Here is a 53,527-nt window from a genome sequence, read left to right on the forward strand (position 1 = left end):
CTCGGCACCTGGCAGGTGCAGCGGCTCGCCTGGAAGCGCGATCTCGTCGCCCGTGTCGACGAACGCTTCCATGCCGCAGCCGTGCCGGCCCCGGCGCGGGCCGATTGGCAGAAGGTCAATGCCGGCGATGACGAATATCGCCGGGTGAGCGCGGCCGGGAGGCTCGCCAACGACAAGGAGACGCTGGTCTATGCCTCGACGGCGCTCGGCCCGGGCTACTGGGTCATGACGCCGCTGATGCTTGCCGACGGCACTGCCATCCTCATCAACCGCGGCTACGTGCCGACCGACAGGCGCGACCCGGCGACGCGCCGCCAAGGCCAGCTGCCGGGACCGGTCGAAATCACCGGGCTGATGCGGATGACCGAGCCGAAGGGATCGCTGCTGCAATCCAACGACGTCGGGGCCGACCGCTGGTATTCGCGCGATGTCGCGGCGATCGCGCAAAAGCGCGGCCTCGGTGCGGTCGCGCCCTATTTCATCGATGCCGATGCGACCGCCAATCCGGGCGGTCTACCCGTCGGCGGCCTGACGATCATCCAATTCCCCAACAACCATCTCGTCTATGCGATCACCTGGTACGGGCTGGCGGCGATGGCGCTGGCACTGCTGGTGTTCATCCTTCGCGGCGAGATCGGAAGAGATCGCCGCGGGTAAACGCGTTCCGGTGCGCCGCCGTGGCTTCAACGCGGCGGATTAATGTCTTGTAAAGCGATGTCGGCTACTGCTTGCCTGACCAGAATAGATAAAAGCTGCAGATGAGCCGGCCGGATTACATCCCCAGTCTCGATGGCCTGCGCGGCCTCGCCGCGCTTCTGGTCGTTCAAGCGCATATCGGCCTCATCTTTCCTGGTACCGCCCAGCATCTGATGACGATGGGCAGCGAAGCCGTCGGCTTGTTCTTTGCCCTCAGCGGCTTTCTGATGGCCCATCTCTACGGTTCGCGGCCGGTGACCCGGGAAAACGTCCTGGATTTCCTGGTGAGCCGCTTTGCCCGCATCTATCCGGTCTATCTTGTGGCCGTCCTGGTCGTGGCGCTCCTGTCCAGCATGCAGGATCTGGATTTCGTTCAGCCGATCACCGGCGGCACGGACTTTGTGCGCCATGTCCTGCTTCTGGGCTCGAGCGGCGTTTTCTGGTCAATTCCCCCTGAAATTCAATTCTATCTGCTCTTTCCGATCCTGTGGCTTTGCCTAGCCCGTCCGAACCGATATGGCGGCCTGATCGCCGGCTTCGCAGCGGTCGTCGTCGTCGATGGCCTGCTTGACTTGCCGGGGCCGGGAATTCTGCTCGTTTCCAAGCTCCCTTACTTTCTTTTCGGCGCCCTTGCCGGCGCGCTGCATGCCTTCAGCGATAGATGGAAGCCATCGGCCCTCACGGGAATTTTGACGCTGCTCCTGCTGGCAGTATTCTTCGTGTACCGGCATGTCCTGCCGAATTTCTCCCCAGAATTCTGGGGTTTGCAGAGCGCCGCCGCCGCAGCTGTCATTGTCGCGCTCGTTGCGCGACAGCCGCCCATCGCAGCACATGTCCTGGCAGCTGCACCGGTGAGGTTCTTCGGCACGATCAGCTTCTCGCTCTATCTTTTCCACGTCCCGATCATGTTCCTCGTCCACCGGACTCTCGAATCTCTGGTGCCTGAACCGGCGTTGATCGCGGCAGCGCTTGCCGTTACGGCGGCGGGAGCATGGTTTTTGCATGAAACGATCGAAGTCCCGAGCCGACGCGTGCTCGTCACCTTGTGGCAGCAGCATCGGTGGCGTCTGGTCTCGCGTCAAACACCGGCCGAGGGCATCGAACAGGCGATCCTTGACCTGCAGGAGACCGAAAAGCGTCTTCTCAACGGCACAGCTTCAGCCGCGACACCGGAACTGCTGAATGGCGGCGACGAGAAGCTTCGCGCCTAGAGCATGATGCCGAAAAGTGTGAGCGGTTTTCGGACGACATCATGCTCTAACTCTTTAATTTAGAACAGGATTTGGATTTTAGGCCGACCGGGCCTAAAATCAAAATCCTGTTCTAGCGCGGAGGTTTGTCCACGTTCGGCGGACCAGTTGGAATGTATCCGACTATTGAGCGGCGCCAGTCACTCTCCGCCTTTCACGCACCTTGAGAAACGATCCGGCTGATGGCATCGGCGAGCTGCGCTTGCGAGAAAGGTTTGCCGAGGCGGGGCAAATTGGCGCCTGCCCCGTCGGGCAGATCGGCATAGCCTGTGGCGAGAATGATCGGCATCTTGGGCCATTCGCTGCGGATCGCCTCGGCGAGCTGCGCGCCGGTCATGCGCGGCATGGCGTGATCGCAGATCACCAGATCGACCGGCTCCTTGCGCAAGATGTCGAGCGCCTCGGGACCGGCCATCGCCTCGAAAACCGTGTGGCCGAGGTCCTCCAGCATCAGCGTCGTGTTCATCAGAACCAGACCGTCGTCATCGACGGCGACGATCCGCAGCCGGCGCTGTGCATCGTCATCCCGTTGCGGCAGCTCGGCCACGGCCTCTGTCCTCTTCTCGATTGTTACGACCGGGAACCACAATTCGGCCGTCGTACCTTCGCCGGGGGTGCTCTTCAGGATGAGGCGGCCGCCGGACTGGGTGGCGAGACCCTGCACCATGGAAAGGCCGAGACCCGTGCCCTTGCCGACACCCTTGGTGGTGAAGAACGGCGTGACCGCCTGCTCCAGCGTTTTCGCATCCATGCCCTCGCCTTCATCGACCACCGCGATCCTGACATATCGGCCGGCCGACAGCGGCCCCTTGCCGGCGGCGATCGATTCTTCGGACGCGCGCAGCGTGATGCGGCCGCCGGCCGGCATGGCGTCACGGGCGTTGACGACGAGGTTGAGGATCGCCATCTCCAGCTGGTTCGGATCGGTGAGAATGGTCGGCAGCCGGACAGGATAATAAGTCTCGATCGTCGTAAGGGGGCCGAGCGAACGGCTGAGAATATCCATCATGCCGCGCACCAGGCCGGAGACGTCGATCGGCTCCATATGCAGTTCCTGGCGGCGGGAAAAGGCCAGCATGCGCTGGGTCAAGGCCGCTCCCCGCTGAGCGCCCTGCATGGCATTGTCGACCAGCGATGTCAGCGACAGATCCTGCGGCATGCGCTTCTTCAGGATCTCCAGGCTGCCGAGCACGGCCATCAGGAGATTGTTGAAATCATGGGCGATACCGCCGGTCAGCTGACCGATCGCCTCCATCTTCTGCGATTGGAAAAGCTCTTCGCGCGCCTGTTCCAGCGCCCGCTGCGTCTCCATCTTCTCGGTGATATCGCGGGTGATCTTGGCGAAACCGAGCACGTCGCCGTCATCGCCCCGGATGACGTCGACGACGATGCTGGCCCAGAAGCGGGTGCCGTCCTTGCGCACACGCCAGCCTTCCCGCTCGAAGCGGCCTTCGGCGCGGGCGACGCTGAGCGCGGTCTCCGGCAGGCCGGCGGCGCGGTCCTCCGGTGTGTAGAAAGTCGAGAAGTGCCGGCCGATGATCTCCTCCGGCCGATAGCCCTTGATCCGCTCGGCGCCGAAATTCCAGCTGCTGACATTGCCTTCGGGATCGAGCATGTAGATCGCGTAGTCGGAGACGCCCTGGACAAGCCGACGGAACTGTTCCTCGCTCTGCCGGATCGCGTTTTCCGCTGCCTTGCGTTCGGTGAGATCGCGGGTGATCTTGGCAAAGCCGATGAGCTCGCCGGAGGGGCGGCGGATCGGATCGATGACGACATGCGCCCAGAAGCGGCTGCCGTCCTTGCGCTGGCGCCAGCCCTCCCCCTCGAAGCGTCCCTGCTCGAGCGCCGTGGCAAGCGCGCGCTCGGGAATTCCGGCCGCGCGATCCTCGTCGATATAAAAGCGGGAAAAATGCTCACCTAGAATTTCCGAAGGCTTGTAGCCTTTGAAGCGCTGAGCGCCGGTATTCCAGCTGGTGACGATGCCTTCGGGGCTCAGCATGTAGATCGCGTAGTCGGTGATGGCATCGACCAGAAGACGAAAGCGCCCCTCTTCTTGAAGAGACGTATCATGTCGATCCAGCACTTCCATTTGCCCCTCTCGGTCACCAGCGCTTTTAACGCGGCGACGCGCAGATGGTTCCGAAAAGATCACACTTTTTCAGACGGCCTTGACCTGCGGATAGAAGCGCTCGCCGATGCGTTCGCTCGCCGCATAGGCTTGTGAGACGATCTCGGGCACGAGATCGATATCGGGCAGGCTGCCGAGGCCGAGCGGGCCGACGGCAAAGAGCCCGGCAACCGTCGAACCGTCCTCCAGGACGGGCTCGCCGCACGCCGTGACCGCCAGTCCGAGCGAGAGCTCGTCCGGCATGGCAAGGCCGGCGGAAAACAGGCTTTGCATCAGCGGCGCGGAGAGATCCGGCGCCTGGCAGCGGCAATCGATGATGCGCTCGGCGTGTATCACCTCCTCGGCACTGGAACCGGCGGGCGTGAAAAACAGGCCGCTCAGGCCCCGGCGGCCGGCCCGGCCGCGGCGGAGCACGGTGCGGCCTTCGGCAAGCTCGCGCTGCAGGCGCAGGTGCATGGCTTCCGGCAGGCGGTTGCGATGGCTGTCGTAGATCGCTCGCAAATGCCGGTTGAACTGATGTTTGTCGCGGGCCGGCAGCGAGCGCCAAAGTGAACGGGCATGTTTCCTCAGCCCGTTCATCACCGATTGCCAGCTTCGCCCCTCTTCTTCCGCCTCGCGGCAGGCCTGGCGGATGAAGCGCACGATGTCGGGCAGGGTCTCGGGCAGCGCTTCGGCCGGAAATACCGGATCGGCGGAGTTCGGCGTGTGGCTCTGCGGCAGAAAACCGTGCCGGGAAATGATCGTCACCTGGCCGGCATAGCCGGAATCCCGCAGCTGCAGCAATTGGTCGACGACGCGGATGCCGCTGCCGAGCAGCACCGCATGCGGCCGCGCGACGAGGCGCTGGGCGCGGACCGGCGAAGCATCCGGCTGCTCGGCACGCGGATCGCTGAGGCCATAACCGGTGGCGAGGATCACCGTGTCGAACAGCGGATTGGCCGGATTGGCGCTTTCAAGCAGGAAGCGGTTGCCGTGGCTCCGGCGGATCGTCACGACGGGATCGTTGCAGACCTGAACGGTGATGTCCCGGCGCGCCGCCAGCGCTTCAGAAAAGCGCTGGTAGACATAATCGCTGAAGATTTCCTTCGGCACGAAGATCTGCCGGAAGCCCGGAATGGCCGCGGGCACGGCGGCGCGGAAGGCGGCGTTGCTACAGAGCCAGTCGTTGAAATCGTCGCTGTCGCCGACCGAGACCGAGAGATCGCGAACGCGGGTATTGAGGATCGTCGACGTGCGGGCAGAGGCAAGCGCCTGGCCGCCGCTGACCGACGAATTCGGATCGAACAGTTGCAGGTGGAAGGGAGCGCGCACCGTCTTCATGAGCGCAATGGCCGTCATCATGCCGGAGAAGCCGCGCCCGACGATCGCGACGCGCGGCACGGCCGATATCTGCGCCGCCGCACTCGCCCTTCCGGAAAAAAGTCCCTGAACCGTCATCGCAACTCCTTTGCGGCTTCATCAGCACCGTGGGGTCGATCGAGGTTTCAACGCATGAACACCGGGTCACGCGTTGATGAGGGTCATGCGGCCATTGACGTCAGTTGCCGCAGCATCGGGTCCGATCGGGCGAACCCGGAACGAGGGGAACAATCACCTTCGCCGATAGTCTATCAAACTGGTCGTGTATGAAAGCGCCAAATGGCGTGTCTGGCAAGGGTTTTGTTGTCGCTTGTCGCAAGCTATTGAATATGCAGAAAAATATGAGGACTCAAGGACAATGCGATTTCAGCTTCCCTCGCCTGGATATTGCTTCGCCTTCAGAAGACCCGCCAGATGCGCCGTATTGCGCGCCAGCATGTCGACGGCTTTCGTGACGACTTTCGGCACCTTGCCGAGATCGACGAAATTGGTGGAGCCCATCGCCTCTCCAACCCAATAGGCGACGGCATTGGCCGGAATGGTGAAGCCGACATCGTTCAGCGCTTGGTAAAGTTCGGCCGACACGTGATGGGCACCGTCCTCGTTGCCGACGACGGCAACGGCCGCGACCCTGCCATAGGAGACCATGCGGCCCTGATCGTCCGTTTCCTCAAGGAATGCATCCATGCGCTCCAGCGCCCGCTTGCAGAGGCTGGACGGCTGACCGAGCCAGATCGGCGTCGCCAGCAGCAGGATATCGGCGTTCAATAGCTTGGCGCGAATATCGGGCCAGTCGTCGCCGGCGCCCTCGTCCGACGTGACGCCCGGCTTGATGTTGAAATCGGCAAGGCGGAGCACTTCGGTTACAACATCATATTCGGACAACGCCTTGTCGATGAGACCGATCATCCGGTCGGTCGACGAGGGGTCCTTGGCGTCGCTGGTCTTCAGCGTGGCGTTGAGAGCAAGGGCTTTCAGCGGCATCGTATCTCTCCGGTAACGGTTGCCCGACGGGTCTGCCCGCTGCAACCCACCCGCGCGCCGATTGTTCCCGCGGCTGAGGCGAGGCGGCCTCACGCAAAAATAACCAGTTGGTGAATTCTTTACTTGAACCGCCAATTGGAATCGGCAAAACTGACGGTGCTATCAATCCTTTCATGGATTTGCCGTCTTTTCGGGCCAGCGTCCGAGCACACATCTATTGGAAAAATACCGTGAGCAGCGATGCGTTAACACGCGCGACGAAGCCTTCGGCTTCGATGGCGCTTGCAACTGCGGCAGGCTGGGGCCGAGGCCTCTTTACACTGGTGCGCATCACCGTGATGGCCTTCCGCCACCCCTGGCAGGCGGGTTTTGCGATCGGCGCCACGCTCGTCGCCTCGACCTTCCAGCTGATGATCCCCCGCCTTCTCGGCCAGGCCGTCGACCACACGCAGATGGCGATGGGCGGCGGTACGGCGGGCCAGGCGGCACAGGACGCGCTCTTGACCACGGCGCTGCTGCTGCTCGGCGCCAGCGTGCTGCGCGGCCTCTTCACCATGGTGCAGAACTATTTCAGCGAATCCGTCGGCCACCATATGGGCTACGAACTGCGCCTGGCCTGCTACGAAAAAATCCAGCGTCTGTCCTTCAGCTTTCACGATACGGTGCATTCTGGCGATCTGATCACCGTCGGCATGCTCGATCTCGAGGGCGTGCGCATGTATTTTTCCACCGCGCTGGTCCGCATGATCCTGCTCACGATCCTGATCGGCATCGGCGCCTACATGCTGCTGTCGACCGATGTCGTGCTCGGCCTTCTCGCGCTCTCTTTCGTGCCTTTCGTTGGTTGGCGCTCCTCGGTGACGCAGCTGAGATTGCGCGCCACCTGGCTCGACCTGCAGGAGCGGCTGTCGGTGCTGACCCGGATCATGGAGGAGAATCTCGGCGGCATCCGCGTCGTGCGCGCCTTTGCCGCCCAGGAGCATGAACTGTCGAAATTCGAGGCGGCCTCGAAGAACGCGCTGGCGCTGGCGCATCAGCGGGTCGGCATCCGCGTCGTCAATACCAGCGCCATGACCTTCTCCTTCTTCGCGGCGATGGGCCTCGTGCTCTGGATCGGCGGCGGCAAGGTCATGTCCGGCGAGATCACCGTCGGCACGCTCGCCTCGTTCCTGACCTTCATGACCATCCTGCAGATGCCGGTGCGCCAGCTCGGCCTGATGGTCAATGCCTTTGCCCGCGCCTCCACCTGCGGCTCGCGGCTCTTCAACCTGCTCGACCTCGACATCGCGATCAAGGATGCGCCGGATGCCAAAGAATTGGCGGTATCGGAGGGCGTGCTGCGCTTCGAGAATGTCAGCTTCGCCTATCCCGGCTCGGAAAAGCGCGCCGTGCTCCACGATGTCTCCTTCGAAGCCCGGCGCGGCCAGACGATCGGCATCGTCGGCCCGCCCGGCAGCGGCAAGTCGACGATCGCCCATCTGATCCCGCGCTTCTACGACGTCAGCGGCGGCAAGATCACCATCGATGACCAAGATATTCGCAAGGCGACGCTGCAATCGCTGCGCCGCGCCGTTGCCGTCGTGCAGCAGGATTCCTTCCTGTTCACGACAACGATCGAAAACAACATCGCCTATGGCGACCCCTGGGCAAAGGAAAGCCGCATCGAACGCGCCAGCGAAAGCGCCCAGCTGCACAATTACGTGCTCGGCCTGCCCACCGGCTACGGCACCGTCGTCGGCGAGCGCGGCGTATCGCTGTCCGGCGGTCAGCGGCAGCGTCTTTCGATTGCCCGCGCGCTGATGCTGAAGCCGGCGGTGATGGTGTTCGACGATTCGACGGCGGCGATCGATGCCGCCACCGAACAGCGCATCCGGAGCGCCATGCGCCGCTATGCCGCCGACCGGGTGACGATCATCGTCGCCCACCGCCTGAGCTCGCTGATGCATGCCGACCAGATCCTGTTCGTCGAAGACGGAAGGATCGTGGAGCGCGGTACGCATCAGGCGCTTTTGGCGCTCGGCGGACGGTACAAGGCGCTCTACGAGCTGCAGGTACGGCCGGGCGACGAGGTGTTGAGCGCGTAGTTGCCCTCTTCTCCCCGCTGGAGAGAAGTGCCGAGCAAAGCGAGGCGATGAGGGGCGAGGCGCGGTAGCGAAGGGCAAACGAGGGCGTGCCGTGTGGCCCCCTCATCCGCCCGTCGGGCACCTTCTCCCGGTTGGGGAGAAGCGGACAAAGAATTCACGCGCGGACCACCTCAAGTGATGGCCGCAGGAGGAACGACGATGGCCGAGGAACTGGAAACCGAGCGTCCCGACGTTCGCGAGGACGGCCGCCGCCCGCCGCGGGCAGTGGTCGGTTCACATCGCATCGAGGAGGAAATGTTCGGCAAGGCCTTCGACGGCAACATCGTCAAGCGCATCTGGGCATTCGTTCACCCCTACCGCACCCAAGTCCTCTGGGCGGTCGTCGCCGTCCTGACCTTCACGACGATGCAATTGCTGATCCCGCTGATCATCCGTTACGCCATCGACCACGGCATGTCGCCGGGCGGCAATCCTTCGGCGCTGATCTCGGCGATCGCCGCCTTCGCCATCGCCATCCTTATCAATTATGCGGCAAGTTATGCCCAGGAGACGCTGGTCGGCAACGTCGCCGAAGAGGTGCTCTTCGACATCCGCAAGGCGATGTTTTCGCATCTCCAGCGCGTCTCGCTCTCCTTCATGGACAAGACCGAAGTGGGGCGGCTGATGTCGCGCCTGCAAGGCGACGTCAATTCGATGCAGGAATTCCTCGAAACCTCAGTTCTCTCGGTCGGCGATATCGTGCTGCTCTTCGGCATCGTTTTCGTGATGCTCTACCTCGATTTCAAGCTGGGCCTGCTGACGCTTGCGGTGCTGCCGGTGCTGTTCGTGGTCCGGCTGTTCTGGCTGCCGCTCGCCCGCAAATCCTTCATGGCTGCGCATGAGACCAATTCGGTGGCGAACGGTGCACTCGCCGAAGCGATCCACGGCGTGCGCGCCGTCCAGAGCATGGACAGGCAGGGCGTCAACTTCACGCTCTACGACGACAAGGCGCATGCCAATCTCAGGACGCATCTGACGGCGGCGCGTTATGCCCAGGTGATGGTGCCGATCGTCGACAGCCTGACCGGTGTGGCGATGGCGCTGGTCATCGTCGTCGGCGGCGCCCGCGTTCTCAACCAGGCGCTCGATGTCGGCGTGCTTGTCGCTTTTCTATTCTACATCCAGCGTTTCTTCGACCCGATCCGGTCGCTGACGCTGCAATATTCGGTGATGCAGCGCGCCATGGCGTCCGGCCAGCGGCTGACCGAGGTGCTCGACGTGCCCGTCGACATCAAGGACGCGCCCGACGCCAAGACCCTGTCGCGCGACATGGACGGTTCGGTGGAATTCAAGGATGTCGTCTTCGGCTACAATCCGAAACATCCGGTGCTGAAACATGTGAGCTTCAAGGTCAATCCCGGTGAGACGGTGGCGCTGGTCGGGCCGACGGGCTCGGGAAAATCGAGCTGCATGTCGCTGATCCACCGCTTCTACGACGTGCAGCAGGGCCAGGTGCTGGTCGGCGGCCACGATGTGCGTGCGCTGACGCAGGATTCGCTCGGCGCGCAGATCGCCATGGTGCTGCAGGAGCCCTTCCTGTTCACCGGCACCGTCTTCGAAAACATCCGCTACCACAAGCTGGAGGCGACGCGCGAACAGGTGATCGAGGCCGCCAAGGCCGTCGGCGCCCATGATTTCATCATGCGCCTGCCTGACGGCTACGACAGCATTCTCGGCGAGCGCGGCGGCAATCTTTCGCTCGGCCAGCGCCAGCTCCTAAGCTTCGCCCGAGCGCTGGTGGCGGATGCCAAGATCCTGGTGCTCGACGAGGCGACCGCCAATATCGACAGCTATACCGAAATGCTGATCCAGAAGGCGCTGGTCAAGCTGCTAGAGAATCGCACCGGCTTGGTCATCGCCCATCGCCTGGCAACGATCCGCGAGGCCGACCGCATCATCGTGCTGCAGAACGGCGAGATCATCGAAAGCGGCGACCATCGGCAGCTGATGAAAAACGGCAAGCTCTACTCCAGGCTCTATAACCTCAACTACGCCTCGTTCGACGATATTCCCGAAGATGTGCTGGAGGAGACGACGGCGACGCAATCGGCGACCTAGAGCCTTTCCTGGTTAGATTGAAGCATTCTGTTGGCTCAAACGGAGTTGGATGGTCGACCGGCCGGCGCGCGTCGTAGCCCGGCTCTACGGCCAAGCCGGCCGGTCGATCAGCCGGCCCGTTTCAGCCAACCCGAAGGGCCGGGCATGTTTCCGCCAGGATCAGAGGCGATCGGCTCGGCCGTACCTGGGGTATGCCCGTCGCCAATCGCCTCTGCCCTGACGAAAACCTGCTCCGGCAGAATGCTGCAATCTAACCAGGAAAGGCTCTAAGACTAAAGGCGGATGACATGCATTAACTCATGTTGCAAAGATTGATCGAACCAACGCCTTGCTGCCGCATTTCCCTTTTAATCGGGGGCCGGTACCACTGAGGAGAATATTATGAAGAGAATTATCAGCAGCCTGTTGATCGCGACGGCCCTTGTTGGATCGGCTATTCAGCCCGCTGCCGCGCGTGACCATCACCACCACAACAATACCGGCCGCATTATCGCCGGCGGTGTAGCCGCAGGCGTCGTCGGCGGCCTGATCGGCGGCGCACTCGTCAACGGCGGCGGCCCTCGCTACGTCGATGAAGGCCCTCGTTATGTCGAGAGCCCCCGCTATGTCGAACCGAGATGCTGGTATGAGGACCGCGACGTCCGCAATCGTTATGACGGCGGCTACCACGCCGAAACCGTGCGGGTCTGCGAGTAGATCTGAAGCTTTGAAGTGGTGCTGAATTCGTCAGCGCCGCTCGACCCTCAGCCGAGGCTGCGTTCCGCAGCCTCGGCTTTTTTAGTTCATATCAACGGCATACCAGGAGAGCCGCCGCTCATCCGGCTGCCGGCACCAACCGGGGTCGAGACCAGCGGCTCGACCCGGTTGCGTTAGGGTGAGGGGCAGCCTTTGGCGCGAATCGGCGGTCATCCTGACGACAATACCTTCGCAAAAAAATCCCCCGCCCGCCGCCTGTCATCTGCTTGTCAGAGACGAGCAATAGCTGAGAGCCGATGAATGATGGTCCCGTGAACGACGGCAAAGCGCCGAAAAAAGAACGCATGCGCTTCGTCAGCGCCGAGCAGGTAGCGCAACTGGCGGGCGTTTCGCGCTCGGCCGTCTCGCGCAGCTTCACGCCGGGCGCAAGCGTTGCGCCTGCCACGCGCGAAAAGGTGCTGCGGGCAGCTGACGAACTCGGCTACCACGTCAATGATCTCGCCCGCGGCGTGCTTGCCAATCAGAGCCGCCTCGTCGGCATCGTCGCCACCCGCCCCGAAGTGGGTTTTCGCGCGCATCTCGCCGCAGCTCTTGCCAAATCGCTGATCCGCCGCGGCAGCATTCCGATCCTCATCAACACCGGTCAGACGGAAGACGAGCTGCTCGCCGCTCAGAAAATACTGATCGGTCATCGCGCCGAGGCGATCATCATCCTGTCCGGCTCGCCGCCGGCGAGTTTCCTAGAGCTGGCACAGCGAAACGGCCAGCCGCTCGTCGTGATCGGCCGCTCGGAGCCCGACGCCGACCATGTCCGCGTCGGCAACTCCGAAGCCTCGCGCAAGGCGGCGACGGCCTTTTACGATAGCGGCAGACGGGCGCTGGCGGTCGCCGGTTCGAACACTAGAACGCCCAGCATCCTCGAGCGCGAAAGCGCCTTCCTTGCAACGGCTGAATCGCTCGGCGCATCCGTCACCGTCGCCCGCGGCGGCGATTCCGATTATGACGGCGGCGTCGCTGCCGGGCGGGCGCTCTTCTCCGGTACGATCAAGCCCGACGCCGTCTTCTGCGCCAACGACCAGATCGCCTTCGGGCTGATGGATGTCGTGCGTCAGGAGGCACGGCTGCGCATCCCCGAGGATGTCGCCGTCACCGGTTTCGACGACGTGCCGGAATCCGCCTGGCTGAGCTATCAGCTGACCACCTTCCGCCAGGATCCGCTGACCATGGCGCAGCGCGCCGTCGCGCTGATGGAGCGGCGGCTTGAAAATCCGGACGCGCCTGCCGGCTACGAACGCGTCATCCCCGAACTCGTCATTCGCCAAAGCTTCAGACCGTAACCTCTCCCCCATGGCTTTTCGCAGAGGTCATCCTGTGGCAAGAAGGGCCAGGACTCGGCGCCGCAGGGGAGGAAGATCGGCTGACATGAAGGGAATCCGCCAGCTCGCCGAGCATCTCGACATTTCGATTGGGACCGTGTCCCGTGCGCTGAATGGCAAGCCCGACGTCAACGAGGAAACGCGTCGGCGGGTGCTCGCCGCCGCCGAAGAACTTGGCTACGTCGCCAACCAGTCGGGCCGCAGCCTGCGCCAGGGCATGACCAATGTCATCGGGCTGATGCTGGAAGTAAGCCGCGAGACGGTCGAAAACAGCGACGACTTTTTCCTCGGCGTCACCGACGGGCTGCAGAGCGTCTTTTCCCGCCACAAGCTCGATCTGGTCATGCTGCCCTGCCCTGACGACGAGGACCCGCATGAGTATCTGAAGCGCATGGTGGCGCGACGCCTCGTCGATGCGCTGATCATCTCGGCGACACGGCGCACCGACCGGCGCATCGAGCTTCTGGAAAAGGCCCGCATCCCCTTCGTGGCGCTCGGCCGCAGCGCGTCCGGCGGCAGCTATACCTGGATGGACCTCGATTTCGAAGGCGTGGCGGCGCGCGGCGTCGAGCGGCTGGTCGCCAAGGGTCATCGGCGGATTGCGGTGGCCGCCCCCTCCTCCGACATCAATCTCGGCTACATCTTCCTCGACAGCTACCGCCAGGCGCTGCAGCGCCACGGCCTTGCCTTCGATCCGGCGCTGGTCATCCGCGTCAAGTCGAGCGAACAGGGCGGCTATCAGGCCGGCCACGAACTGCTGATGATCGACGACCGGCCGACGGCGATCATCCTGATCCACGAGCTGATGGCGATCGGGCTTTACCGCAGGCTGGCCGAGGCCGGCATCGTGCCCGGCCGCGATCTCGCCGTCGTCGGCTTCCGCGAAGAGCCGCGCACCCATTTCCTGCAGCCGTCGCTGACCTCCTTCCGTATGTCGCTGCGGGATCTCGGCGCCCAGCTCGGCGAAACCCTGCTCGCCACCATGCCGGCCTATGCCGATCATTATCCGCAGGGCGCCCGCAACAGGATCTGGCCGATGGAGCTCGTTCCGGGCGAAAGCGACGCTTTCACCCTGTAGAGCCTTTCCTGGTTAGATTGAAGCACACGGCTTCAGACCCGGCTCGGTGCCGCCGCAGCTTCGCGGCTCGACAGCTGTCGCGTCACGAAGAAAACCAAGAGGGCGCCGGCGGCAAGGCAGGCGGCGAGGAAGAACATCGGCGCGATCGTGCTGCCGCTTTCATCCTTGATCCAAGGCACAACGTTCTGGGCGACGAAGCCGCCGAGATTCCCGACCGAATTGATGGCGGCAAGCCCGGCCGCCGCACCCGCCCCTTTCAGGAACCGCGAGGGCAGGCTCCAGAACACCGGCTGGGGGGCGAAGATACCGGCGGCGGCGACGCAGAGGAAGGCGAATTGCAGCGTGTGGTTCGGGATCAGCGCCGACAGCAGCAGGCAGGCGGCGCCGATGAACGCCGGAACGACGATATAGGGCGTCTTCGATTGCGCCTTGTCGGCCATGGCGGGAACCGCATAGAGCGCGACGGCGACCAACAGCCAGGGAATGACGTTGAGGAAGCCGTTCACCGTGTTGCTGACGCCGAAAGCCTTGACGATGGTCGGCAGCCAGTAACTCAGCCCATAGGCGGACAGCGGAAAGGCGATATAGCAGAGCGCCATCAAGAGAACGCGCGGATCGACGAGCGCCTTGAAGCCGTTTCCGGCATTTTCGTCCATGCCGGCATTTTCCGAAACGAGCCTTCGTTCGAGCCAGCTCTTTTCCTCGCTGCTGAGGAAGCTCGCGTTTTCGGGCCGGCCGGGAAGATAGAAAAAGGTGACGACGCCGGCGATGACGGCGGGAATACCGGTCGCCAGGAACACCCACTCCCAGCCGGCAAAGCCGTACAGGCCGTCGAGATCGAGCAGCGCGCCGCCGAGCGGTGCGCCGACGGCATTGGCGATGGCGCTGAAGATCATGAAAAGCCCGACCATCCGGCCGCGATAGGCCGAAGGAAACCACAGCGTCAGCAGATAGAGGACGCCGGGAAAGAAGCCGGCTTCGCACACACCGAGCAGGAAACGCAGGATATAGAACATAGCCGCGTTCTGGGTGAAGGCGAGCGCGATGGTGACGAGCCCCCAGGAGACCAGGATGCGGGCGAACCAGACACGGGCGCCGAGCCTGTCGAGGAAGAGGTTGCTCGGCACCTCGAAGAGAAAATAGCCGATGAAGAAGAGCGAGGCGCCAAGACCATAGGCATATTCGCTCAACCCGAGCGCATCGACCATCTGCAGCTTGGCGAAGCTGACATTCTGCCGGTCGATATAGGCGATGAGATAAAGGATGCCGAGAAACGGCATCAGCTTCCAGGTGATTTTCGCGACCAGCCGCTTCTCATCAACCATGCATATTCTCCGCAATGACAATGTCGTTAGACGCCTAGATAGCGCTATCGACCAATATTCAATTGTGCGAGGTATTTTCTCCGGTGCTGCAACCCTGATTGGTGGCCGCAACCGACAACCGGCTACGGCCTGTCCGGATCATTCGGCGGCGGCGACCGCGGCGCGGCGGCCGATCGTGGCCTGCGTCAGCACGAAGGCCAGGAAGGCGCAGACGGCGATGCCGGCAGCCATCGGAACGGCGGTGCCGTCGAAGAACAGGCTCGAGATCACCATGGCGACGGCGGCGATGACGAAATGCAGCGTGCCCATCAGCGACGAGGCGGTGCCGGCGATTGCGCCGTGATCCTCAAGCGCCAGCACCGCGCTCGTCGGGATGACGAGCCCGAGGAAGCCGTAACCGATGAACAGCAAGCTCGCCATGACAGGCAGCTGATTGAAGCCTGCGGCCATCACCACCGCCATGACGACCATCGCCAGCGCGAAGGCGCTGACGGCAATGCGCATGACGCGCACCAGGCCGAAACGCTCGCCGAGCCAGCCCGTTGCTTGCGACACCGCGAAGAAGGACACGGCATTGATCGAGAAGGCGAAGCTGTATTGCGTCGGCGTCAGCCCGTAGTGCTGGATCAGCACGAAGGGCGAGTTGGCGAGATAGACGAGGAAGCTCGAAATGCCGAGGCCGCCGATGAAAGTCAGCGTCAGGAAATTGCGGTCGGACAGCAGCAGCCGGTAGGCAGCCATGGCGCTCCCGAGACCGCTGCCATGGCGCTCGGCGGCCGGGCGGGTCTCGTCAAGCTGGGTGGCAAGCAGGATGAGGCCGATGAAGGCTGCCGTTGTCACGGCCCAGAACACGCCGCGCCAGCCGTAGAATTCGATGACGGCGCTGCCGGTCAACGGCGCCAGGATCGGCGAGATCGAGAAGACCAGCATCAGCAGCGACATAAGCCGCGCCGCCTGAACGCCGGTATGCATGTCGCGGACGATGGCGCGCGGAATGACCATGCCGGCCGCACCGCCGATGCCCTGGACGAAACGGAAGGCGATCAGCGTTTCGATATCGGTCGAAAGCGCGCAGCCGATCGAGGCGACAGCAAAGAGGCCGATACCGAGATAGAGCGGCAGCTTGCGACCCCACATGTCCGAGATCGGACCATAGACGAGCTGGGAGAGCGCAAAGGAGATGAAGAAGGCGAGAAGGGTCAGCTGGGTGACGTTATTGTCGGCATGCAGATCCTGGCCGATCGAAGGCAGCGCCGGCAGATACATGTCGATGGCAAAGGGACCGATGGCCGATAAAAGGCCGAGAATGAGGGCAATGCGGAAGAAGGAAGCCGTCATAATGATGATCTTTCATAAAAGCGCGAACGAAGACGCCGGATCGTCGCTTCGCCGCAGTGCTCCTAGAACAGGATGATTTTGGGCCCACCGGCCTAAAATCTGAATTCTGTTCTACATTAAGGAGTTAGAGCATGATGTCGCCCGAAAACCGCTCACACTTTTCGGCATGCTCTGGGTTCAATGATGATTGTTCGCGCGAAGACGAAGTTAAGAGCTCATATCTTCAGCGGCAGAACCAGGAGTGTCAATAAATTTGGACACATCTGTAAAATTAGACGCCATTGTCTAAAACGTCAAGACGTCTTATCTTCGCTCTCATGAACGATCGCATGATACCGGCAGCCCGGATGACGGGGCATAGCCAGCGCGGGCAATGTGCCAAGCGCATATCAATCCTCGATGCCGCCGCCGACGTTTTCTGCCGCCAGGGCTTTGCCGCCGCCAGCATCGACGAGATCGCCGCCGTCGCCTGTGTCTCCCGCCAGACGATCTACAATCACTACCGCGAGAAGGAAACGCTGTTCGTCGCCGTCGTCGAGGATGTCATGAACCGCGCCAACGCCATGCTCTTTTCCGTGTTGTCGGCCTTCCCTGATAATGCCGACAATCTGGAGGACGACCTGACGGTCTTCGTCATCCGCCTCAACAAGAACTGCATCTGCAACCATGACGGAAAATTCCTGCGCAAGCTGGTGCAGACGGAGGGTGAGCGCTATCCGCATCTCTTCGAAAGCTGGCGCCAGCACGGGCCCGGCAAGCTGACGACCGCGCTTTCCGCGCTTCTCGCACGGCTGGCGCAAAAAGGAGCGCTCATCATCGACGATTTCGACGTCGCCGCCCGGCAGTTCGTCGCGCTCGGCAATGCCGACCTGCAGATGATGACCCTTTTCGGGGGAACGCCGAGCGACGCGGAACTGGAAAAGGCGGCCCGCAATGCCGTTCGTACCTTTCTCAGAGCCTATGGCCGACCGGCGGCGGATAAGGCCGGCACTCAGCCGCAACTGGCAGCCCTATCCGGCTGATCAGGCGAAAACCGTCATCTGCGCCGGCACGACCGCGAACATGCCGACGCGGCGCGCGGCAAGATATTTGACCAGCTGTTCGACAACCGAGGGCATGACCGGCTTCTGAACGACGCCGACCGCGCCCTTGACGCCGTCGGCGACGGTCTCTGGATTGCCGGTCATGAAGACGACGGCGATGCCATGCTCTTGCGCCAGCCGCCTGCCGAGATCGGGCCCGGTCGGGCCATCGGCGAGATTGACGTCGACGAAGGCGATATCGGCCGACGGTGCCAGCCGCAGCGCCTGTTCGCGATCATTCGCCAGGCCGACGACCTGCATGCCCATGCCTTCCACCGTCGCGCCGAGATCGAGGGCGATGAGGAATTCATCCTCGACGATCAATACGCGCTGTTTGATGAGATCATCTCGCTGCCAGCGCCGCACGACATTGGTGGCCATGATACGTCCCCTTGTTACGCACATACTTCGAAAGAAGGATCCGCTTCTGCAGCTGTGCCTGCCGAAACTCATTGTCGTAACGGCGAACTTGACAATATGTTCCGCGGTGGAACGCGATTTTTGTGATTTAAGAGATTGTTAACGTTGATGAATTCTTAACAGGACACCAGCGAAGGCAAAAACCATCGCCGATCTTGAGGGTGCATCTCTGGTTGCGGACACGATAACGCGATATGATTATTCATTGGCTTGAGGATCGGCTTTGAGAACCAAGATTATCGTGCTCGCCGTCGCGACCAGCAGCCTTTTTGTCTACACCAAGGTGATGGCCAGGATCGGCTCGGGCTCACCGCCCCCGGTCGCGCCGATGGAACAACGCGCTGATCTCATTCGCGTCTATAAATCCGAACGCCGCATGGTTCTCCTCAGAGGCGACGCTCCCATTGCGACCTATCAAATTTCTCTGGGCGGTGCTGCCGATGCCGGCCCCAAACAACGCGAAGGCGACGAGAAGACGCCGGAAGGCCTTTATGAAATAGACTGGCGCAATCCGAAATCGATGGCGCATCTGAGCCTGCACATCTCCTATCCCAACCCGAAAGAGCAGCGCGCGGCTGAAGCAAACGGCTTTCCGCCCGGCGGCAGCATCATGATCCACGGGCTGCCCAATGGCTGGGGCCTGCTCGGGCAAGCCCACCGCCTGTGGGACTGGACGGATGGCTGTATCGCTGTCACCAATACGGAAATGAGCGAGATCTGGGCCCGCGTCCCAGATCATACTCCGATCGACATCATGCCCTGACCGGCCAATCAGCCCTTGGTCTTGCCGACGAGGACCGGCTGGCTGCGATAGCTGGCGGGAAACAGCGACTTCAGGCTTTCGATTTTCGGCAGGTCGTTATAGACGATATAGGGATAGGTCGGGTTGAGCGTCAGGAAGTCCTGATGATAGGCTTCGGCAGGATAGAAGCCGTCGGCATCGGACACTTTGGTGACGATCGGCCGCGGAAAGGCATGCGCCTTGTCGAGCTGGTCAATATAGCGCTCGGCGACCTTGCGCTGCTGCGGAGACGAACAGCACCGAACGATATTGCGTGCCCCGGTCCGGTCCCTGGTAATTCAGCTGCGTCGGATTGTGCGCCACCGAGAAGAAGATCTGCAACAACCTGCCGTAGCTGACCTGTTTCGGATCGAACTTCACCTCGACGGCTTCGGCGTGACCTGTCGAGCCGGTGCTGACGGTTTCGTACTGCGCCGTCTTGGCCGTGCCGCCGGCATAACCGGAGACGGCGCTTTCGACGCCCTTCACATGCTGGAACACGCCCTGGACGCCCCAGAAGCAGCCGCCGGCGAAAATGGCGGTCTCAGTGCCGGAGCCGGCAGCCTCGTCGATCTCAGGCGGCGGGATGACGACCGCCTCTTCGGCAGCGACAGTTACATCCGCACCGAGCAAGACAGCCGCGACGGCAAGGAACGCGGCGAGGCGCCGGCGGTTGGAAGACATGGACATCGGGCTACCTCCAGAGGGTCGGCCAAATCCTTGCTCACCCTTGCAAAAGCTGCAAATCACAAACCGGTTGCTCACGCTGATGTGACAGCCAGAAGAAAGCGCCTGTGCGAAGTTGAAACATCCCTCAAGTTGAGTTGACAATCTCGTGAGGAGTGAGGAGAGTGCGGCCGGTCAGAGCCAGCATCGCCTGTATCCTTGGGGGGAACCTATGTCCGTGCGCTCGTTCTTTGCTTTCGCCAGCATTGCATTTTTATCCATGATCGCCGTCAGTTTTCCAGCCGCCGCTGCGGAAACCAAGCGTGACATCCAGACGATCAAGGACGCCGATTTCTTCGGCTTCGATCTTCGCACCGAGCAGAACGTCTCGCTCGATCAGTGCAAGACCTCCTGCATCGGCGACAAGAGCTGCAAGGCCTTCACCTACAATCCCAAGGTGAAATGGTGCTTCCTCAAATCCGATTTCAAGACGATGAACGCCTTCCCCGGCGCCATCGCCGGCAAGATCGTCGAGACGGCCGCCCAGAAGGAGCCGGATATCGGCGCGCCGCCGCGCCTGACCTTCCTGACCAACGACCTGATCCAGCAGGCCCATGACTTCAGGGACAATCTTGCCCTGACCGACGCCCAGCAGGGTCAGAGCGTCGACAGCCTGACGGCCAGCGCCCGTCTCGACATGACCGCCAACAATCTGACGGACGCGCTGACAGCCTTCCACGGCGCGCTGTCGATCACCCCCGGCGATGCCGATCTCTGGCTCGAAACCGCACGTGCGGCCATTTCCTACGGCAGCACCGAGAGCAGCGTCACCGGCCAGGCCGTGCTCGACGCGCTGAACGGCTACGAGCTGACGCGCACCAAGGCCAAGCGCGCCGAGGCGCTGTCCGTGCTCGCCACCGCGCTGGAACGAAACGCCAATTACCGCCCGGCGCTCTATGCCTACAAGGCGAGCCTGGCGCTAGTTGCCTCCGACGAGGTGCAGACCGCCTATGTGCAGCTGAAAGCGACGCAGGGCTTCCGCATCACCGAACACACTGTCGACGCCGATAGCGCCACGCCACGGGCTTGCGTCACCTTCTCCGAAGCGCTGATCAAGACCACCGACTACACGCCCTTCGTGACGCTGAACGGCGCCGCACCCAAGGCGCTGGAAACCAAGGACAAGCAGATCTGCCTCGAGGGGCTGACGCATGGCGAGACCTATAAGATCGCCTTCCGCACCGGCCTGCCGTCTTCGGTCGACGAGGCGCTCGAAGAGCCCGTTACCATCGACGTCTATATCAAGGACCGCAGCCAGATGGTGCGGTTTACCGGCGACAGCTTCGTGCTGCCCTCGACGGCGCGCCGCGGCATTCCCATCGTCTCGGTCAACCTGACCTCGGCCAATCTCAAGCTCTACCGCATCGGCGATCGCGCCATCGCACCGCTGTTGACCAACTCGCAGTTCCTCAGCCAGCTCGACGGCTACAGCGCCCAGAACATCGAGGATCAGAACGGCGAACTGGTCTGGCAGGGCTCGATCGACATCGCCAACGACCTCAACAAGGACATCGTCACCAGCTTCCCGGTCGACGAGGCGCTGCCGGAGCGCAAGCCCGGCATCTACGTGCTGACCGCGACGGCGCCGAACGCCCCGGCACAGGAGTGGGATTCGCAGGCGACGCAATGGTTCCTCGTCTCCGATATCGGCATCACCACCTATGCCGGCACCGACGGGCTCAACGTCTTTGCCCGCTCGCTTGCCTCGGCCAAGCCGATGGCTGGCGTCGAGCTGCAGCTGCTCGCCAAGAACAATGAAGTGCTCGGCACCGCGACGACCGACGAAAACGGCCGCGCCACCTTCACTGCCGGCCTGATCCGCGGCACGGCGGCGCTGACCCCCGCCGTCATCGCTGCCAAGAACGGCACGTCGGACTATGTTTTCCTCGACATGACCCGCGCCGGCTTCGACCTTTCCGACCGTGGTGTCACCGGCCGCGCCGCACCCGGCGCGATCGACGTTCTGACATTCACCGAACGCGGCATCTACCGCGCCGGCGAGACGGTGCATGCCCAGGCGCTTGCCCGCGACACCGACGGCAATGCCATCGAGAACCTGCCGCTCACCTTCATCTTCAGCCGCCCGGACGGCGTCGAAGACCGGCGGATCGTCAGCCAGACCAGCAATCTCGGCGGTTATTCCGTCGATTTCGCCACCCAGGAAAACGCCATGCGCGGCACCTGGACGATGAACATCTATACCGATCCGAAGGGCAGCGCGATCGCCAGCAAAACGTTCCTCGTCGATGATTTTGTGCCCGATCGCACCGACATGGAGATCAAGACCGAGGCCAAGGAAATTGGCCCGGATACGCCGGCGCATATCGCCATTTCGGGCAAGTATCTCTATGGCGCCCCGGCGGTCGGGCTGACGCTCGAAGGCGACGTCGTCGTCAAGCCGACGCGTGAGAGCGCCGCCTATAAGGGCTTCCTGTTCGGGCTCGCCGACGAAGAAGCGAACGAAGATTCCCGCCTGCCGATCGACGATCTGCCGGTGCTCGACGAGAACGGCGAAGCTACGACCGATCTGACCGTCGTCGACTTGCCGGCAACGACGCAGCTGCTCAACGCCACCGTCTATGTGAGAATGCAGGAAGCAGGCGGACGCGCCATCGAGCGCTCGCTTGTCATTCCGGTCAAGAGCGAGCGGGCGACGATCGGCATCAAGCCGGAATTTTCCGACGAGCTGCCCGAGAATTCGATCGCCAACTTCACGGTGATCGGCGTCGATGCCGACGGCAAGAAGCAGGAAACCAAGGGCCTGCGCTGGAAATTCTACAGCCTCAACCGCGAATACCAATGGTATCGCGAGGGAACGGCGTGGAAATACGAGCCGGTCTATACCGCCGAGCAGGTCGCCAACGGCAGCGTCGACGCGACGATGGACGGCGGCAAGATTTCGGTGCCGGTGAAATGGGGCCGCTATCGTCTCGAAGTGGAAAACCCGGATGCCGACGGTGCGACCTCGAGCGTCGAATTCGACGCCGGCTGGTTCGTCACTTCGACGTCGACCGAAACGCCCGACGGCCTGGAAATCGCCCTCGACAAGGACAGCTACAAGATCGGTGAGACGGCCAAGCTGAAGGTCACCTCGCGCTACGGCGGCCAGCTGATGGTAACGGCCGGAACCGAAAAGCTCGTCGCCGTACAGAATGCCGCGATCGGCGAGACCGGCGGCGAGGTCGACATTCCGGGCACCGCGGACTGGGGCGCCGGCGCCTATGTGACCGCGACACTCTTCCGCCCCGGCGACGCGCAGGACAGCCACATGCCGATGCGCTCAATCGGCATCAAATGGCTGAAGGTCGATCCCGAACAACGCGCGCTGCAGGTCAAGCTCGACACGCCGGAAAAGATGCTGCCGCGCGGACCGTTGAACATCGGCCTGCAGGTGGCCGGTGCGGGCACCAATGAGGATGCCTATGTCACGGTAGCCGCCGTCGATGTCGGCATTCTCAACCTGACGCGCTACGAACCGCCCAATCCCGAGGATTGGTATTTCGGTCAGCGCCAGCTCGGCCTTGAAATCCGTGACCTCTATGGCCGTCTGATCGACGGTTCGCTGGGTGCGACCGGCAAGCTCAGGACCGGCGGCGACGGCGGCGCCATTGCGCTGCAGGCCAGCCCGCCGACGCAGAAGCTCGTCGCCTTCTTCTCCGGTCCGGTGAAGCTCGACGCCGAAGGCAAGGCCAAGGTTTCCTTCGACATTCCGCAATTCAACGGCACGGCCCGCGTCATGGCGGTCGCCTGGTCGAAGAGCGGCGTCGGCCACGGCGTCAAGGATGTCATCATCCGGGACCCTGTCGTCATCACCGCCAGCCTGCCGAAATTCCTCGCCCCCGGCGATAAGGCCAATTTGCGCCTCGACATCGCCAATACCGATGCGCCGGCCGGCGACTTCAAACTGCAGCTGACCGGCAATGAGGCGGTCGGTATCGAGCAGGCCTCGGCCGCGCAGACGATCCGCCTCGAGGCCGGCGCAAAGACGGAGCTGACGCTTTCGCTGATCGGCAAACAGCCGGGCCCCGGCAGCGTCTCGATCAACCTCTCCGACGCCTCCGGCCTGTCGCTCGACCAGACCGTCGACGTGCCGGTACGCCCGTCGTCCCTGCCGATCACCCAGCGCAGGGTGCTGGCGCTGAAGCCGGGGGCCAAGCTCACCGTCGACAAGAACCTTTTGGCCGACAGCGTGCTGCCCGGGGCCGCCATCAGCGTCAACGTCACCCGTTCGGCCGCCTTCGACGTTCCGGCGCTGCTGATGACGCTCGACCGCTATCCCTTCGGCTGCGCCGAGCAGACCACCAGCCGGGCGCTGCCGCTGCTCTACTTCGCCGAAGTGGCGAAGCAAGCCGGCATCGAAAACGACGACGACGTGCACAAGCGCGTGCAGGACGCGATCTACCGGGTACTCTCCTACCAGGCCTCGGCCGGCAGCTTCGGCCTCTGGGGGCCGGATTCGGGCGACGTCTGGCTCGATTCCTACGTCACCGATTTCCTGACGCGTGCCCGCGAAATGAAATATGACGTGCCGGAACGGGCCTTCGTGCAGGCACTCGAAAACCTGCAGAATACGCTCTCCTACACCACCGACATCAAGGGCCAGGGCGACCAGATCGCCTATGCCATCTATGTGCTCGCCCGCAACAAGAAGGCGGCGATCAGCGATCTGCGTTATTACGCCGATACGATGATCAACGACTTCCCGACGCCGCTCGCCAAGGCGCATATAGCCGCCGCACTGGCGCTCTACGGCGACGCCCAGCGCTCGAAGAACATTTTCGTCGACGCGCTGCAGATGTCGCAGCAGTCCATGGTGTCGCGCGTGAACCTGTCGCGTACCGATTACGGCACGATCCTGCGCGACGGCGCGGCGATCCTGGCGCTTGCCGCCGAAAGCCGGCCGGTGCCGCCTGTGGTGCCGGATCTTGCCAAGGCCGTCGCCAAGGAATGGGGCCGCAGCAAATACAAGAGCACCCAGGAAGAAAGCTGGATGCTGCTTGCCGCCCGCGCCATCCAGGGCGGGGATGACGGCCTGAAGGTCGACGTCAATGGCGCGCCGCACACCGGCGCCTACATGGCCCGGATGACCGGCGAGGCGCTCGCCGACCATCCGCTGACCTTGACCAACCAGACCAACGATGCGGTCTCGGCTGTCGTCACCACCGTTGCCGCTCCGACCGTGCCGCTGCCGGCCGGCGGCGACGGCTTCCTCATCGAGCGCAGCTATTACACGCTCGACGGCGAAGAGGCGAATGTCAGCGAGGCGCAGCAGAACGAACGCTATGTCGTCGTCATCCATGTGCGCGAGACCAACGACTGGCAATCGCGCATCGTCATCACCGATCTGCTGCCGGCCGGTTTCGAGATCGACAATCCGAACCTCGTCGACAGCGCCCAGATGACGAACTTCGACTGGATCGGCGAAATCTCCGCCGCCCATACCGAATTCCGTTACGATCGTTTCGTCGCTGCCTTCAACCGCGCGCCGGGCGACGAACGGGAATTCAACGTCGCCTATGTCGTGCGCGCCGTCACTCCCGGCACCTACGACCATCCGGCCGCAAGCGTCGAAGACATGTATCGACCCGAGCTTTCGGCCCGCACGGCGACCGGCAAGATGGAGGTCGTGGCAGCGCAACAATGAGGCTGTGGCGCAAGATTGCGATCGGATCCGCCGCCGGCATCGTTGTTGCCGGCGCGGCTCTGCTTGCGCTCGACGCCGCGGACAAGGCCTTTCCGCCGCCGCTCGACAAAGCGGGCATGGTTTCGCCGGAGGTGCTGGATGCCGACGGGCAGTTGCTGCGCGCCTTCGCGACCGCCGAAGGCCGCTGGCGGCTGAAGACGACGGTCGCCGATGTCGATCCGCAATTCCTGCGCATGCTTGTTGCCTATGAGGATCAGCGTTTCTACGATCACGGCGGCGTCGATGCCTGGGCCCTCGGGCGGGCCAGCCTGCAATTCGTCCGCAATGGCCGCATCGTCTCCGGCGCCTCGACGCTGTCGATGCAGGTGGCGCGGCTGATCGAGCCGCGCGCGGAACGGTCGTTTTCGGCAAAACTCCTGCAGCTCGTCCGCGCCGTGCAGATCGAACGGCGGCTGTCGAAGGAAGAGATTCTCGATCTCTATCTCACGCATGCGCCCTATGGCGGCAATCTGGAAGGCGTGCGCGCCGCAAGTCTCGCCTATTTCGGCAAGGAGCCGCGGCGCCTGACGGTCGCCGAAGCCGCGCTGCTCGTCGCCCTGCCGCAATTGCCGGAACGGCGCCGGCCGGACCGCAATCTCCAGGCGGCGCAAGAGGCGCGCAAACGGGTGCTCGATCGCGCCGCGGTGGCCGAGGCGGTCGGCGACGGCGAAGCGGAGCGGGCCGAGGCGGTTGCCGTCCCCATGCGGCGCATGCAGCTGCCGGCACTGGCCGCCCATGTCGCGGAAGCGGCGCTTCGCAAGGAGCCTGATGTGCTCAAGCATCAGACGACCTTGAGGAAGCAGGTGCAGCAAGGGCTGGAAGCGGTCGCCCGGGCCGCGGCAATGAAGCTCGGACCGAAGCTTTCGCTCGCCATGGTCATGGCCGATGCCCAGACCGGCGCGATCGTCGGCGAGGTCGGCTCGGCCGATTATTTCGACGCCAGCCGCTCCGGCTGGATCGATATGACGCGCGTCAACCGCTCGCCCGGATCAACGCTGAAGCCCTTCATCTACGGGCTCGCCTTCGAACAGGGCCTTGTTTCCCAGGAGACCATTATCGAGGACCGCCCGGCCGACTTCTTCGGCTACCGGCCGCGCAATTTCGACATGAGTTACCAGGGCGACGTCACCGTGCGCGAGGCGCTGCAGCTGTCTCTGAACGTTCCGGCCGTCAAGCTGCTCGACGCCGTCGGGCCGTCGCGGCTGCTGGTGCGCTTCCGCCGCGCCGACGTGCGCCCGGCCTTGCCGCCGAGCGAGACGCCGGGACTGGCGATCGGTCTTGGCGGCGTCGGCATCACGCTCAAGGATCTGGTGCAGCTCTATACGGCGCTCGCCGATCGCGGCCGGCCGGCAAGGCTCGGCGATGGCATCACCGGCACCCCTGGCAAGCTCGACGGCGAACCGCTGCTCGAGCCGGTCGCGGTCTGGAACGTCGCCGATATTCTCTCCGGCGTCATCCCTCCCGCCGGCGCGCCGCAGCGCGGCATCGCCTACAAGACCGGCACGAGCTACGGCTATCGCGACGCCTGGTCGGTCGGGTATGACGGACGTTATGTGCTCGGCGTCTGGGTCGGGCGGCCCGACAACAGCGCCGTGCCCGGCTTGACCGGCTACGGCACCGCAGCACCCATCCTGTTCGAAGCATTCGCCAAATCAGGCATCGCCACGACACCCTTGCCGCGGCCCCCGGCCGGGGCCGTGCGCATCGCCCAATCGGAGCTGCCGATCAGCCAGCGGCGTTTTGCGCTGAATGCCAGCGGTCTGCTCGTCGCCTCCGGGCGCGAACCCGCGCCGCAGATCGTCTATCCGCCCGAAGGCGCCCATATCGATCTCGGCGCAAAAGGCGGCGATCTGTCGCCGTTGATGCTGAAGCTGCAAGGCGGCCGCGCGCCCTTCCGCTGGCTTGCCAACGGCAAGCCGCTCCCTGACCTCTCGCGCCGGCGCACTCAGCAATGGCAGCCCGACGGCGGCGGCTATTCGAAGCTGACCGTCATCGATTCGGCCGGACGAGCCGCGAGCGTCGGCGTCTTCATCGACTAGCGCGTAAGGCGGCGCCATGAGGGAACAAAAGCCCGGCGACAACCGTTGGAAAGGGTCTCCCTCCAACGTCAGACGGCCTCATGACTTTTCCGACAGCGACCTACCGGATACAGTTCCGCAATGGCATGACCTTCGATCGCGCCTGCGGCCTTATTCCCTATCTCAAGACGCTCGGCATCAGCCACCTCTACGCCTCACCCATCTTCACCGCCGTCAGCGGTTCGACCCATGGCTATGATGTCACCGACGCCAACGAGATCGACCCGGCGCTCGGCGGCCGGGCAGGCTTCGACCGGCTGACGGAACGCCTCGCCGCGGCGGGCATGGGCCTCATCCTCGACATCGTCCCGAACCATATGGCCGCCTCGCCGGAAAACGGCTGGTGGCGCGACGTGCTGACATTCGGACGGCAGAGCGCCTATGCCGGTCATTTCGACATCCACTGGCGCGAACCGCTGACCCTGCCCCAGCTCGGCCAGCCTTTCGAAGAGGCACTGGCTGCAGGCGAATTGCGGCTCGTGCTCGACGAGATACACGGCAACTTCGCCTTGGCTTACTTCCAGACCTTGTTGCCGCTGAACCCCAGCAGCTACGGTGCGCTCGCCAACCGTCTCGACGATCCGGTCGCCATGCGAATGGCGGAGGCGGCCGTGACATCGAGCGCGGATTTTGCCCGTGCGCTGCGCGATATTCTCTTCGAAGGCGGCGATCGGGCGATCCTCCGGCAAAAACTCGAGGACGTCTCATCCGATCATGAGTTTCTGAGAAGCCTGCATGAGGAACAGCATTGGCGCCTGAGCCATTGGAAGGAAGGGGCACGGCATCTGAGTTATCGCCGCTTTTTCGAGGTGACCGGCCTGGTCGGCACTCGCGTCGAAGATCCCCCGGTTTTTCAAGACCTGCATCGACTGGTGCTCGAACTGGTGCGCCAGGGCAAGCTGCAGGGCCTGCGCATCGACCATGTCGACGGGCTCGCCGAACCCAAGGCCTATCTCGACAGGCTTCGGGCAGCGGTCGGAGCCGATACCTATATCGTCGTCGAAAAGATCCTCGGGGGCGGCGAGGTGCTGCCGGAGAGCTGGCCGGTTGCCGGCACGACAGGATATGAATTCATCGCCGCGCTGAACGAACTCTTCATCGACGCCGGCGGACTGCGCCTATTGGACGATGCCTATCGCGGCCTTGCCGGCGAGACGGCTGATCCCGAAGAAGGCCGGAGGCTTGCCAGGCAACAGATGGTGGAGTGCAATTTCGCCGGTGAAACCAGCCGGCTGGTAGCGATCGCGGCGGATGTCTTTCCCGACCTCAGCAGCGCAGAGATCGCCACCGCGGTCGGCGCGCTGCTGATCGCCTTTCCCGTCTATCGTACCTATGGCGACGGCGGTCCGCTTTCCTGGCAGGATTCGGCCGTCCTTGCCGTGACCGCATCACAAGTCATGGCAGAGCTCGATGACCGGCGGGCGCTCGATCATGTGCTGAAGCTTCTCGAAGGCAAGATCGACGGCGATGCGGCCCACGAATTCCGGATCCGCTTCCAGCAGTTGAGCGGGCCGGTCATGGCGAAGGCGATGGAGGATACGCTGTTCTACCGCTATAACAGGCTGCTTGCCGCAAACGAGGTCGGCAGCGAACCGGGCAAGCCGCCGGAGGGCCCGGACGGCTTCCATCGCCGCATGGCCGAACGCGCGCGGCTGCAGCCGCATGGGCTTTCGGCAACGGCCACCCACGACACCAAGCGCGGCGAGGATGCGCGCGCAAGGCTTTATGCCTTGAGCGAGGGCGCGGATGTTTTTGCCCAGGCGGTGGCGCGGTGGCGCGAGATGAACCAGCCGTGGCTGCAGGATCTCCCCAATGGCGTGGCGCCGGAGCCGAATACCGAATGGATGCTCTATCAGGCGCTTGCCGGCGTCTGGCCGGAGGATTTCGACAAAGGACAGATGGAAGAGCTTAGCGACCGCTTTGCCGGCTACGCGGTCAAGGCGGTGCGCGAGGCGAAATTGCGCACCGCCTGGACCGAACAGGATGACGCCTATGAGGCGGCCATCACGCGCTATGCCGCGGCGCTGCTGTCGCCGGACAATGACGCTTTCCTCGAAGATTTCGAAAGGGTGCTGCAGCCCTTCATTGCGGCGGGCTACGTCAACAGCCTGTCGCAGACGCTGCTCAAGCTGACGGCTCCGGGCATTCCGGACATTTACCAGGGCGCGGAAGGTTTCGATTTCAGTCTCGTCGATCCCGACAATCGCCGACCTGCCGACCACGAACAGCTGGCTGCCTGGCTTGACGAAGCCGGACCGATCGCCAAGCTCCAGGCGGCGGCGTTGAAGCAGCGCATCATCGGGATCGGCCTGCAATTGCGCCGGCGGCAGCCGGCTCTGTTTTCGAAAGGCGACTATCTGCCGTTGAAGGTCACGGGCAGCCGGCGCGACCATCTGCTCGCTTTTGCCCGGGTGCAGGATGGCGATTTCGCAATCGTCGCCGCGCCGCGGCTGATGTTCGGCTGGCTCGACCCGGGCGTGCTTTTTGCCGGTCCTGAATTCTGGGAGGACACGACCATCGCCGTCCCCTCCCCGCTTCACGGCCTGAAGGCGGACCTGCTGATCGGAAAGACGATCGAGCCGGGCGGCAGCATTTCGGTCTCTGCCCTGCTCGGGAGCCAGCCGGTCGGGCTTATCAGCCCGATCTGAAGATCTCGCCGAAATTAGCGCTTGACCTTCCAGTTGCTGGAAGGTCGATAAGTCTCTCCAACTGCCCTGCGGGCATAGGAGACAAGCGTGAACACAAAACACCACCACCACGGCCACGCCCATGGCGATGATGATCACAGCCATTGCAGCCATGATCGGGGCAAGGTCGCCGACACGGTCATTCGTGACCCCGTCTGCGGCATGACCGTCAATCCGGAAGCCGGGAAGCCCTCGCTTACCCATGCTGACCGCCTTTACCATTTCTGCTCCGAAAGCTGCCGGACGAAATTTGCCGCCGCACCTCAGGATTACCTGACAGCGAAGGACCCTGTCTGCGGCATGACCGTCGATCGTTCGACGGCAGAACATTTCTTGAAGGTGGAGGGCGAGAAATTCTATTTCTGCTCGGCCGGCTGCAAGACGACGTTCGAAGCCGACCCCACGGCCTATCGCGACGGCGACCGCCCGGCAGCAAAGCCGGCGCCGAAGGGCACGCTCTATACCTGCCCGATGCATCCTGAGGTCGTCAGCGACCGTCCCGGCGACTGCCCGAAATGCGGCATGACGCTGGAACCGATGGGTATTCCTCCCGCCGATGAAGGCCCGAATCCGGAACTTGTGGACTTCACCAGACGGCTTTGGGTCAGCGCCATCCTTGCGCTGCCGCTGCTGGCGCTCGGCATGGGGCCGATGCTCGGCCTGCCGCTCCGTGAAGCGATCGGCGAACCGCAGGCGAGTTACATCGAGCTGTTGCTGGCAACACCTGTGGTGCTATGGGCGGCCCTGCCCTTCTTCCGACGTGCATGGGCGTCTCTCGTCAATCGCAGCCCGAACATGTGGACGCTGATCGGTCTCGGCGTCGGCACCGCCTATGTCTACAGCCTCGTCGCCACGCTCGCGCCCGGAATCTTCCCGATGAGCTTCCGCGGCCATGGCGCCGCCGTGCCGGTCTATTTCGAGGCCGCGGCCGTCATCGTCGCGCTCGTCTTCGTCGGCCAGGTACTGGAATTGAAGGCGCGCGAACGTACCGGTTCGGCGATCCGCGCGCTGCTCGACCTTGCGCCAAAGAGGGCGCGGCGGATCGCTGCCGACGGCAGCGAAAGCGACCTGCCGGTTGAGGAAATCCAGACCGGCGACCGGCTGCGCGTGCGTCCCGGCGAACGCATCCCGGTAGACGGTTCCGTCCTCGAGGGCCAGTCGACCGTCGATGAATCGATGATTACCGGCGAGCCCCTGCCTGTCGAAAAAGCGCAGGGCGATGCTCTGACCGGCAGCACGATCAACAAGAATGGGTCGCTCGTCATGGCGGCCGAGAAGGTCGGCGCGGACATGGTGCTGTCGCGCATCGTCGACATGGTCGCCACGGCGCAGCGCTCGCGGGCGCCGATTCAGGGCGCGGTCGACCGGGTATCGGCCGTCTTCGTACCGGCTGTCGTTGCCGCCGCCATCCTCGCCTTCGTCGTCTGGGCCGCGATCGGGCCAGAACCGAGCCTGGCCAATGCGCTGCTCGCCGCCGTCGCCGTACTGATCATCGCCTGCCCCTGCGCGCTCGGCCTTGCCACGCCGATGTCGATCATGATCGCGACCGGGCGCGGCGCTCAGGAAGGCGTGCTGATCAAGGATGCCGAAGCGCTGGAACGCTTTTCCAAGGTCGATACACTGATCGTCGACAAAACAGGCACGCTGACCGAAGGCAAGCCGGTTCTGACCGACATCGTTGCCGTCGGCCGCATCGAGGAAAGCCGGCTGCTGTCGCTGGCAGCAAGCCTGGAGCGCGGTTCCGAACACCCGCTGGCCGAAGCGATCGTTTCCGGCGCCGAAGAGCGCGGCGTCCCCTTCGTCGACGTCACCGGCTTCGAGGCAAAGACTGGCAAGGGTGTGAAGGGTCTCGCCGGCGGCACGCCGGTCGCGCTCGGCAATGCGGCAATGCTCGCCGATCTCGGCATCGACCCCGCAGCGCTGTCGGAGAAGACCGAAGCCCTGCGCGGCGATGGCAAGACGGTGATGTTTGTGACGCTCGACGGTACGCTTGCCGGCCTCGTCGCCGTCGCCGACCGGATCAAGCTGACAACGGCCGCCGCCATCAAGGCGCTGCACGACAGCGGGCTGAAGATCATCATGGCGACGGGCGACAACGAGCGCACGGCACGCGCGGTGGCAAAGAGCCTCGGCATCGACGAGGTCCGCGCCGACGTCCTGCCGGAAGGCAAGAAGGCGCTGATCGAGGAATTGCGCGCCAAAGGCGCCGTCGTCGCCATGGCCGGCGACGGCGTCAACGATGCGCCGGCCCTCGCTTCGGCCGATGTCGGCATTGCCATGGGCACCGGCGCCGATGTTGCGATGGAAAGTGCGGGCATTACATTGGTGAAGGGCGATCTCAACGGCATCGTCAGGGCGCGGCGGCTGGCGGAGGCGACGATGCGCAATATCCGCCAGAATCTCGGTTTCGCCTTCGGCTATAATGCTCTCGGTGTTCCAGTCGCCGCCGGCGTGCTCTATCCGGTCTTCGGCCTGCTGCTGTCGCCGATGATCGCGGCGGCGGCAATGAGCCTCTCGTCCGTGTCGGTGATAGCAAATGCGCTGCGGTTGCGATTCGCAAAATTATAGGAGACGGCAATGAACATCGGCGAAGCATCTGAGCGGTCCGGCCTGCCTTCGAAGACAATCCGCTACTACGAGGATATCGGCCTCATCCGCCCCGAAAGGGGCGGAAACGGCTATCGTGACTATGCTGCGAGCGACGTTCACAAGCTGCGTTTCCTGCAGCGCTCGCGCGGTCTCGGCTTTTCCGTCGAGGAATGCCGGCAATTGCTGGCGCTCTATGAGGACAAGGCTCGGGCGAGCGCCGACGTCAAGGATATCGCCGAGACCAAGCTCGGCGAGATCGATCGCAAGATCCGCGAGCTGACGGAACTTCGCCGCACGCTGGAGCATCTCGTGCATGCCTGCCACGGCAACGATCGACCGGATTGTCCGATCCTCGAGCAATTATCGGACGGCCGCTGACCGTCTCAGGAAAGCCGGGAGATGTCTTGCTTGACCGCCTGGGAGAACGGAGCCGGCTCGTCCGGCTCCTCTTCGTCGCCGTCATCAAGCACGCCGTCATCAAGCCGATGCTTGATCGCCAGCGCATAGATGACGTCGAGAATGTTGCGGTCTTTGAGATGGGGATCGGTCAGAGCGAGAAGCGAAGCCCGGACGATTTTCTTGCTGGTGGCCTTCGGACAACGCATCTTGACGAAATCATAAAGCGCCTCACCCGTCAGTCCTTCCATGGCGCCGTCCACGAGAGCCTCGTAGACCCGCTTCTTTTCTTTCATTTCGTATCTTCCCCTCAAATCAGCGGGGGAATGATCAGTCATATAATTGTCATAAACAATCGCCGATTTGAGGCGCTCATCGCATCTCGGCCGGATCTTCGGCGGCGATCGCTCTGCCGGCGCGATTTTTTTGCCGTGCCGGGAATAAAATCCGGCGCGCTTGCGTATACTCACTCATGGAACGCAAAGACCGCCCCTTCGACGTTATCGGACAGCTCGCAGCGCTGAGGCGCTATGCGCGCGCGCTGGTGCGCAATTCGGACGAGGCGGAGGATCTGGTGCATGATGCGCTGGTGCGCGCCTTCGAGAAGCGAAAGAGCTTCCGCAGCGGCGGCAACTTGCGCACCTGGCTGCTTTCCATCCTGCACAATGCCCATATCGATCGCCTTCGCCAGAACCGGTCGCTGACGCGCCGCCACGATGAAGCGGCTGTCGAAGCCGAGCAGTCCTTGCCTGCTGGTCAGGAACATGCCGTACGTCTGCAGCAGGTGCGCGATGCTTTCTTCGATCTGCCGGAGGAACAGCGCGAGGCGCTGCATCTCGTGGCGATCGAAGATCTTTCCTATCAGGAAGCCGCCAATGCGCTCGGCATTCCGATCGGCACCTTGATGTCGCGCATCTCCCGCGCCCGCGCGCAGCTGCGCGAATTCGAGGAGAAGACGCCGCGCGTTTCGCATCTGCGATTAATCGGAGGGAACGGCAATGAAAGCAGTTGATCCGATCGTCGATGCCGATCTCGACGCCTATGTGGATGGCGAGCTCGATGTCGCCCGCCGCATCCAGGTGGAGTCCTATCTTTCGGACCACCCGGCGATTGCCGCCAAGGTGATGGCCGATCTCAGCATGAAGGGTGAGTTGCGCCTGGCGCTTGCCGGCGAAAGCGCCTTCGGCCGTCCCGAGACCCGCGATGCCGCCCGCCGGCTGGAGCGTGGCCTTTCCTATGGCCGCATCTTCCACTCGATGCAGCGCATTGCCGCCGTCGCCATTCTGATCACCGCAGGCTGGGTGGCGCACAATTCCTTCGGCGCCTTCTCGGCGACTGAGGTGGCGGCTTCCGTCCCTGCACCCGCCTATGTCGAGGATGCCGTCCGCGCCTATCAGACCGCCACCCTGCGCGCCTCGATGCCGGCGCAGACGCCGACCATCTTCAGCGCCGAGGACATCCGCGCCGCCACCGCGATCGTCGTGCCCGAATTGCCGAAAGACTGGAAGGTCGTCGACGTGCAGATATTCCCATCCGAATTCGGTCCCAGCGTCGAGATGGCGATCGCGGTGCCGGACGGAAAACGGCTGTCGCTTTTCGCCGTCCGGCCGGGCGCCTTCGAGGTCCAGCCGGTCAGCCATCTCGCGCTCGAAAAGGCAGAAGCCGCCTATTGGCAGATCGGTGAGGTCGCCTATGCGCTGATCGCCGAGGATAGCGGCCTCAATCTCGACCAGGCAGCCGAACGGCTTGCCCGTTCTCTCTACTAGTTCAAACCGAGGAGATCAGCATGAACCCGATCAATCCCCGTTACGGTGCCGTTCCCGGCGCCCAAACCCTGTTCGACGAGGGTCTGCGCCAGCATATGCTGCGCGTCTACAATTATATGGGCCTTGGCCTCGTCATAACAGGCATCGTCGCCTTCATCGTCGGCTCGACCCCGGCGCTTTATGTCCCGATCTTCGGCTCGCCGCTGAAATGGGTGGTGATGCTGGCGCCGCTCGCCTTCGTCTTCTTCTTCTCGTTCCGCATCCAGACGATGTCGGCGAGCACCGCGCAAATTACCTTCTGGGCTTTCTGCGCCGTGATGGGCCTGTCGCTTGCATCCGTCTTCCTGGTCTTCACCAAGACGAGCATCGCCCAGACCTTCTTCATCACCGCCGCCATGTTCGGGACCACCAGCCTCTACGGCTACACGACGAAGCGTGACCTCTCCAGAATGGGCTCGTTCCTGATGATGGGCCTCTTCGGCATCATCATCGCCGGCATCGTCAACATCTTCCTGGGTTCGAGCGCGCTGCAGTTCGCGATCTCTGTGATCGGCATCGTCGTTTTCGTCGGGCTGACCGCCTACGACACCCAGAACATCAAGGAACAATATTCGGAAAATTACGATCAGGAATCGAACCAGAAGCTTGCCGTCTTCGGTGCGCTCTCGCTCTACCTGAACTTCGTGAACATCTTCCAGCTTCTGCTCAACTTCACAGGCGAGCGGGAATAGGATCGCGCTTCCGGGGGCAATGGAAGCGCAAGAGCCCCGGTCTGCACTCTGTGACAGGATGGCAGATCGGGTGCTCATCTCAAAACGAAGCGGCCGGGTTCACGACCCGGCCGCTTTCGTTTCAGATGATACCCCAGGCGCGATAGCGGCCGCGCCCGGTGATTTCGCGAATGCCGATCTCATTGACGAGGTTCAGCGCGCCGCGCGGCGTAATCCTGAGATGGCGGGCAATCATCGCCGCCGAGACCATCGGCCGCGACAGGATGAAATCGGCAAGGTCCGGCAGGCTGCTGTTCGAACGGCGGCCGCGATAGCGCAACTCCATTTGCGTGCGTGCCAGCGACAACCGGTCGATTTCCTTGAGACCGGCCGCAGCGCCCAGATGCATCGCCTCCAGAAAGGCTTGCAGCCGTGTGGCCCGGTCGCGGGCCCGACGCCGCTCGTGGCGCACCAGCTTCAGCCCGCCGTAAAAGGAAAAGAGATGCGAGGCGACTTTGCCGCGGGCGCGCAGATAACTTGCGACCAGAAGACCACCGAGCCAATGCTGGCGCCGTAGCGGCTCAATCCTGTCCCAGGCCTCGAAAAGTATGATGGCGCCGAGAACAGGCGGCAGGCTGTCGGCCAATGGCAGCACGCTTCGCCATTCCGCAAGCCGCTGTTCCTCATCCCATTCGTCGTCGCCAAGCAGGCCGAGCGGGTCATCATTACGCTTGGTCGTAGATACTGCCGCTGTCTCTTCAGCCGGCGCCTTGCCTGTATGGATGTCGATGAGCTTTTGCGAGCGGGCAAGAAGTGCGTCGATCTCCGCCATCTCGGCGGCGAGCGGCCCGTCTTCATCCCCCTCCTCATCGTCGGGCTCGACCATGCCGGCCGGGCTTTTGGTTTCCTGGGCCGTGCCCTCCCCTTCCCCCATGGTTGCGGTCAGCGTTGCAAGGCCCGACACGCCGAAGGCCCAGGCAGGGTCCCCGGTCCAGATCCGCCGACGGCTCCGCAGCACCGAATGGGCAATCGTCAGCTCGTGGCTGGGCGCGCGGCTATCCATATGCGCATCATGCAAAACTAGATCCTCGACATGCACGAGTTCGCCGGCGACCCACAGCGCTCCGGCAGCATCGAAGAAATGACTGCGCTCGGCAAATCCCTCGCCGACCGGCGAGCGCAACACACGCTCGTCCAGCCGCGCCAGTCCGTCCTCTGCCGCAGCAAGAGCTGGAAGCAGGTTTTGAAGCATCGTACCGTCAATGTCATAGCGCATTGTAAAGCTTTGCGGTTTTTCACAAATGGAAGCAAAAGGCATGTTTTCTTCCGCCACCATGACATGGTTAACGGTGTATTTCAATGAAAGCAGTGGGGAAGAAAGCGGATAAAGGTCACAGCGACAGGCCGCATCTTCTTCTACACCGCGCAGCTGGCGCGAGGCTTTATGATCAGCCGGTTCGCCTCGCCAGCGGACCATTTGCCCGCATCAACGCCATCAGCATCGGCCCGATCGAGAATTCGCCGCGCTCCGCCCGCCGGGTCAGATCGCGCAGATAGCCGCCAGCCGAGTTGATATGGCCGCCCCGTTCCAGAATGCAGGCGATCACCGTGGCGGCGTTTTCCGGCCCCATGATATCGCAGGCCAACTGATAGGCGCTCGGGCTGACGCCCAGCGTCGAGCGGACGATGACGGCCGCGGCCATCAGATCCCGCCAGCTGCCGATCCCGCCGCCCGGCCCATAAGCGGCGATCTCGGGGCAGGCCTGCAGCACCATGGCGAGCGGAAAGGACTTTGGCGGCTCCCGCCACGTCCGCTGTTCTTCCTCCGGCTTCGCGCCCTGCTTCGTTTCGAAGCTTGGTTCAAGTTCAGATGTGGGGTGTGGGTTTGAATTATGTATGTGCCGACCGTTTTGGCTGTCATTGGCGTCTGTTTTTTCTGTTTTCGTTTTCGATTCCAGCGTCTTGATGATCATCTCGCGGAACGCCTCGAGATCAGTCAAGAGGCTCCTCATCTCCGCCGCCGACGGACGACGCGGCAGGCTGGCCGAAAGCAGATTGAAGTGCTTCTGCATCTCCATCCATTCGCCCGCTATTTCCTCTTCCAGCGCGATCTCGATCAGTTTGGCGATATCACGCCGGCAGAGCGTCAGGCGCTCCCGCAGACGCTTCCATTCCAGCCTGTCGGCCATCACCTGCGCCGCCTGCGCTTCGATCTCGCCGGCGCGTGCTAGAAGGGGCGCCAGGCTGAAGCCAAAGGCCTCGCCAAGCTTACCCTCGCCGTTGCGGCGGGCAAACCGTTTGCCGTTCGGGCTGTCGCGCCGAATGATCAGGCCGGCTTCCACCAGCATCGCCAGGTTCCGTCGCAGCGTCGTCCCGGCCATGCCATGCGTACGCAGCGAAAGCTGCTCATTCGACGGAAAAACCACGAAACCATTGGCCTCGGCAATCTCGTTCTTCGGGTAGAAGGTCAGCAGCGCGTTGAGAACGGCAAGCGCGCGATCGGATACGCCGATCATATCCTTTGCCTCGCAGAGCGAGCGGAAGATCTTCCACTTGTCGACCGATGCATCCGGGTCGACCTTGCTGGCGCTTTCCTGGCTTGCCAGCATGCCAAGCGTCATTGATCGCCGCCCAAAGGGCGTCGATACATATTGAGGCTCCATGTCCCTCACCTTTTTTTAAGGCAAAAGAAATCTCACCATCCAAAAGGATGCCGAAGATGCTTGACAGCGATTCGAGGAAGTGCGATTCTCAGATTGTCCAGATATGAGAAAGGCTTCCGCGACGGCAACGTTCGGAGGCTTTTTTCTTTTGCGGCCTACTCTCCTGCTTGCAACTTGCCGGCCCGATAGGCTTCGTAAAGCTCATCGAGACGGCGTGAAATGTAAGCGCCGAAATCCGGCGCATCGCCGGTTTTCAACGCGATCGTGAAGGAATTGCCGGCGCTCTTGATTCGGCCGGCAATCTTGCCGCCGCTCTTCGGCTTCCAGTCGTATTCCGTGGGCTCCGGCTTCGCCTCTTTGCGGGCAAGTTCGGCAACCAAAAGTTCGAAACGGCGGTCGCTCTCTTCCGCCATGAAGCGTTCCGAGGCGATCAGCTTCGTAAGCCGCGCCGCCGTTATCCCGTTCCAATCCTGGGCAAGCGCCATCCATTTACGCCGTCCGATGCCGGGTGCTGCTCCCACGGAGCGGACGATCTCGGCCGGGATGGCCTTTGCGACCGATAACAGCTTCGACAGCTCCGTCTTGTCGGTCGATAGCGCCTTCATGATGACGGGGCGCTCAAACCCCTTGAGCTCGAGATTGAAGGCAAAGACGGCGCGTTCAATATAGGAAAGGTTGCGGCGCGCCGAGTTCTCGATACCCTGCGCGATGACAACATCGGTATCATCGAGCTGGCGGACGATCGCCTGCACCTTGCGTCCAAGCAGCCTCACGGCCTGGAGGCGTCGATGGCCGTAGGCGATCTGGTAGCGCGCCTCGTCATCTGGATGGCGGCGGACGAGGACCGGCACTTCCTGACCATTCTCGGCAATCGACTGCACCAGATCGTCTTCCATATCGAGCGGCTGGTCGGCAAGCCGGTCGCGCACGAAGGAGGAATCGATCAGATCCGGATCGAGTTCGACAATACGTTCGCCGGAAAGCAGGGCCTCCTGCATCGCCCTGCTCTCTTCCTCCATGCGCCCGAGGGTCAGCGCCATCGTCCGGACCGGCCCGGCCGCTCCGCGCGACGACGACTCTTCGTAGTTGGCCGCGGCCAACTCCTGCGCCGTATCGTCGAAAAGACCTTTAAGGCGATTGCGTCTGCTCATGTCCTGCCCCAGGCTTTGTGAATGCCGGCAAGAACCTCGCTGTTGGCGGCATTGACCGATTCCAGCGCCCGATCGTAGGTCGAGCGGCGCACTTGCCCCTTCTCGATTTCGAAGAGGGTCTGCTTGGTCAGGCCGGCATCGGCGATTGCCGTCGACTTGAGAATGGTTGCCGTCAACACGTCATCGCCGAACAGGCTGCGCAACAGCGCAACAATCTGCGACTGCGGTGCATCGAACGGTTCGTGCCGGGTGACGACATATTTGATGAAGTCGTGTTGCAGGTCGCCGCCGGCCTTGCGCACGACGGAGAGCAGATCCGAGGTCATCAGCAGGAACTGCGACATGGACGCGACGTCGACCATCTGCGGATGGATGGTGATGAGCAGCGATGTGGCGGCGCAGACGGCCCCGAGGGTGAGATAGCCGAGCTGCGGCGGGCAATCGATCACCACCACGTCGTAATCGGCCTCGACCTCGGCAATCGCCACGCCGACCCGGCGGAAGAACAGCTCGGCCGGCTTCTGGCGATCAGTGAGCGCCCGCGGGGTGTCGTGCTCGAACTCCATCAGTTCCAGATTGCCCGGCACAAGATCGAGCCCGTCGAAATAGGTCTTGCGGACAATCTCCTTCAGCGGCTTGCGTCCGGCATCGTAGCGAATTGCGCCATAGAGCGTATCGCCGTCGGAGAGATCGAATTCGGGCTGCACGCCGAGCATGGAGGAGAGCGAAGCCTGCGGATCGAGATCAATGGCAAGCACCCGATAACCGGCCAGCGCCAGATACTGCGCCAGATAGAGGGTCGTCGTCGTCTTGGCCGAACCGCCCTTGAAATTGGTTACGGCGACCGTCTGCAGCTTCTCGCCGGGACGCCGCCACGGAAGATAGGCGAGCGCATCCTTCGGCTTCAGCTTCGCCATATAATGGCGCAATTCATTGATCTGGCCGAGCGTATAGGAGCGCCTGCCGTTCGGGGAAAGTTCCGGCTGCGGTCCCTTGCCATCCAGCGAAAGCTGGCGAAGATAGCCGTCGGAAACGCCGATCATCTGTGCGGCCTCGCCGGAGGAGAATGTGCGCAGCGTCTTCTGCGAAAGCGGCGGAAACAGCTTGTCGCGCAGCAGCTTCAATTGCCGCGAAAGCTGGTTCGCATGCCGCTCGATCCGCACATCTGTCGTCGATACGCTAATGTTGTCCAAAACACCCAATCCTTTTCGATGCGCTTTTCTGTCAACTTAGCGTCAAAAAGCGTATCGAAAATGACACGATTCGGTATCTGCGGCAACAATAGGGGCCGGAGCCTCCTGTGGATCCAGTTGGCCGCGGCCAACTCGCTGTTCTGCCCTTGCGGCGACCCGGCTTTTTCGGCAAGACCGCCAGGAATCATGGGAGTATCGGCGTGAAGCACATCCATATCATCGGCATCGGTACGGGCAATCCGGAGCACGTCACCATACAGGCAATCAATGCGATGAACGCCGCCGACGTGATCTTCCTGCCGCTCAAGGGCGCGGTCAAGGAGGAGCTTGCCGAGGTCCGCCGAGAGATCTGCCAACGGTATATTGCCCGGCCGGGCGTCCGGATTCTAGAATTCGAAGTGCCACAGCGACAGACGGCGGAGAGAAGCTACGGGCAAAGCGTCGACGCCTGGCATGGCGAAATCGCCCATATCTATGAAGAGCTGATCTCAGGTCTCCCCGAGGATGGCAGCGGCGCCTTCCTCGTCTGGGGCGACCCCAGTCTCTACGACAGCACGATCCGCATCATCGAGCGGGTGCGGCAGCAAGCTGGCCTGGAGTTCGACTACCGCGTCGTTCCCGGCATCACCAGCATCCAGGCCCTGGCGGCCAGCCACAAGATCCCGATCAATCTCGTTGGCAGGCCGATCGAGATCACCACTGGACGCAGGCTGGCGCGGGAGGGACTCCAGGCGCCAACGACCGTCGTCATGCTCGACGGCGAACAGGCTTTTGCCAGGATCGACGATCCCGACGCCGAGATCTTCTGGGGCGCCTATCTCGGCACCGAGGACGAGATCGTCCGATCAGGGCGGCTCGGCGATGTCGCGGCCGATATTCTGACACTCAGGCGCGAGGCCCGGCAACGGCATGGCTGGATCATGGACATCTATCTCCTGCGCAAGGGGCGGGATTTCGAGGAATAGCCGATCGACCCTTTCCGGCATGTTTTGCCCCGCCCGCCGCGATCATGTAAGAAACGGACAGAGGATTGAGAACGGGCATGGAAACCGCCAGGACGATCGACAACGGAGAGGCGACGGACAGTCATGACCGCGCGGCGGCGAAGAGGCGCGCGCGCGGCGCCTGCCCCGCCCTTGCCGCACCGATGCCGACCGGCGACGGCCTGCTCGTGCGGCTGCGTCCGGCCGGCGGCGCCTTGACGCTGCTGCAACTCGCCGCACTTGCCCGCTCGGCTGCGACGCATGGAAACGGCATTCTCGAGATCACCGCGCGCGGTAATCTGCAAATCCGCGGGCTGCGGGCCGAGACGGTCGCAAAGCTCGCCGCCGATATCGATGCCGGCGGCATCATCGTGCCGGACGGACCGGCAATCGAGCTCTCGCCGCTGCACGGCATCGACCCGGAAGAGGTGAGCGATCCGGCCGCCATGGAACTGGCGTTGCGCAACACACTACAGGAACAGTTCGCCTCGCCGTGGCTTGCGCCGAAACTGTCGATCGTCATCGACGGCGGTGGGGTCTTCGGCTTGTCGGCGCTTCCCGCCGACATCCGTGTCGTCGCGGTTTCACAAACACAATGGCTGGTCGCCGTCGATGGCGACGGGGCGACGGCAACGCCGGTCGCGGTCGGGTCTGCGGAGGCAGCCGTCTCAGCCGCCGGCGAAATCCTGAGCCTGCTGGCAATGCTCGGGCCGGGCAGTCGGACACGGGATATCGATCCGGCGCTTCTGCGAGCACATTTTCCCGCCATGGCCGCCATCCCAACGATTCAGTCCCGCTCGGCAAGGATGCCGTTATCGGGCCTGCATCGATTGGCCGACGGCAAAACCGTGCTCGGCGTGCGGCCGGAATTCGGGCAGACGAGGGCGTCCGACCTCACCGCCCTGCTCGCTCTCGCCGACGCCGCCGGCGCAACGGCCATCCGGCTGGCGCCGGGCCGCGGTTTCTTCTTCCTCGGCCTGCCGGCAGAGAGCGTGCCGGCGATCGAGGCCGCGGCCGCCAGCTATGGCTTCAGCGCGCAATCCGGCGAGAAAGCCGAGCATATCGCCGCATGCGCCGGCGCCGGCGCCTGCGGCTCCGCCTTCTTCGAGACCAGAACGCTGGCGCGCCGCATTCTGGCCGCGGCACCCGACCTTTTCGACGGCTCGCTGACGCTGCATCTCTCCGGCTGCGCCAAGGGCTGCGCGCATCCGCGTCCGGCGCTGACGCTGACCGGCACGTCTGAAGGTTACGATCTCATCCTCAACGGGTTGGCAATGGACCGGCCGGATGAACGGATCGCTGGCGGACGGATCGATTTCGCTATAGAGAGGCTCGCCCGCTCCATCGAAGACAACAGAGGCGCTGGCGAATCGACCGCCGCCTGCCTTAAACGGCTTGGCGCAACCGGCGTTGCGAAGGCGCTGCGACAGGGATAGGAATGCCAGACTACGATTACATCCGCAGCGGCGACGCGATCTACGAGCGTTCCTTTGCGATCATCCGCGCCGAGGCCGATCTTTCGCGCTTCACCGAAGATCAAGCCGAGATCGCCGTCCGCATGATCCATGCCTGCGGGTTGGTCGAAGCGGCGGCGCATTTCGTCTTTTCGACCGATTTCGTCGGTGCCGCGCGGAGCGCGCTGCAGGCCGGGGCGCCGATCTTCTGCGACGCGGAAATGGTCTCCCATGGTGTCACCCGGGCGCGGCTGCCGGCGCTGAACGAGGTGATCTGCACGCTGCGCGATCCGGCGACGCCAGAGCTGGCGCGCGAGATCGGCAATACGCGCTCGGCCGCCGCCATGCATCTGTGGCTCGACCGGCTCGGCGGAAGTGTCGTCGCGATCGGCAACGCGCCGACGGCGCTGTTCCACCTGCTCGAGCTCCTGCGCGACGGCGCTCCGAAACCCGCTGCGATCCTCGGCATGCCCGTTGGCTTCGTCGGCGCGGCGGAATCGAAGGACGCGCTGGCAGAGAATTCCTACGGCGTTCCCTTCGCCATCGTGCGCGGCCGGCTTGGCGGCAGCGCCATGACGGCTGCAGCGCTCAATGCTCTGGCGAGGCCGGGGCTATGACGGAACATGGCCGTCTGATCGGCGTCGGCACGGGTCCCGGCGATCCCGAGCTTCTGACCCTCAAAGCCGTCCGCGCCATCGAAGGCGCCGATGTCATTGCCTATTTCGCCAAAGAGGGCAGGGGCGGCAACGGCAAGGCGATCGTCGAGCCGCTGCTGAAATCCGGCGTGACGCTGCTGCCGCTCTATTATCCCGTCACCACCGAGATCGACAAGAACGACGAACGCTACCAGAGCCTGATCACCCGGTTCTATGATCGATCTGCCGCGGCAATCGCCGACCATCTCGATGCCGGGCGGACCGTCGCCGTGCTCAGCGAAGGCGATCCGCTGTTCTATGGATCCTATATGCACCTGCATGTCAGACTTTGCCAGCGCTACCCGACGGAAGTGATCCCCGGCATCAGCGCCATGTCCGGCTGCTGGTCGTTAGCCGGCATGCCGATCGTGCAGGGGGATGACGTGCTGTCCGTACTGCCCGGTACGATGGACGAGACGGAGCTGGCGCGCCGCCTCGCCGACACGCAAGCGGCCGTCATCATGAAGGTCGGCCGCAATCTGCCGAAGATCCGCCGCGCGCTGGAGGCCGCCGGCCGGCTTGCGGAAGCCGTCTATGTCGAACGCGGCACCATGGCGAATGCGGCCATGGTAAAGCTTGCCGACAGAGCTGACGGCGAGGCGCCGTATTTTTCGCTGGTGCTGGTTCCCGGCTGGGAGGGCAGCCGATGAGCGGCGCGCTTTTCGTGATCGGCACCGGTCCCGGTAACCCTGAGCAGATGACGCCGGAGGCGTTGGCTGCTGTCGAAGCTGCGACCGATTTCTTCGGGTATGGACCCTATCTCGACAGACTGCAACTGCGGCATGATCAGCTGCGGCATGTCTCGGACAATCGCGAAGAGCTCGACAGGGCAGGGGCGGCACTTTCGATGGCGGCGGATGGCGCCAAAGTCTGCGTCGTCTCCGGCGGCGATCCCGGTGTCTTCGCCATGGCGGCGGCCGTCTGCGAGGCGATCGAGAACGGACCGGCCGCCTGGCGCGCCGTCGATCTCACCATCCTGCCCGGCGTCACCGCCATGCTGGCAGTGGCGGCAAGGGCGGGGGCGCCGCTTGGTCACGACTTTTGCGCCATATCGCTCTCCGACAATCTAAAGCCCTGGAATATAATAGAAAACCGTCTTGAATTGGCGGCCAAGGCCGGGTTCGTCATCGCCCTTTATAATCCGATCAGCCGGGCCCGGCCTTGGCAACTCGGCGAGGCCTTCAAGCTGCTGCGGGCGCATCTGCCTGCAACGACACCGGTTATTTTCGGGCGGGCGGCCGGGCGGCCGGACGAACGTATTGCCCTGCAGCCGCTATCTCAGGCTGATGCCTCGATCGCCGATATGGCGACCTGCATCATCATCGGCTCGGCCGAAACGCGGATCATCACGCGGCCCAGCAGGCCGGATCTCGTCTATACCCCGCGTTTCATGGCGGAGGGAAAGAGGTGATCGATCGCCGCCAGCGCCGCCTCGACAGTTTCGACCGTCTTGACCGCGGACGCCTCAGCCCGTGCGACCATCATCACCTCGATGCCGAGCAGGCGGGCTGCCTCGATCTTCGCATAGGTGGCGGCGCCGCCGCTGTTCTTGGCAATGATGACATCGATATGGTGTTGCCTCAGCAGAGCCAATTCGCCTTCCAGCGTGAACGGACCGCGATCGAGGATATAATCGACATTCGCAAGCGTCAGCGGCGGCTCGACGGGGTCGACGCTGCGGACGAGATAGTGATGCTGCGCTGCCGCTTCCGCATGATGCGCACCCTGCCGGCCGGTGGCCAGGAAGACGTGGCGGGGGGAGGGGCCAAGTGCCTCGATGGCCGCCGGAATGCTCCGCACTTCCCGCCAATGATCACCCGTCAGGCGCTGCCATTCGGCACGGCGCAGAGCGATTGCGGTTATGCCGATGGCCTCGGCAGCATGGGCGGCATTGGTGGAAATGCGCTCGGCGAAGGGATGCGTGGCGTCGATCAACAGATCATATCCGCCGGCCTTCAGAAAATCGGCGAGCGCCGCAGCCCCGCCGAAACCACCGATTCGAACCGGAACCGGCTGCGCGGCCGGTTTTTCGGTACGACCGGCCAGCGACAGAAGAACGTCGCAATCGTCACGCGCCGCGAGCGCTTCGGCCAGCAGACGCGCCTCGCTGGTGCCGCCGAGGATCAGGATGCGAGGTCGTCCCATGGCTGATGTCTCTCCTGCCGGCAATCCGCCCTGGCTGACTATTATCGGCATCGGTGAAGATGGTCCAGAAGGGCTGGGCGAGGAGGCGAGGAGGCTGATCGCCGGCGCACCGGCTGTCTTCGGCGGCGCACGGCATCATGCTCTGGCGGCGCCGCTGATATCAGGTGAGAGCTTTTCCTGGCAGAGCCCGTTCGAGCGCTCGATCGAAGCCATCCTTGCCAGGCGCGGCACGGCGGTTGTCGTGCTCGCCTCCGGCGATCCGTTTCTCTACGGCGTCGGCGCAACGCTCTCCCGGCATTTGGCAGCAGAGGAGATGCGCACCATCCCGGCGCCCTCGGCCTTCAGCCTTGCCGCCTCGCGGCTCGGCTGGCCGCTGCAGGACGTGGCGGCGATTTCGCTGCATGGCAGACCGATCGACCTGATCCGGCCGCATCTGCACCCAGGGCGGCGCATCATTGCGCTGACATCGGACGAGAATGGCCCTCGCGCGCTGGCAAACCTGCTTGCCGCCGATGGCTTCGGTCAGTCGCAGCTTACCGTTCTCGAGGCGCTCGGCGGCGCGCGGGAACGGCGCAGAAACGCGATCGCGGCCGGTTTCGATCTCACAGATATCGATTCCCTCAACGTCTGCGCCCTGCAAATCGCGGCAGGGGAGGGGGCGCGCATTCTGCCTTTCGCCGCAGGCCTTGAGGACGGGCTGTTCGAACATGACGGTCAGATCACCAAACGCGAGGTCCGGGCGATGACGCTGTCGGCGCTTGCGCCGCGTCACGGGCAACTGCTCTGGGACATCGGCGCCGGTTCCGGCTCGATCGGCATCGAATGGATGCTCGCCGATCCGTCGCTGAAGACGATCGCCCTCGAGCAATCGTCGGAGCGGGCGGCGCGGATCGCCCGCAATGCATCCGCTTTCGGCGTGCCGCATCTCGCCGTCGTCGAAGGCGCAGCACCCGGCGCATTGGCGGGCTTGCCGGAACCGGACGCGATCTTCATCGGCGGCGGCGGCAGCGAGCCCGCCGTCATCGATGCCGCCACTGCGGCGCTGAGGCGGGGAGGGCGGCTCGTCGCCAATGCCGTAACGCTCGAAATGGAGGCCGTGCTGCTCTCAGAACACGCAAGACGCGGCGGCTCGCTGACGCGCATTGAAATAGCGCGCGCAGGGGCCATCGGCGGCATGAGCGGCTGGCGGCCGGCCATGCCGGTGACGCAGTGGTGCTGGACGAAAGGATGACGGAATGACGGTGCATTTCATCGGCGCGGGGCCGGGGGCTGCGGATCTGATCACGGTGCGTGGCCGCGATCTCATCGCCCGGTGCCCGGTCTGTCTTTATGCCGGTTCGATCGTCTCCCCCGAATTGCTGCAATATTGCCCGGCCGATGCGCGGATCGTCGATACCGCACCCATGTCGCTCGACGAGATCGAGGCGGAGTATCTGAGCGCCGCTGCCGCCGGGCAGGACGTCGCAAGGCTGCATTCCGGCGATCTCTCGGTCTGGAGCGCGGTAGCCGAGCAGGTGCGCCGGCTTGAAAAACACGGCATTGCCTATACGATGACGCCAGGTGTTCCGGCCTTTGCCGCCGCTGCCTCAGCGCTCGGGCGCGAACTGACGATCCCGGCCGTCGCCCAGAGCCTGGTGCTCACCCGCGTTTCCGGCCGCGCTTCGCCAATGCCGAACGATGAGACGCTGGCGAAATTCGGCGCGACGGGCGCCACGCTGGCGATCCATCTGGCAATCCATGCGCTGAAGCAGGTGGTGGAGGAATTGACGCCGCTTTACGGCGCCGACTGCCCGGTCGCCATTGTCGTCAAGGCCTCCTGGCCGGACGAGCGCGTCCTGCGCGGCACGCTCTCAAATATCGAGGCAAAGGTTGCGGCCGAACCGATCGAACGCACGGCGATCATTTTCGTCGGCCCGTCGCTTGCGGCAGAGGATTTTCGCGAAAGTTCGCTCTACGACCCGGCCTATCAGCGCCGGTTCAGGGGCCGCGAATAGATCGATACGATCGGCCGCTCGCCGGCGGCCGATCGTTAGGCGACATTGCTTAGGCTTCAAACCCTTGCAGTGAGATAATCCATGCTGGCGCGCAGCGCGCCGGCCGGGTCCTTGACCGCATGCACCTCGGCTGCGAAGGGCTCGAAGGAGAAGGGACCCTTGTATCCCGCCTGCAGCAGCGCCTTGATCTGCCCGGCATTGTCCAGCCGGTCGTCACCGTCGACGAGCGCGCGGTGGGAATCGCGCATATCGGCCACAGAAACAGAGGGGTCGCTGACGCCGGAAATGTGCACGAGGCCGGCAAGCTCCGGGAAGGTTGCGGCTTCGCCGGCAAGGTGATGGTGGAAGGTGTCGTGGACGAGCTTGAAGGTCGATTGCGCGCCGAGTTCCTTGATTGCCTCGGCCGCCTCGGTCTTCAAGCGCAGTGAGCAGATCTCGAAACCGAGCGGCTCAACGAGACCGATAATCCCGGCTTTATCGAGCATCGGCTTCAACGCCGTCAAGGACTGGCGCAGATTGGCCTGCCGTTCGCCATCGGCGCAGCCGGTGCCGTCGTTCTTCGGAACGAGGACCAGCGCCTTTGCGCCGCAGGCGCTGGCATAGTCGATCAGTTCCTGCGCTTCCCTGGCGCGGGCTTCATTCCACTCGTTGAAGCGCTGCAGGGCGTTGATCGAAATGATCGTCAGGCCGTGGCGGTCGGCAGCCTGCTTGATCGCTTCGGGTTTGGTGCCGTCGAGAATCGCATTGCCGGAAAGGTCGTTGCGGATCTCGACCGAAGCGATGCCGAGCGACTTTGCCAGCGCGAAGAAATCATCGATTGCGAGCGACGGCGCGGCCATATGGTTGAGCGCAAAGCGGATCGAAGTCATGACGGATATATCCTCCTCGTCTCCGCGACATCAGCGGAGCAGTTCCTCGTGAATGAGCGTGCGAATCTCTATCGGAATTCCTGCGGCAATCCATCGGGCATCGCTGCCCCCCGCTCTCATTGCTGAAAGAATTTCAGCCGAAATGATAGATTTCCATCATTTCTCAGATATTCTCCGAAATATGGATATCGAAGGGCAGGAAGAACTGGCCGGGAACGGCCGTTTCGCTGTTTTCGATCGCACTCGTCATCAGCCCTATCAGCTCTTTGCACAGTGCGGGCAGGGGGGTGCCGATCGCCATGGCGACGATATCGTCGGCAAGCCCGGCTTTGCTGTCGGGCGTCAGCTCGTTGACCACGAGAACGATCCTGCCGCCGAGATTCTCCTCACGGATCGCCGAGATCGCGCCCTCCATGCCGCCGCCGCAGACATAAAGGCCGACGAGATCGGGATGCTTCTGTAGCAGCGTCAGCGTCGCCTCATGGGTGATCTCCGGAGTATCCAGGTTGATCAATGTATCGATGACGTCGAATTCCGGCGCGTTTTCACGAAAATACGAACGAAAACCGATCTCACGCAGCTCATGTCCGTGAAAACGATGACTGCCGACGAAACAGGCGACCTTACCCGGCACACGGGCAGTCTTGGCAATCACCCAGGCGGCGGTCCGGCCGACCTTGCGATTGTTGACGCCAATATAGGCATTGCGCACCCCTGAGGCGAAGTCGGAAAGCAGCGAAAAGACGGGAATGTCTCTTTCCCTCAGTTCCTCAATTGCCGCCGTCACCGCAGGATAGTCTGGAGCGACGAGAGCGATGGCCTGGTTGCGGGCGCCGAGGGCCTTGAGCTTCTCGACGATCGCCGCCGGTGTTGAAGCGGAGGGATAGTCGATCTGGGTCTGGACACGGGCGGTGGTCACGGCGCGCGCCGCCACTTCGATCTCGCGAGCGAAAGCCTGATAGAAGGGCTGCATCGGCTTTTGCAGCAGGAACGCCAGCCTGTATTGCGGCAGATCCTCGAAGACGCGTTGGCGGATGAGGCCGACGGCATGGTAGCCGATCGACTGGGCTGCGTCATAGACCCGCCGCGCCGTTTCCTCGCGCACGCGGTGGCGACCGTTGAGCACCCGGTCGACGGTGGCGACGCTGACGCCCGAGGCGCGGGCAAGGTCGGAGATGGTGGGGCGGCGCATGGTGTTTCCTGATGGATTCGCTCATGGATGCGAGCCACTCTTGATGGCTTTTGATAGATTACATCAAGCCTGCATTGAGCCTCGTTCAAAGTCAACCTATTCTCCCGGCAACAGCATTAGGGAGGCGGATAATGGCGAGCGAGACCAAGAAGCGTGACTACGACCTGCTCGGCGAAAGCGGCCGCACCGCCGTCGAGACGGGACTGGCGGCAGCGCAATGGTACCACACCGATATTCCGCGCAAGGAGATGAAGGCGCTGATGCAGCGCTCCGATGCACCTGCAATCCGTGACACGGTCATCTGGCTCGGCAGCATGCTGGTCCTGGCCGGGCTCGGCGTCTATTTCTGGGGCTCGTGGATCGCTCTGCCCTTCTTCCTCGCCTATGGCGTGCTCTACGGCTCGGCCTCCGACAGCCGCTGGCACGAATGCGGCCACGGCACTGCCTTCAAGACGCGCTGGATGAACGATGCCGTCTATCAGATCGCCTGCTTCATGATCATGCGCAATCCGGTGACATGGCGCTGGAGCCACACACGCCACCACACCGATACCGTCATCGTCGGCCGCGATCCCGAAATTGCCGTCATGCGGCCGCCGGACCTCTTCCGGCTGGTCCTCAATTTCTTCGGCATCCTCGATGTCTGGCACGCTGTTATCGACATGCTGCGCAATGCCGCCGGCATCATCGCTGCGGCGGAAAAGACCTTCATTCCTGACATGGAGCAGCCGAAGGCGATTCGCATCGCCCGCATCTGGCTGGCGATTTATGTCGCCACGATCGCCGCCGCGATCGCCATGGGTTCGATCCTGCCGCTGATGCTGATCGGCCTGCCGCGCCTCTACGGCGCCTGGCATCACGTGCTGACGGGCCTGCTGCAGCATGGCGGGCTTGCCGACAACGTCATCGATCACCGGCTGAACAGCCGCACCGTCTATATGAACCCGATCAGCCGTTTCATCTACTGGAACATGAACTACCACGTCGAACATCACATGTTCCCGATGGTGCCCTACCACGCGCTGCCGAAGCTGCATGCGATGATCAAGCACGACCTGCCGGCGCCGAACCCGTCGATCTGGTCGGGCTATCGCGAGATGATCCCGGCTTTCCTGCGCCAGCTGCGCAACGAGGATTATTTCCTGAGGCGCGAACTGCCGGCCACCGCGCGGCCCTATCGCGAGGAATTCCACAACGAACTGGCGCCGGCGGCGCAATAATCGAAAATCGAGGAGGATTGAGATGAGCGGAAACTGGATCGAAGTCTGCGGCAAGGACGAGATCGATGAGGAGGATGTCATCCGCTTCGATCATGGGGGGCGCACCTTTGCGGTCTACCGCAGCCCCGACGACGAATTCTTCGCCACCGACGGACTCTGCACGCACGAACATATCCACCTCGCCGATGGACTCGTCATGGATGAGATCATCGAATGTCCGAAACATAACGGCCGCTTCGACTACAAGACCGGCGAGGCCAAGGGCGCCCCGGTCTGCGTCAATCTCAAGACCTACCCGGTCAAGATCGAAGGCGGCACCGTCTTCATCTCGCTCTGACGGAGGCTGTCGTGGCTCATTTCGTGATACTGGGTGCGGGCGAATGCGGGGCCCGCGCCGCCTTCGCCTTGCGGGAAAAAGGCTTTGACGGCGACATAACGCTTGTCGGCGCCGAGCCCCTTCATCCCTATGAGCGGCCGCCGCTGTCAAAGGCCGGCATCGCCGATGCCTGCGATCCGAAATTCATCGCCGCGGCGGAAAAATACGCCGAGAGCGGCATCCGGCTGCTGACCGGCCTCGAAGCCGGGGATTTCGACACGGCGTCCAGGACCGTCACGCTTTCCGACGGGACGACGCTTTCCTATGACAAGCTTCTGCTGGCGACGGGTGCCGCCGCGCGTTCGTTCCCCGGCGTCCCGGACGGCACCCCCCATATTCGCTTGCTGAGGACGCATCAGGATGCCACGGCACTGCGCGAGACCATGCGGCCGGGGAAGCATATCGCCATCATCGGCGGCGGCTTCATCGGTCTGGAACTGGCGGCGACTGCACGCCGGCTCGGCGCTGAGGTCACCGTCATCGAAGGGCTGGAACGCGTGCTGAAGCGCGGCGTGCCGGAAGCGATCGCGCACCTGCTGACCGAACGCCACCGCGCCGAGGGTGTCGATATCCGCTGCGGCGTCTCGATCGAGAGGCTGAGCGAGGAAGGCGGAAGGGCCACAATCAGATTGTCGAACGGCGAGCGGATCGAAGCCGATCTCGCGCTTGTCGGCATCGGCGCCCGGCCGAATGTCGAGATCGCCGAAAGGGCGGGGCTGACGATCGAAAACGGCGTCGCAGTCGACAGCTATCTCCAGACCTCGGCGCCGGATGTTTTTGCGGCTGGCGACTGCTGCTCCTTTCCGTTGCCGATCTATGGCGGCCGGCGGGTGCGGCTCGAATCCTGGCGCAACGCCCAGGAACAGGGCACATTGGCCGCGGCCAACATGCTCGGCCACGGCGAAGCGGTCTCCGCCGTGCCGTGGTTCTGGTCGGATCAATACGATATGACGCTGCAGATAGCAGGCCTTGCCGAAGGCGCCGTCACGCATCAGCGCCGCGACCTCGGGGCGGGCGCCTTCATTCTGTTCCATCTCGATGCCGACGGACGATTGATCGCCGCAAGCGGCATCGGACCGGGCAATGCCGTGGCGCGCGATATCCGCCTCGCCGAAATGCTGATCGCAGCACGTGCCCATCCGGACCCGGCGGCGCTCGCTGCCAGCGACATCAAACTGAAATCCCTGCTGGCCGCCTGAGCCGCCCGATATATTCACCCTATATTTTCAAAGGAATTGACGATGAAGAAACATAAGCGCGCGACCGTTGCCGACCTGCTGGCGGAAAAAGGCAAGCGCCAGCTCACCATGCTGCGCGTCACCTCGCTGGAGGAGGCTGAAGCGGCCGAAAAGGCGGGGATCGACATCGTCTCGGTGCCGCCATCGCTGCTCGGCCCGGTCTTCCGCGAGATTGCGCCGACGCCCTTTGCCATTCCCGGGCTCGAATATGGCGACCATGTCTCGGCGGAAGACTATCTGCGTGCTGCCTTTGCGGCGCTGAAGGCCGGCGGCGACGCGGTCTATTGCGCCGCCAGCCTGCAGACGATCCGGCGCATGCGCGATGAGGGCATCCCGGTCTGCGGCCACCTCGGACTGATCCCGTCGAAGGCGACATGGACCGGCGGCTTCCGCGCCGTCGGCAAGACGGCGGCAAGTGCGGCCGAAATCTGGCGGCAGACCAAGGCGCTGGAAGAGGCCGGCGCCTTCGCCGCCGAAATCGAAGTCGTGCCGGGCGATGTCGCTGCCGCCATCAGCAGCAACACCTCGATGCTGATGATCTCCATGGGCGCCGGCAGCGGCTGCGACGCCCAATATCTCTTCGCCGACGACGTGCTCGGCGCCAATCGCGACCACTATCCGCGCCATGCCAAGGTCTACCGCAATTTCGCCGCCGAACACGACCGGCTGCAGCGCGAACGCATCGCCGCCTTCACCGAATTCGCCGACGATGTCCGCACCGGCGCCTACCCGGAGAAGCGCCATCTCGTCGGTATCGACGAAGGCGAATTGAAGGCTTTCCTGGATCGGCTGGCGAGCGAGACGGGGAATAGCTGAGGGTAGTGTCCGGCTATTCTTGCCTTCGCTTACGCGCAGCGCATTCGCTCCTATCGTCGCTCACCCCCTCATCTGCCTGCCGGCATCTTCTCCCCGCTGGGGAGAAGGGGAGTTGTGGCGGCGTCTCGCGCCCTCTTGAGGCCTTTGATGCAGGAATGATCACCGTGCAGCTTGCTCCCCCTTCTCCCCAGCGGGGAGAAGATGCCCGC

General features: G+C 63.3%; 42 protein-coding genes and 1 pseudogene (1 of these 43 cut by a window edge). 28 read left to right on the forward strand and 15 right to left on the reverse strand.

Annotation, left to right across the window (positions count from 1 at the left end; translation table 11 throughout):
- Both EFD56_RS09260 and EFD56_RS09265 read left to right on the forward strand, forming a co-directional pair.
- A protein-coding gene (locus EFD56_RS09260; RefSeq protein ID WP_126905123.1) for an SURF1 family protein crosses the window boundary here: on the forward strand, positions 1–657 show its 3' portion. The gene continues 102 nt to the left of window position 1, outside the view; the window shows 657 of its 759 coding nt (coding positions 103–759); its start codon lies beyond the left edge, outside the window; its stop codon occupies positions 655–657.
- A 101-nt stretch (positions 658–758) separates the two neighbouring features.
- Positions 759–1,907, forward strand: coding sequence for an acyltransferase family protein (locus EFD56_RS09265; protein WP_126905124.1), 1,149 nt, complete (start codon positions 759–761; stop codon positions 1,905–1,907).
- 193 nt (positions 1,908–2,100) lie between these two features.
- Here the strand turns inward: EFD56_RS09265 and EFD56_RS09270 are convergent, their stop codons facing one another.
- The 3 genes from EFD56_RS09270 to EFD56_RS09280 all read right to left on the reverse strand — a co-directional run bounded on the left by EFD56_RS09270 (position 2,101) and on the right by EFD56_RS09280 (position 6,417).
- On the reverse strand, positions 2,101–4,035 hold the full coding sequence (locus EFD56_RS09270) for a hybrid sensor histidine kinase/response regulator (RefSeq protein WP_126905125.1): 1,935 nt from the start codon (positions 4,033–4,035) through the stop codon (positions 2,101–2,103).
- Positions 4,036–4,104: 69 nt separating this feature from the next.
- Complete coding sequence (locus EFD56_RS09275) at positions 4,105–5,511, reverse strand: FAD/NAD(P)-binding protein (protein ID WP_064829213.1); 1,407 nt, start codon at positions 5,509–5,511, stop codon at positions 4,105–4,107.
- Positions 5,512–5,799: 288 nt separating this feature from the next.
- A complete protein-coding gene (locus EFD56_RS09280; RefSeq protein ID WP_064836807.1) occupies positions 5,800–6,417 on the reverse strand; it encodes a flavodoxin family protein in 618 nt (205 codons plus the stop codon).
- Positions 6,418–6,692: 275 nt separating this feature from the next.
- On the opposite strand from EFD56_RS09280, the gene EFD56_RS09285 reads away from it, so the two are divergent.
- The 5 genes from EFD56_RS09285 to EFD56_RS09315 all read left to right on the forward strand — a co-directional run bounded on the left by EFD56_RS09285 (position 6,693) and on the right by EFD56_RS09315 (position 13,748).
- A complete protein-coding gene (locus EFD56_RS09285; protein WP_126905184.1) occupies positions 6,693–8,501 on the forward strand; it encodes an ABC transporter ATP-binding protein in 1,809 nt (602 codons plus the stop codon).
- Positions 8,502–8,699: 198 nt separating this feature from the next.
- Entirely contained in the window at positions 8,700–10,598 is a 1,899-nt protein-coding gene (locus EFD56_RS09290) for an ABC transporter ATP-binding protein (RefSeq protein WP_004672567.1), read from the forward strand.
- A 381-nt stretch (positions 10,599–10,979) separates the two neighbouring features.
- Positions 10,980–11,294, forward strand: coding sequence for a hypothetical protein (locus EFD56_RS09305; protein WP_004678454.1), 315 nt, complete (start codon positions 10,980–10,982; stop codon positions 11,292–11,294).
- A 296-nt stretch (positions 11,295–11,590) separates the two neighbouring features.
- A complete protein-coding gene (locus tag EFD56_RS09310) occupies positions 11,591–12,631 on the forward strand; it encodes a LacI family DNA-binding transcriptional regulator (protein ID WP_126905126.1) in 1,041 nt (346 codons plus the stop codon).
- An 85-nt stretch (positions 12,632–12,716) separates the two neighbouring features.
- Positions 12,717–13,748, forward strand: coding sequence for a LacI family DNA-binding transcriptional regulator (locus EFD56_RS09315; RefSeq protein WP_085743963.1), 1,032 nt, complete (start codon positions 12,717–12,719; stop codon positions 13,746–13,748).
- 32 nt (positions 13,749–13,780) lie between these two features.
- Here the strand turns inward: EFD56_RS09315 and EFD56_RS09320 are convergent, their stop codons facing one another.
- Both EFD56_RS09320 and EFD56_RS09325 read right to left on the reverse strand, forming a co-directional pair.
- Complete coding sequence (locus EFD56_RS09320; protein ID WP_085743962.1) at positions 13,781–15,073, reverse strand: MFS transporter; 1,293 nt, start codon at positions 15,071–15,073, stop codon at positions 13,781–13,783.
- Positions 15,074–15,211: 138 nt separating this feature from the next.
- Positions 15,212–16,411 carry a multidrug effflux MFS transporter gene (locus tag EFD56_RS09325; RefSeq protein ID WP_004673019.1) on the reverse strand — a complete coding sequence of 400 codons (1,200 nt, stop codon included), beginning with the start codon at positions 16,409–16,411 and terminating at the stop codon, positions 15,212–15,214.
- A gap of 281 nt (positions 16,412–16,692) precedes the next feature.
- On the opposite strand from EFD56_RS09325, the gene EFD56_RS09330 reads away from it, so the two are divergent.
- Positions 16,693–17,433, forward strand: coding sequence for a TetR/AcrR family transcriptional regulator (locus EFD56_RS09330; RefSeq protein ID WP_085743961.1), 741 nt, complete (start codon positions 16,693–16,695; stop codon positions 17,431–17,433).
- Here EFD56_RS09330 and EFD56_RS09335 read toward each other — a convergent pair whose 3' ends face one another.
- Positions 17,434–17,874 carry a response regulator gene (locus tag EFD56_RS09335; RefSeq protein ID WP_004673023.1) on the reverse strand — a complete coding sequence of 147 codons (441 nt, stop codon included), beginning with the start codon at positions 17,872–17,874 and terminating at the stop codon, positions 17,434–17,436.
- Between the two features lie 325 nt (positions 17,875–18,199).
- Here EFD56_RS09335 and EFD56_RS09340 point away from each other — a divergent pair, with 325 nt between their 5' ends.
- Positions 18,200–18,676 (forward strand): L,D-transpeptidase family protein, encoded by a 477-nt coding sequence (locus EFD56_RS09340; protein ID WP_406549493.1) that lies wholly within the window; start codon positions 18,200–18,202, stop codon positions 18,674–18,676.
- Between the two features lie 8 nt (positions 18,677–18,684).
- Here EFD56_RS09340 and msrA read toward each other — a convergent pair.
- A pseudogene (gene msrA / locus EFD56_RS09345) lies at positions 18,685–19,384 on the reverse strand (peptide-methionine (S)-S-oxide reductase MsrA).
- Positions 19,385–19,592: 208 nt separating this feature from the next.
- Between msrA and EFD56_RS09350 the strand changes: the two are divergent.
- From EFD56_RS09350 to cueR, 5 genes are all read left to right on the forward strand, one after another.
- Positions 19,593–25,064 (forward strand): alpha-2-macroglobulin family protein, encoded by a 5,472-nt coding sequence (locus tag EFD56_RS09350; protein ID WP_126905128.1) that lies wholly within the window; start codon positions 19,593–19,595, stop codon positions 25,062–25,064.
- The gene (gene pbpC / locus EFD56_RS09355; RefSeq protein WP_126905129.1) at positions 25,061–27,142 is read left to right on the forward strand and encodes a penicillin-binding protein 1C; all 2,082 of its coding nucleotides are present in this window, start codon (positions 25,061–25,063) and stop codon (positions 27,140–27,142) included. Before EFD56_RS09350 ends, pbpC begins: the two co-directional genes overlap by 4 nt.
- 80 nt (positions 27,143–27,222) lie before the next feature.
- Positions 27,223–29,829: a malto-oligosyltrehalose synthase gene (treY, locus tag EFD56_RS09360; RefSeq protein ID WP_085743958.1), complete on the forward strand. Its 2,607-nt coding sequence runs from the start codon at positions 27,223–27,225 to the stop codon at positions 29,827–29,829.
- 87 nt (positions 29,830–29,916) lie between these two features.
- Positions 29,917–32,436: a heavy metal translocating P-type ATPase gene (locus tag EFD56_RS09365; RefSeq protein WP_126905130.1), complete on the forward strand. Its 2,520-nt coding sequence runs from the start codon at positions 29,917–29,919 to the stop codon at positions 32,434–32,436.
- A 9-nt stretch (positions 32,437–32,445) separates the two neighbouring features.
- The gene (cueR, locus tag EFD56_RS09370; protein ID WP_004678499.1) at positions 32,446–32,835 is read left to right on the forward strand and encodes a Cu(I)-responsive transcriptional regulator; all 390 of its coding nucleotides are present in this window, start codon (positions 32,446–32,448) and stop codon (positions 32,833–32,835) included.
- A 5-nt stretch (positions 32,836–32,840) separates the two neighbouring features.
- On the opposite strand, the gene EFD56_RS09375 is transcribed toward cueR, so the two are convergent.
- The gene (locus tag EFD56_RS09375) at positions 32,841–33,149 is read right to left on the reverse strand and encodes a hypothetical protein (protein ID WP_004678501.1); all 309 of its coding nucleotides are present in this window, start codon (positions 33,147–33,149) and stop codon (positions 32,841–32,843) included.
- Between the two features lie 176 nt (positions 33,150–33,325).
- On the opposite strand from EFD56_RS09375, the gene EFD56_RS09380 reads away from it, so the two are divergent.
- Genes EFD56_RS09380 through EFD56_RS09390 form a run of 3 tightly spaced genes read left to right on the forward strand, consistent with a single transcriptional unit; the run spans position 33,326 to position 35,350 of the window.
- Positions 33,326–33,865: a sigma-70 family RNA polymerase sigma factor gene (locus EFD56_RS09380; RefSeq protein WP_016736796.1), complete on the forward strand. Its 540-nt coding sequence runs from the start codon at positions 33,326–33,328 to the stop codon at positions 33,863–33,865.
- On the forward strand, positions 33,852–34,619 hold the full coding sequence (locus EFD56_RS09385) for an anti-sigma factor family protein (RefSeq protein WP_010008214.1): 768 nt from the start codon (positions 33,852–33,854) through the stop codon (positions 34,617–34,619). The genes EFD56_RS09380 and EFD56_RS09385 overlap by 14 nt, the downstream gene beginning before the upstream one ends.
- Before the next feature lie 20 nt (positions 34,620–34,639).
- A complete protein-coding gene (locus EFD56_RS09390) occupies positions 34,640–35,350 on the forward strand; it encodes a Bax inhibitor-1/YccA family protein (protein ID WP_085743956.1) in 711 nt (236 codons plus the stop codon).
- 121 nt (positions 35,351–35,471) lie between these two features.
- Here EFD56_RS09390 and EFD56_RS09395 read toward each other — a convergent pair whose 3' ends face one another.
- The 4 genes from EFD56_RS09395 to repA all read right to left on the reverse strand — a co-directional run bounded on the left by EFD56_RS09395 (position 35,472) and on the right by repA (position 40,336).
- Positions 35,472–36,605, reverse strand: coding sequence for an RHE_PE00001 family protein (locus EFD56_RS09395; RefSeq protein ID WP_085743955.1), 1,134 nt, complete (start codon positions 36,603–36,605; stop codon positions 35,472–35,474).
- A 172-nt stretch (positions 36,606–36,777) separates the two neighbouring features.
- On the reverse strand, positions 36,778–37,992 hold the full coding sequence (gene repC, locus EFD56_RS09400; RefSeq protein WP_064826292.1) for a plasmid replication protein RepC: 1,215 nt from the start codon (positions 37,990–37,992) through the stop codon (positions 36,778–36,780).
- Positions 37,993–38,147: 155 nt separating this feature from the next.
- Positions 38,148–39,143, reverse strand: coding sequence for a plasmid partitioning protein RepB (gene repB, locus EFD56_RS09405; protein ID WP_085744198.1), 996 nt, complete (start codon positions 39,141–39,143; stop codon positions 38,148–38,150).
- On the reverse strand, positions 39,140–40,336 hold the full coding sequence (gene repA / locus EFD56_RS09410) for a plasmid partitioning protein RepA (protein ID WP_085744197.1): 1,197 nt from the start codon (positions 40,334–40,336) through the stop codon (positions 39,140–39,142). The genes repB and repA overlap by 4 nt, the downstream gene beginning before the upstream one ends.
- Positions 40,337–40,536: 200 nt before the next feature.
- On the opposite strand from repA, the gene cobF reads away from it, so the two are divergent.
- The 5 genes from cobF (at position 40,537) to EFD56_RS09440 (ending at position 44,879) form a co-directional block, all read left to right on the forward strand.
- Positions 40,537–41,301 carry a precorrin-6A synthase (deacetylating) gene (gene cobF / locus EFD56_RS09420; RefSeq protein ID WP_085744196.1) on the forward strand — a complete coding sequence of 255 codons (765 nt, stop codon included), beginning with the start codon at positions 40,537–40,539 and terminating at the stop codon, positions 41,299–41,301.
- Between the two features lie 77 nt (positions 41,302–41,378).
- Positions 41,379–42,755 (forward strand): precorrin-3B synthase, encoded by a 1,377-nt coding sequence (cobG, locus tag EFD56_RS09425; protein WP_085744195.1) that lies wholly within the window; start codon positions 41,379–41,381, stop codon positions 42,753–42,755.
- Positions 42,756–42,757: 2 nt separating this feature from the next.
- On the forward strand, positions 42,758–43,390 hold the full coding sequence (locus tag EFD56_RS09430; RefSeq protein ID WP_037144863.1) for a precorrin-8X methylmutase: 633 nt from the start codon (positions 42,758–42,760) through the stop codon (positions 43,388–43,390).
- Positions 43,387–44,118: a precorrin-2 C(20)-methyltransferase gene (locus tag EFD56_RS09435; protein ID WP_126905131.1), complete on the forward strand. Its 732-nt coding sequence runs from the start codon at positions 43,387–43,389 to the stop codon at positions 44,116–44,118. Before EFD56_RS09430 ends, EFD56_RS09435 begins: the two co-directional genes overlap by 4 nt.
- Positions 44,115–44,879 (forward strand): precorrin-3B C(17)-methyltransferase, encoded by a 765-nt coding sequence (locus EFD56_RS09440; RefSeq protein ID WP_085744193.1) that lies wholly within the window; start codon positions 44,115–44,117, stop codon positions 44,877–44,879. Before EFD56_RS09435 ends, EFD56_RS09440 begins: the two co-directional genes overlap by 4 nt.
- Here EFD56_RS09440 and EFD56_RS09445 read toward each other — a convergent pair.
- Entirely contained in the window at positions 44,843–45,613 is a 771-nt protein-coding gene (locus EFD56_RS09445; RefSeq protein WP_126905132.1) for a cobalt-precorrin-6A reductase, read from the reverse strand. The two genes, EFD56_RS09440 and EFD56_RS09445, sit on opposite strands and share 37 nt — an antisense overlap.
- Here EFD56_RS09445 and cbiE point away from each other — a divergent pair.
- Both cbiE and cobM read left to right on the forward strand, forming a co-directional pair.
- Positions 45,612–46,844, forward strand: coding sequence for a precorrin-6y C5,15-methyltransferase (decarboxylating) subunit CbiE (cbiE, locus tag EFD56_RS09450; RefSeq protein ID WP_085744191.1), 1,233 nt, complete (start codon positions 45,612–45,614; stop codon positions 46,842–46,844). The genes EFD56_RS09445 and cbiE overlap by 2 nt on opposite strands.
- A gap of 4 nt (positions 46,845–46,848) precedes the next feature.
- The gene (gene cobM, locus EFD56_RS09455) at positions 46,849–47,607 is read left to right on the forward strand and encodes a precorrin-4 C(11)-methyltransferase (protein ID WP_037144858.1); all 759 of its coding nucleotides are present in this window, start codon (positions 46,849–46,851) and stop codon (positions 47,605–47,607) included.
- Positions 47,608–47,663: 56 nt separating this feature from the next.
- Here the strand turns inward: cobM and EFD56_RS09460 are convergent, their stop codons facing one another.
- Together EFD56_RS09460 and EFD56_RS09465 are read right to left on the reverse strand one after the other, a co-directional pair.
- Positions 47,664–48,476 carry a TIM barrel protein gene (locus EFD56_RS09460; RefSeq protein WP_085744190.1) on the reverse strand — a complete coding sequence of 271 codons (813 nt, stop codon included), beginning with the start codon at positions 48,474–48,476 and terminating at the stop codon, positions 47,664–47,666.
- 163 nt (positions 48,477–48,639) lie between these two features.
- A complete protein-coding gene (locus tag EFD56_RS09465; RefSeq protein WP_010007774.1) occupies positions 48,640–49,668 on the reverse strand; it encodes a LacI family DNA-binding transcriptional regulator in 1,029 nt (342 codons plus the stop codon).
- Between the two features lie 131 nt (positions 49,669–49,799).
- On the opposite strand from EFD56_RS09465, the gene EFD56_RS09470 reads away from it, so the two are divergent.
- From EFD56_RS09470 to EFD56_RS09485, 4 genes are read left to right on the forward strand one after another with little or no spacing between them, the layout of a single operon-like run.
- Positions 49,800–50,888: a fatty acid desaturase family protein gene (locus EFD56_RS09470; protein WP_085744189.1), complete on the forward strand. Its 1,089-nt coding sequence runs from the start codon at positions 49,800–49,802 to the stop codon at positions 50,886–50,888.
- 22 nt (positions 50,889–50,910) lie between these two features.
- Positions 50,911–51,225 (forward strand): MocE family 2Fe-2S type ferredoxin, encoded by a 315-nt coding sequence (locus EFD56_RS09475; protein WP_085744188.1) that lies wholly within the window; start codon positions 50,911–50,913, stop codon positions 51,223–51,225.
- Between the two features lie 11 nt (positions 51,226–51,236).
- A complete protein-coding gene (locus EFD56_RS09480; RefSeq protein WP_126905133.1) occupies positions 51,237–52,463 on the forward strand; it encodes an NAD(P)/FAD-dependent oxidoreductase in 1,227 nt (408 codons plus the stop codon).
- A gap of 42 nt (positions 52,464–52,505) precedes the next feature.
- Positions 52,506–53,318 carry a 3-methyl-2-oxobutanoate hydroxymethyltransferase gene (locus EFD56_RS09485; RefSeq protein ID WP_126905134.1) on the forward strand — a complete coding sequence of 271 codons (813 nt, stop codon included), beginning with the start codon at positions 52,506–52,508 and terminating at the stop codon, positions 53,316–53,318.
- Positions 53,319–53,527: the final 209 nt, after the last annotated feature.

The sequence above is a fragment of the Rhizobium phaseoli genome (genome assembly GCF_003985125.1).
Lineage (GTDB): Bacteria > Pseudomonadota > Alphaproteobacteria > Rhizobiales > Rhizobiaceae > Rhizobium > Rhizobium phaseoli.

Excerpts from the sequence above, each read along its gene's own strand:
- EFD56_RS09335 (WP_004673023.1), bottom strand. The coding sequence starts at position 17,874 with ATGGCCACCAATGTCGTGCGGCGCTGGCAGCGAGATGATCTCATCAAA.
- EFD56_RS09275 (WP_064829213.1), bottom strand. The coding sequence starts at position 5,511 with ATGACGGTTCAGGGACTTTTTTCCGGAAGGGCGAGTGCGGCGGCGCAG.
- EFD56_RS09475 (WP_085744188.1), top strand. The coding sequence starts at position 50,911 with ATGAGCGGAAACTGGATCGAAGTCTGCGGCAAGGACGAGATCGATGAG.
- EFD56_RS09440 (WP_085744193.1), top strand. The coding sequence starts at position 44,115 with ATGAGCGGCGCGCTTTTCGTGATCGGCACCGGTCCCGGTAACCCTGAG.
- cobM (WP_037144858.1), top strand. The coding sequence starts at position 46,849 with ATGACGGTGCATTTCATCGGCGCGGGGCCGGGGGCTGCGGATCTGATC.
- cueR (WP_004678499.1), top strand. The coding sequence starts at position 32,446 with ATGAACATCGGCGAAGCATCTGAGCGGTCCGGCCTGCCTTCGAAGACA.
- treY (WP_085743958.1), top strand. The coding sequence starts at position 27,223 with ATGACTTTTCCGACAGCGACCTACCGGATACAGTTCCGCAATGGCATG.
- EFD56_RS09485 (WP_126905134.1), top strand. The coding sequence starts at position 52,506 with ATGAAGAAACATAAGCGCGCGACCGTTGCCGACCTGCTGGCGGAAAAA.
- EFD56_RS09280 (WP_064836807.1), bottom strand. The coding sequence starts at position 6,417 with ATGCCGCTGAAAGCCCTTGCTCTCAACGCCACGCTGAAGACCAGCGAC.
- EFD56_RS09350 (WP_126905128.1), top strand. The coding sequence starts at position 19,593 with ATGTCCGTGCGCTCGTTCTTTGCTTTCGCCAGCATTGCATTTTTATCC.
- EFD56_RS09375 (WP_004678501.1), bottom strand. The coding sequence starts at position 33,149 with ATGAAAGAAAAGAAGCGGGTCTACGAGGCTCTCGTGGACGGCGCCATG.
- EFD56_RS09270 (WP_126905125.1), bottom strand. The coding sequence starts at position 4,035 with ATGGAAGTGCTGGATCGACATGATACGTCTCTTCAAGAAGAGGGGCGC.
- EFD56_RS09380 (WP_016736796.1), top strand. The coding sequence starts at position 33,326 with ATGGAACGCAAAGACCGCCCCTTCGACGTTATCGGACAGCTCGCAGCG.
- EFD56_RS09385 (WP_010008214.1), top strand. The coding sequence starts at position 33,852 with ATGAAAGCAGTTGATCCGATCGTCGATGCCGATCTCGACGCCTATGTG.
- EFD56_RS09285 (WP_126905184.1), top strand. The coding sequence starts at position 6,693 with ATGGCGCTTGCAACTGCGGCAGGCTGGGGCCGAGGCCTCTTTACACTG.
- EFD56_RS09310 (WP_126905126.1), top strand. The coding sequence starts at position 11,591 with ATGAATGATGGTCCCGTGAACGACGGCAAAGCGCCGAAAAAAGAACGC.
- EFD56_RS09465 (WP_010007774.1), bottom strand. The coding sequence starts at position 49,668 with ATGCGCCGCCCCACCATCTCCGACCTTGCCCGCGCCTCGGGCGTCAGC.
- EFD56_RS09390 (WP_085743956.1), top strand. The coding sequence starts at position 34,640 with ATGAACCCGATCAATCCCCGTTACGGTGCCGTTCCCGGCGCCCAAACC.
- EFD56_RS09265 (WP_126905124.1), top strand. The coding sequence starts at position 759 with ATGAGCCGGCCGGATTACATCCCCAGTCTCGATGGCCTGCGCGGCCTC.
- EFD56_RS09460 (WP_085744190.1), bottom strand. The coding sequence starts at position 48,476 with ATGACTTCGATCCGCTTTGCGCTCAACCATATGGCCGCGCCGTCGCTC.
- EFD56_RS09470 (WP_085744189.1), top strand. The coding sequence starts at position 49,800 with ATGGCGAGCGAGACCAAGAAGCGTGACTACGACCTGCTCGGCGAAAGC.
- EFD56_RS09305 (WP_004678454.1), top strand. The coding sequence starts at position 10,980 with ATGAAGAGAATTATCAGCAGCCTGTTGATCGCGACGGCCCTTGTTGGA.
- EFD56_RS09395 (WP_085743955.1), bottom strand. The coding sequence starts at position 36,605 with ATGCGCTATGACATTGACGGTACGATGCTTCAAAACCTGCTTCCAGCT.
- EFD56_RS09290 (WP_004672567.1), top strand. The coding sequence starts at position 8,700 with ATGGCCGAGGAACTGGAAACCGAGCGTCCCGACGTTCGCGAGGACGGC.
- EFD56_RS09325 (WP_004673019.1), bottom strand. The coding sequence starts at position 16,411 with ATGACGGCTTCCTTCTTCCGCATTGCCCTCATTCTCGGCCTTTTATCG.
- repC (WP_064826292.1), bottom strand. The coding sequence starts at position 37,992 with ATGGAGCCTCAATATGTATCGACGCCCTTTGGGCGGCGATCAATGACG.
- EFD56_RS09315 (WP_085743963.1), top strand. The coding sequence starts at position 12,717 with ATGAAGGGAATCCGCCAGCTCGCCGAGCATCTCGACATTTCGATTGGG.
- cobG (WP_085744195.1), top strand. The coding sequence starts at position 41,379 with ATGGAAACCGCCAGGACGATCGACAACGGAGAGGCGACGGACAGTCAT.
- EFD56_RS09430 (WP_037144863.1), top strand. The coding sequence starts at position 42,758 with ATGCCAGACTACGATTACATCCGCAGCGGCGACGCGATCTACGAGCGT.
- repB (WP_085744198.1), bottom strand. The coding sequence starts at position 39,143 with ATGAGCAGACGCAATCGCCTTAAAGGTCTTTTCGACGATACGGCGCAG.
- pbpC (WP_126905129.1), top strand. The coding sequence starts at position 25,061 with ATGAGGCTGTGGCGCAAGATTGCGATCGGATCCGCCGCCGGCATCGTT.
- EFD56_RS09445 (WP_126905132.1), bottom strand. The coding sequence starts at position 45,613 with ATGGGACGACCTCGCATCCTGATCCTCGGCGGCACCAGCGAGGCGCGT.
- EFD56_RS09340 (WP_406549493.1), top strand. The coding sequence starts at position 18,200 with ATGGCCAGGATCGGCTCGGGCTCACCGCCCCCGGTCGCGCCGATGGAA.
- EFD56_RS09435 (WP_126905131.1), top strand. The coding sequence starts at position 43,387 with ATGACGGAACATGGCCGTCTGATCGGCGTCGGCACGGGTCCCGGCGAT.
- EFD56_RS09320 (WP_085743962.1), bottom strand. The coding sequence starts at position 15,073 with ATGGTTGATGAGAAGCGGCTGGTCGCGAAAATCACCTGGAAGCTGATG.
- cbiE (WP_085744191.1), top strand. The coding sequence starts at position 45,612 with ATGGCTGATGTCTCTCCTGCCGGCAATCCGCCCTGGCTGACTATTATC.